Annotated in this window: 60 protein-coding genes and 1 riboswitch (1 of these 61 running past the window's edge); of the genes, 21 read left to right on the top strand and 39 right to left on the bottom strand. The window is 49.1% G+C overall.

The window, feature by feature from the left end:
- The 3 genes from CGZ75_RS06045 to CGZ75_RS06035 form a co-directional block, all read left to right on the top strand.
- Positions 1-758 carry the 3' portion of a hemolysin family protein gene (locus CGZ75_RS06045; RefSeq protein ID WP_089523336.1) on the top strand. The gene continues 295 nt to the left of window position 1, outside the view, so only the last 758 of its 1,053 coding nucleotides appear in the window; its start codon lies beyond the left edge, outside the window; the stop codon is at positions 756-758.
- Positions 759-1,276: 518 nt separating this feature from the next.
- Positions 1,277-2,878 (top strand): ATP-binding protein, encoded by a 1,602-nt coding sequence (locus CGZ75_RS06040; protein ID WP_089523335.1) that lies wholly within the window; start codon positions 1,277-1,279, stop codon positions 2,876-2,878.
- Positions 2,879-2,890: 12 nt separating this feature from the next.
- On the top strand, positions 2,891-3,643 hold the full coding sequence (locus CGZ75_RS06035) for a response regulator (protein WP_176444694.1): 753 nt from the start codon (positions 2,891-2,893) through the stop codon (positions 3,641-3,643).
- Between the two features lie 78 nt (positions 3,644-3,721).
- On the opposite strand, the gene ndk is transcribed toward CGZ75_RS06035, so the two are convergent.
- The 3 genes from ndk to CGZ75_RS06020 form a co-directional block, all read right to left on the bottom strand.
- A complete protein-coding gene (ndk, locus tag CGZ75_RS06030) occupies positions 3,722-4,126 on the bottom strand; it encodes a nucleoside-diphosphate kinase (protein WP_089523334.1) in 405 nt (134 codons plus the stop codon).
- A 255-nt stretch (positions 4,127-4,381) separates the two neighbouring features.
- A complete protein-coding gene (locus CGZ75_RS06025) occupies positions 4,382-4,552 on the bottom strand; it encodes a DUF3934 family protein (protein WP_089523333.1) in 171 nt (56 codons plus the stop codon).
- An 89-nt stretch (positions 4,553-4,641) separates the two neighbouring features.
- Positions 4,642-5,007 (bottom strand): GIY-YIG nuclease family protein, encoded by a 366-nt coding sequence (locus tag CGZ75_RS06020; RefSeq protein WP_089523332.1) that lies wholly within the window; start codon positions 5,005-5,007, stop codon positions 4,642-4,644.
- Positions 5,008-5,217: 210 nt separating this feature from the next.
- On the opposite strand from CGZ75_RS06020, the gene CGZ75_RS06015 reads away from it, so the two are divergent.
- Positions 5,218-6,375, top strand: coding sequence for an MFS transporter (locus tag CGZ75_RS06015; RefSeq protein WP_089523331.1), 1,158 nt, complete (start codon positions 5,218-5,220; stop codon positions 6,373-6,375).
- 130 nt (positions 6,376-6,505) lie between these two features.
- Here CGZ75_RS06015 and CGZ75_RS06010 read toward each other — a convergent pair whose 3' ends face one another.
- The 5 genes from CGZ75_RS06010 to CGZ75_RS05990 are packed head-to-tail and all read right to left on the bottom strand — an operon-like array spanning position 6,506 to position 9,074.
- Complete coding sequence (locus CGZ75_RS06010; RefSeq protein ID WP_089523330.1) at positions 6,506-7,267, bottom strand: ABC transporter permease; 762 nt, start codon at positions 7,265-7,267, stop codon at positions 6,506-6,508.
- Between the two features lie 2 nt (positions 7,268-7,269).
- Positions 7,270-8,028 carry an ABC transporter ATP-binding protein gene (locus CGZ75_RS06005; protein WP_089523329.1) on the bottom strand — a complete coding sequence of 253 codons (759 nt, stop codon included), beginning with the start codon at positions 8,026-8,028 and terminating at the stop codon, positions 7,270-7,272.
- A 15-nt stretch (positions 8,029-8,043) separates the two neighbouring features.
- Positions 8,044-8,394, bottom strand: coding sequence for a DUF1048 domain-containing protein (locus CGZ75_RS06000; RefSeq protein ID WP_089523328.1), 351 nt, complete (start codon positions 8,392-8,394; stop codon positions 8,044-8,046).
- 9 nt (positions 8,395-8,403) lie between these two features.
- Positions 8,404-8,751 carry a DUF1048 domain-containing protein gene (locus CGZ75_RS05995; RefSeq protein ID WP_089523327.1) on the bottom strand — a complete coding sequence of 116 codons (348 nt, stop codon included), beginning with the start codon at positions 8,749-8,751 and terminating at the stop codon, positions 8,404-8,406.
- On the bottom strand, positions 8,751-9,074 hold the full coding sequence (locus tag CGZ75_RS05990) for a PadR family transcriptional regulator (protein ID WP_217900064.1): 324 nt from the start codon (positions 9,072-9,074) through the stop codon (positions 8,751-8,753). Before CGZ75_RS05990 ends, CGZ75_RS05995 begins: the two co-directional genes overlap by 1 nt.
- A 231-nt stretch (positions 9,075-9,305) precedes the next feature.
- Between CGZ75_RS05990 and CGZ75_RS05985 the strand changes: the two genes are divergently transcribed.
- Complete coding sequence (locus CGZ75_RS05985; protein WP_089523325.1) at positions 9,306-9,869, top strand: sigma-70 family RNA polymerase sigma factor; 564 nt, start codon at positions 9,306-9,308, stop codon at positions 9,867-9,869.
- Complete coding sequence (locus CGZ75_RS05980; RefSeq protein WP_089523324.1) at positions 9,859-10,368, top strand: DUF3600 domain-containing protein; 510 nt, start codon at positions 9,859-9,861, stop codon at positions 10,366-10,368. The genes CGZ75_RS05985 and CGZ75_RS05980 overlap by 11 nt, the downstream gene beginning before the upstream one ends.
- Positions 10,369-10,420: 52 nt before the next feature.
- Here the strand turns inward: CGZ75_RS05980 and CGZ75_RS05975 are convergent, their stop codons facing one another.
- From CGZ75_RS05975 to CGZ75_RS05960, 4 genes are all read right to left on the bottom strand, one after another.
- Positions 10,421-10,903 carry a DMT family transporter gene (locus tag CGZ75_RS05975; RefSeq protein WP_089523323.1) on the bottom strand — a complete coding sequence of 161 codons (483 nt, stop codon included), beginning with the start codon at positions 10,901-10,903 and terminating at the stop codon, positions 10,421-10,423.
- Position 10,904: 1 nt separating this feature from the next.
- Positions 10,905-11,630, bottom strand: a complete 726-nt coding sequence (locus CGZ75_RS05970; protein WP_089523322.1) for a Crp/Fnr family transcriptional regulator — start codon at positions 11,628-11,630, stop codon at positions 10,905-10,907.
- Positions 11,631-11,679: 49 nt separating this feature from the next.
- Positions 11,680-12,105 (bottom strand): DMT family transporter, encoded by a 426-nt coding sequence (locus CGZ75_RS05965; protein ID WP_089523321.1) that lies wholly within the window; start codon positions 12,103-12,105, stop codon positions 11,680-11,682.
- A 105-nt stretch (positions 12,106-12,210) separates the two neighbouring features.
- Positions 12,211-14,691: an ATP-binding cassette domain-containing protein gene (locus CGZ75_RS05960; protein WP_089523320.1), complete on the bottom strand. Its 2,481-nt coding sequence runs from the start codon at positions 14,689-14,691 to the stop codon at positions 12,211-12,213.
- A gap of 249 nt (positions 14,692-14,940) precedes the next feature.
- Between CGZ75_RS05960 and CGZ75_RS05955 the strand changes: the two genes are divergently transcribed.
- On the top strand, positions 14,941-15,648 hold the full coding sequence (locus CGZ75_RS05955) for a MerR family transcriptional regulator (protein WP_089523319.1): 708 nt from the start codon (positions 14,941-14,943) through the stop codon (positions 15,646-15,648).
- 2 nt (positions 15,649-15,650) lie between these two features.
- Here CGZ75_RS05955 and CGZ75_RS05950 read toward each other — a convergent pair whose 3' ends face one another.
- The 4 genes from CGZ75_RS05950 to CGZ75_RS05935 form a co-directional block, all read right to left on the bottom strand.
- The gene (locus tag CGZ75_RS05950) at positions 15,651-15,836 is read right to left on the bottom strand and encodes a hypothetical protein (RefSeq protein WP_089523318.1); all 186 of its coding nucleotides are present in this window, start codon (positions 15,834-15,836) and stop codon (positions 15,651-15,653) included.
- A 120-nt stretch (positions 15,837-15,956) separates the two neighbouring features.
- Positions 15,957-16,382, bottom strand: a complete 426-nt coding sequence (locus CGZ75_RS05945; RefSeq protein WP_089523317.1) for a rhodanese-like domain-containing protein — start codon at positions 16,380-16,382, stop codon at positions 15,957-15,959.
- 187 nt (positions 16,383-16,569) lie between these two features.
- Positions 16,570-17,457: a LysR family transcriptional regulator gene (locus CGZ75_RS05940; RefSeq protein ID WP_089523316.1), complete on the bottom strand. Its 888-nt coding sequence runs from the start codon at positions 17,455-17,457 to the stop codon at positions 16,570-16,572.
- Positions 17,458-17,569: 112 nt separating this feature from the next.
- Positions 17,570-18,289, bottom strand: coding sequence for a YebC/PmpR family DNA-binding transcriptional regulator (locus CGZ75_RS05935; RefSeq protein WP_089523315.1), 720 nt, complete (start codon positions 18,287-18,289; stop codon positions 17,570-17,572).
- 110 nt (positions 18,290-18,399) lie between these two features.
- On the opposite strand from CGZ75_RS05935, the gene CGZ75_RS05930 reads away from it, so the two are divergent.
- The gene (locus CGZ75_RS05930; protein ID WP_281255098.1) at positions 18,400-18,651 is read left to right on the top strand and encodes a GNAT family N-acetyltransferase; all 252 of its coding nucleotides are present in this window, start codon (positions 18,400-18,402) and stop codon (positions 18,649-18,651) included.
- A gap of 513 nt (positions 18,652-19,164) precedes the next feature.
- Here CGZ75_RS05930 and CGZ75_RS05925 read toward each other — a convergent pair.
- The 7 genes from CGZ75_RS05925 to CGZ75_RS05890 form a co-directional block, all read right to left on the bottom strand.
- Complete coding sequence (locus CGZ75_RS05925; RefSeq protein ID WP_089523313.1) at positions 19,165-20,151, bottom strand: phosphotransferase enzyme family protein; 987 nt, start codon at positions 20,149-20,151, stop codon at positions 19,165-19,167.
- A gap of 188 nt (positions 20,152-20,339) precedes the next feature.
- Positions 20,340-21,884 (bottom strand): YcdB/YcdC domain-containing protein, encoded by a 1,545-nt coding sequence (locus CGZ75_RS05920; RefSeq protein ID WP_089523312.1) that lies wholly within the window; start codon positions 21,882-21,884, stop codon positions 20,340-20,342.
- A 204-nt stretch (positions 21,885-22,088) separates the two neighbouring features.
- Complete coding sequence (locus CGZ75_RS05910; protein ID WP_089523311.1) at positions 22,089-23,459, bottom strand: HAMP domain-containing sensor histidine kinase; 1,371 nt, start codon at positions 23,457-23,459, stop codon at positions 22,089-22,091.
- Positions 23,456-24,130 carry a response regulator transcription factor gene (locus tag CGZ75_RS05905; RefSeq protein ID WP_089523310.1) on the bottom strand — a complete coding sequence of 225 codons (675 nt, stop codon included), beginning with the start codon at positions 24,128-24,130 and terminating at the stop codon, positions 23,456-23,458. Before CGZ75_RS05905 ends, CGZ75_RS05910 begins: the two co-directional genes overlap by 4 nt.
- A 72-nt stretch (positions 24,131-24,202) precedes the next feature.
- The gene (locus tag CGZ75_RS05900) at positions 24,203-26,164 is read right to left on the bottom strand and encodes a serine hydrolase domain-containing protein (protein ID WP_245850719.1); all 1,962 of its coding nucleotides are present in this window, start codon (positions 26,162-26,164) and stop codon (positions 24,203-24,205) included.
- A 114-nt stretch (positions 26,165-26,278) separates the two neighbouring features.
- Positions 26,279-26,893 carry a DUF2812 domain-containing protein gene (locus CGZ75_RS05895; RefSeq protein WP_089523309.1) on the bottom strand — a complete coding sequence of 205 codons (615 nt, stop codon included), beginning with the start codon at positions 26,891-26,893 and terminating at the stop codon, positions 26,279-26,281.
- A gap of 16 nt (positions 26,894-26,909) precedes the next feature.
- The gene (locus CGZ75_RS05890; protein WP_089523308.1) at positions 26,910-27,221 is read right to left on the bottom strand and encodes a PadR family transcriptional regulator; all 312 of its coding nucleotides are present in this window, start codon (positions 27,219-27,221) and stop codon (positions 26,910-26,912) included.
- Positions 27,222-27,581: 360 nt separating this feature from the next.
- Between CGZ75_RS05890 and CGZ75_RS05885 the strand changes: the two genes are divergently transcribed.
- Positions 27,582-27,917 carry a pentapeptide repeat-containing protein gene (locus tag CGZ75_RS05885; RefSeq protein WP_245850718.1) on the top strand — a complete coding sequence of 112 codons (336 nt, stop codon included), beginning with the start codon at positions 27,582-27,584 and terminating at the stop codon, positions 27,915-27,917.
- Positions 27,918-28,071: 154 nt separating this feature from the next.
- Here CGZ75_RS05885 and CGZ75_RS05880 read toward each other — a convergent pair whose 3' ends face one another.
- Positions 28,072-28,497 carry a GNAT family N-acetyltransferase gene (locus CGZ75_RS05880; RefSeq protein ID WP_089523307.1) on the bottom strand — a complete coding sequence of 142 codons (426 nt, stop codon included), beginning with the start codon at positions 28,495-28,497 and terminating at the stop codon, positions 28,072-28,074.
- 177 nt (positions 28,498-28,674) lie between these two features.
- Between CGZ75_RS05880 and CGZ75_RS05875 the strand changes: the two genes are divergently transcribed.
- Positions 28,675-28,878, top strand: coding sequence for a hypothetical protein (locus tag CGZ75_RS05875; RefSeq protein WP_089523306.1), 204 nt, complete (start codon positions 28,675-28,677; stop codon positions 28,876-28,878).
- Between the two features lie 108 nt (positions 28,879-28,986).
- Here CGZ75_RS05875 and CGZ75_RS25090 read toward each other — a convergent pair whose 3' ends face one another.
- Positions 28,987-29,142, bottom strand: coding sequence for a hypothetical protein (locus CGZ75_RS25090; protein WP_176444693.1), 156 nt, complete (start codon positions 29,140-29,142; stop codon positions 28,987-28,989).
- 99 nt (positions 29,143-29,241) lie between these two features.
- Between CGZ75_RS25090 and CGZ75_RS05870 the strand changes: the two genes are divergently transcribed.
- A complete protein-coding gene (locus tag CGZ75_RS05870) occupies positions 29,242-29,949 on the top strand; it encodes a DNA alkylation repair protein (protein ID WP_089523305.1) in 708 nt (235 codons plus the stop codon).
- A 170-nt stretch (positions 29,950-30,119) separates the two neighbouring features.
- Here CGZ75_RS05870 and CGZ75_RS05865 read toward each other — a convergent pair whose 3' ends face one another.
- Positions 30,120-31,004 carry a LysR family transcriptional regulator gene (locus tag CGZ75_RS05865; RefSeq protein WP_089523304.1) on the bottom strand — a complete coding sequence of 295 codons (885 nt, stop codon included), beginning with the start codon at positions 31,002-31,004 and terminating at the stop codon, positions 30,120-30,122.
- Between the two features lie 110 nt (positions 31,005-31,114).
- Here CGZ75_RS05865 and CGZ75_RS05860 point away from each other — a divergent pair, with 110 nt between their 5' ends.
- Positions 31,115-32,500, top strand: coding sequence for an MFS transporter (locus CGZ75_RS05860; protein ID WP_089523303.1), 1,386 nt, complete (start codon positions 31,115-31,117; stop codon positions 32,498-32,500).
- A gap of 78 nt (positions 32,501-32,578) precedes the next feature.
- On the opposite strand, the gene CGZ75_RS05855 is transcribed toward CGZ75_RS05860, so the two are convergent.
- Together CGZ75_RS05855 and CGZ75_RS05845 are read right to left on the bottom strand one after the other, a co-directional pair.
- Positions 32,579-33,019, bottom strand: coding sequence for a hypothetical protein (locus CGZ75_RS05855; protein ID WP_089523302.1), 441 nt, complete (start codon positions 33,017-33,019; stop codon positions 32,579-32,581).
- A gap of 631 nt (positions 33,020-33,650) precedes the next feature.
- Positions 33,651-34,586: an RluA family pseudouridine synthase gene (locus tag CGZ75_RS05845; RefSeq protein ID WP_089523300.1), complete on the bottom strand. Its 936-nt coding sequence runs from the start codon at positions 34,584-34,586 to the stop codon at positions 33,651-33,653.
- 183 nt (positions 34,587-34,769) lie between these two features.
- On the opposite strand from CGZ75_RS05845, the gene CGZ75_RS25720 reads away from it, so the two are divergent.
- The 3 genes from CGZ75_RS25720 to CGZ75_RS05830 are packed head-to-tail and all read left to right on the top strand — an operon-like array spanning position 34,770 to position 38,690.
- Entirely contained in the window at positions 34,770-36,062 is a 1,293-nt protein-coding gene (locus CGZ75_RS25720) for an endospore germination permease (RefSeq protein WP_245850717.1), read from the top strand.
- The gene (locus tag CGZ75_RS05835) at positions 35,971-37,524 is read left to right on the top strand and encodes a spore germination protein (protein WP_245850811.1); all 1,554 of its coding nucleotides are present in this window, start codon (positions 35,971-35,973) and stop codon (positions 37,522-37,524) included. The genes CGZ75_RS25720 and CGZ75_RS05835 overlap by 92 nt, the downstream gene beginning before the upstream one ends.
- Complete coding sequence (locus CGZ75_RS05830) at positions 37,521-38,690, top strand: Ger(x)C family spore germination protein (RefSeq protein ID WP_089523298.1); 1,170 nt, start codon at positions 37,521-37,523, stop codon at positions 38,688-38,690. The genes CGZ75_RS05835 and CGZ75_RS05830 overlap by 4 nt, the downstream gene beginning before the upstream one ends.
- 171 nt (positions 38,691-38,861) lie before the next feature.
- Here CGZ75_RS05830 and CGZ75_RS05825 read toward each other — a convergent pair whose 3' ends face one another.
- Together CGZ75_RS05825 and CGZ75_RS05820 are read right to left on the bottom strand one after the other, a co-directional pair.
- Positions 38,862-40,175 (bottom strand): MFS transporter, encoded by a 1,314-nt coding sequence (locus CGZ75_RS05825; RefSeq protein WP_089523297.1) that lies wholly within the window; start codon positions 40,173-40,175, stop codon positions 38,862-38,864.
- Positions 40,176-40,237: 62 nt separating this feature from the next.
- Positions 40,238-40,792, bottom strand: a complete 555-nt coding sequence (locus CGZ75_RS05820; protein WP_089523296.1) for a cysteine hydrolase family protein — start codon at positions 40,790-40,792, stop codon at positions 40,238-40,240.
- 142 nt (positions 40,793-40,934) lie between these two features.
- On the opposite strand from CGZ75_RS05820, the gene CGZ75_RS05815 reads away from it, so the two are divergent.
- Positions 40,935-41,294: a DUF423 domain-containing protein gene (locus CGZ75_RS05815; protein WP_089523295.1), complete on the top strand. Its 360-nt coding sequence runs from the start codon at positions 40,935-40,937 to the stop codon at positions 41,292-41,294.
- A 69-nt stretch (positions 41,295-41,363) separates the two neighbouring features.
- On the opposite strand, the gene CGZ75_RS05810 is transcribed toward CGZ75_RS05815, so the two are convergent.
- Together CGZ75_RS05810 and CGZ75_RS05805 are read right to left on the bottom strand one after the other, a co-directional pair.
- The gene (locus CGZ75_RS05810; RefSeq protein WP_089523294.1) at positions 41,364-41,663 is read right to left on the bottom strand and encodes a hypothetical protein; all 300 of its coding nucleotides are present in this window, start codon (positions 41,661-41,663) and stop codon (positions 41,364-41,366) included.
- Positions 41,664-41,700: 37 nt separating this feature from the next.
- Positions 41,701-43,215 carry an NAD(P)H-binding protein gene (locus tag CGZ75_RS05805; protein WP_089523293.1) on the bottom strand — a complete coding sequence of 505 codons (1,515 nt, stop codon included), beginning with the start codon at positions 43,213-43,215 and terminating at the stop codon, positions 41,701-41,703.
- A 146-nt stretch (positions 43,216-43,361) separates the two neighbouring features.
- On the opposite strand from CGZ75_RS05805, the gene CGZ75_RS05800 reads away from it, so the two are divergent.
- Positions 43,362-43,670, top strand: a complete 309-nt coding sequence (locus CGZ75_RS05800; RefSeq protein ID WP_089523292.1) for a hypothetical protein — start codon at positions 43,362-43,364, stop codon at positions 43,668-43,670.
- Positions 43,671-44,068: 398 nt separating this feature from the next.
- Complete coding sequence (locus CGZ75_RS05790) at positions 44,069-45,352, top strand: N-acetylmuramoyl-L-alanine amidase (RefSeq protein WP_089523290.1); 1,284 nt, start codon at positions 44,069-44,071, stop codon at positions 45,350-45,352.
- A gap of 177 nt (positions 45,353-45,529) precedes the next feature.
- Here the strand turns inward: CGZ75_RS05790 and CGZ75_RS05785 are convergent, their stop codons facing one another.
- Complete coding sequence (locus CGZ75_RS05785; RefSeq protein WP_089523289.1) at positions 45,530-46,408, bottom strand: LysR family transcriptional regulator; 879 nt, start codon at positions 46,406-46,408, stop codon at positions 45,530-45,532.
- A gap of 135 nt (positions 46,409-46,543) precedes the next feature.
- Here CGZ75_RS05785 and CGZ75_RS05780 point away from each other — a divergent pair, with 135 nt between their 5' ends.
- A complete protein-coding gene (locus CGZ75_RS05780; RefSeq protein WP_245850716.1) occupies positions 46,544-47,473 on the top strand; it encodes a DMT family transporter in 930 nt (309 codons plus the stop codon).
- On the opposite strand, the gene CGZ75_RS05775 is transcribed toward CGZ75_RS05780, so the two are convergent.
- The 5 genes from CGZ75_RS05775 to CGZ75_RS05755 form a co-directional block, all read right to left on the bottom strand.
- A complete protein-coding gene (locus CGZ75_RS05775) occupies positions 47,441-47,686 on the bottom strand; it encodes a hypothetical protein (RefSeq protein ID WP_089523287.1) in 246 nt (81 codons plus the stop codon). The genes CGZ75_RS05780 and CGZ75_RS05775 overlap by 33 nt on opposite strands.
- Before the next feature lie 208 nt (positions 47,687-47,894).
- Complete coding sequence (locus CGZ75_RS05770) at positions 47,895-50,660, bottom strand: FtsX-like permease family protein (protein ID WP_089523286.1); 2,766 nt, start codon at positions 50,658-50,660, stop codon at positions 47,895-47,897.
- Positions 50,654-51,340, bottom strand: a complete 687-nt coding sequence (locus CGZ75_RS05765) for an ABC transporter ATP-binding protein (protein WP_089523285.1) — start codon at positions 51,338-51,340, stop codon at positions 50,654-50,656. The genes CGZ75_RS05770 and CGZ75_RS05765 overlap by 7 nt, the downstream gene beginning before the upstream one ends.
- A 104-nt stretch (positions 51,341-51,444) precedes the next feature.
- Positions 51,445-52,851, bottom strand: a complete 1,407-nt coding sequence (locus tag CGZ75_RS05760) for a sensor histidine kinase (protein WP_089523284.1) — start codon at positions 52,849-52,851, stop codon at positions 51,445-51,447.
- Complete coding sequence (locus CGZ75_RS05755; protein ID WP_089523283.1) at positions 52,848-53,579, bottom strand: response regulator transcription factor; 732 nt, start codon at positions 53,577-53,579, stop codon at positions 52,848-52,850. The genes CGZ75_RS05760 and CGZ75_RS05755 overlap by 4 nt, the downstream gene beginning before the upstream one ends.
- Positions 53,580-53,665: 86 nt before the next feature.
- Here CGZ75_RS05755 and CGZ75_RS05750 point away from each other — a divergent pair, with 86 nt between their 5' ends.
- Positions 53,666-54,058 (top strand): NUDIX domain-containing protein, encoded by a 393-nt coding sequence (locus tag CGZ75_RS05750; protein WP_089523282.1) that lies wholly within the window; start codon positions 53,666-53,668, stop codon positions 54,056-54,058.
- Positions 54,059-54,134: 76 nt separating this feature from the next.
- On the opposite strand, the gene CGZ75_RS05745 is transcribed toward CGZ75_RS05750, so the two are convergent.
- Positions 54,135-54,518, bottom strand: coding sequence for a hypothetical protein (locus CGZ75_RS05745; RefSeq protein ID WP_089523281.1), 384 nt, complete (start codon positions 54,516-54,518; stop codon positions 54,135-54,137).
- A gap of 126 nt (positions 54,519-54,644) precedes the next feature.
- Positions 54,645-54,791: riboswitch (FMN riboswitch) on the top strand.
- A 123-nt stretch (positions 54,792-54,914) separates the two neighbouring features.
- Here CGZ75_RS05745 and CGZ75_RS05740 point away from each other — a divergent pair.
- Entirely contained in the window at positions 54,915-55,895 is a 981-nt protein-coding gene (locus CGZ75_RS05740; protein ID WP_245850715.1) for a DMT family transporter, read from the top strand.
- Positions 55,896-55,932 lie beyond the last annotated feature (37 nt).

The raw sequence follows: 55,932 nt of genomic DNA, 5'->3' as shown, positions 1-55,932 counted from the left end.
CCACGGTGCTTACTTATGTCATTGCTTTGTCGATCATCACCTTCCTGCATGTCGTTATTGGTGAATTAGCGCCTAAAACGCTCGCCATTCAATATTCGGAGAAACTAACCCTGCTATTGGCACCGCCGTTGTACGCATTTGGCAAAGCTATGAATCCTGTCATTTACGTTTTGAACAACTCGGCCCAGCTGCTGCTCCGCCTATTCGGCGTCAAACCGGCCGGTCATGAAACCGTTCATTCGGAAGAAGAATTGAAGCTGATCGTGGATCAAAGCTATAAAAGCGGCGAGATCAATCAGACCGAGCTGGAATATCTCAAAAATATGTTTGATTTTGATGAACGGACTTTGGATGAAATTATGATTCCCAAATTGAACATCGTTACGATCAAAAAAGAAATGCCGCTCTCCGCTCTGCTCGTCATCTTGAATGATTATAGCTTTACTCGTTATCCGGTAACGGAAATTGACCGACCCGATTCTTATATCGGATATATCAATGCCAAAGAAATGCTGACCAGCATCGCAGCCGGGAGAAACCGCCCCATAACAGAGCTGACCCATGAGATGCCGCGTTTCAAGGAAACTTCGTCCATCCGCGATGTTCTGATCAAAATGCAGCAGACTCGTGTTCATATGGCGATTGTCACCGATTCTGACGGCAGTCCTGTCGGTCTTGTGACAATGGAAGATATTCTGGAGGAGATCGTCGGTGAAATCCGCGACGAGACGGTCGGCGCTCCGCTTACCGCTTATTGAAGCAGCATTGAAGAAACCGTTGGGTTCGGAAAATGTAGCACTATAAATCTAGGCCGCCTGCAAGTTTAAACGCAGTGTGGCCGGACTAGTATCATTACGGCTCACGCCACCTGTGCTTTCAAGCGCAGTGTGGTCCAGTCAGCACCTTAACAGCTCAGACCTCATGCGTATTCAAGCGCAGTGTGGTCTGAGCTTTTTTTGCATTCAGCAATTTGAGACAGGAGAAAAAGGTATATTCCCCTCCCCTCATCTCCTGTCTGACTAGGCGGATTCCCACTCATATCGCCGAACTCGACCGTTTATTTGTTCATTTCTTCCGATATGCATCATGTAGTATAGTAAATCTAATTCGTGCTTAAAGCGCTTTTCCGAAAGCGTTTATCGCGCAATTTTACTTCAACGTAAAGAATTTTACACAGAAAAGTTTCTTTGAGTGAAATTTATTCGTTTTGTTCATTTTGTTCACGAGCACTTAGCTGGGAAATTTGCGAAACTGTTCTAAAGGGGGGTTGGTCCATATGCGATTGCAAACAAAACTGATCATTACTATCTGTTCCCTTTTGGGAACGCTAATACTCGCACTGGGCGGAACCTTCTATTATGTTGTGACTCGTGTAGTTGAACAGCAGATCGGCGTCAGAGCATTGACCGTCGCCGAATCGCTGGCTGTCATGCCGGAAGTACGCGCCGCTATGAGCGGACCCCAACCTGGACGCATCATCCAACCAATCGCCGAAATCGTCCGTCAGAAAACAAATGCGGAATATGTTGTTGTGGGAGATAAAGAAGGAATTCGAGTCGCTCACCCGGAAGTCGAGAAGATCGGCAAACCGATGGTCGGTGGCGACAACGGTCCTGTACTTGCAGGCAAAGCTATCATCTCCAAGGCGACCGGATCGATGGGACTCGCACTGCGAGGCAAAGCTCCGATCATGGATGACCAGGGCAAAGTGATTGGCATTGTCAGCGTGGGTTTTCTCGCTTCAGAAATCGACCGAATCGACGACCCCTACCAGAATAAGGTGTTCTTCGTTGGTACGCTTGTTCTCCTGCTTGGAGCAGCAGGCGCAGTCTGGATCGCGCGCAGCGTTCGGCGTTCTATCCATGGACTGGAGCCAAGGGAAATCGGGGCCTTATATATGGAAAAAGAAGCGATTCTGGAATCCATCCGCGAAGGCGTTGTAGCGGTGAATGTGGATGGCCGCATTACGATGGCCAACCGGATTGCTCTCGATATTATGCAATTACCGGAGCACGAGGATCTCGTCGGCCGGCCGATCGAGGATATTTTGCCCAATACTGGACTGCCTCAGGTCATCCGCAGTGGAGAAGTCCAGCTTGATCAAGAAATGGTCATGCGCGGCAAAGATGTCGTGGTGAATCGCGTTCCGATTCTCGACAACAGGGGCAATGTAGCCGGCGCCGTCTCTAGTTTCCGTGACAAATCCGAGCTGTACCGGCTCGCCGAGGAGCTGTCCCAAGTGAAGCTGTTCGCAGATTCACTGCGCGCTCAGACACATGAATTTTCCAACCGGCTTTATGTCATCTCCGGACTGATTCAGCTTGGCTCCTACAAGGAAGCCATTGAACTGATCCATTCCGAGGCTGGCTTGCAGCAAAACCTGATCCAGTTCATCATGAAGGAAGTTCCAGATCCAGTGCTGGGTGGCTTCTTGATCGGCAAGTTTAATCATGCCCGGGAGGTCCAGGTCAACTTCACGTTAGATGCCGAGAGCAGCTTCCGGGATGTGCCGGAGACGATTGACCGAAGCTTGCTCGTGACAATAATCGGCAATTTAGTGGATAATGGATTGGATTCCGTGAGGGCGAGGAGCAGTCTTGCGCCTGAAGATCGTCGGGTGAGCCTGCTGCTGACAGATCTCGGTACGGATCTAATTATGGAATGTGAGGATAACGGAGCTGGAGTGCCAGATGGACTAGGGGAGACTATTTTTCATAAAGGAGTGTCAACCAAGCCGGGAGAGAATCGTGGCATAGGCCTCTATCTCGTACATCAGGCTGTCACGCGACTCGGAGGCATGGTCGCCTTCAGCCGCAAACCATCCGGCGGGACCATCTTCATTGCAGCGGTGCCCAAACATTACCATTCCGATAGCTGAGGAGAGAACCCCATGGAACAGCCAAGTGATGACGGCCAAGCCTCGATGATCGAGGTGCTGATTGTTGAGGACGATCTCCGCATTGCGGAAATTAACCGACGTTTTTTAGAACAAATTCCTGGCTTTCGGGTATGCGGCATCGCTTCCACTGAAGCTCAAGCCAAGCTGCAGCTGGAGCTGCTAGAGCCGCATCTGGTGCTGCTTGATATTTACCTCCCTCCTGCCAGCGGCTTGGAGCTGTTGCTCCATATCCGGCAGCATCATCGTGGCACGGATGCCATCATGATTACCGCGGCACGTGAGATCGAGGCTGTACAGGAAGCGATCCGCAGCGGAGCCTTTGATTACCTGATGAAACCGCTCGTATTCGATCGCCTTAAGGAAACGATGCTCCGCTTCGCGGCCTTCCGCCGTGAGCTCTCCCGGCTGAGCGACGCGACGAGCATCGGCCAGCATGATATCGATCGCTTGCTGAACCGCACCGCAGATCCGCTTGGCTCCTCTGAGGCTGGAGCATCGCTGCCCAAAGGAATCGACAAGCTGACGCTGGACAAGGTGACACAAACGTTCGCCAGCATGAATGACGGATTGTCGGCCGAAAAAGTCGCAAAGCTCATCGGCATCAGCCGTTCTACGAGTCGCAGATACTTGGAATACCTCGTCGGACTTGGAATTATTGAGGCGGATCTATCCTACGGAGTTGGTCGGCCCGAGCGGGTTTACCGCAGTCGTGATTCATCCGCGAAGCAAGGTCCACAGGCGTGAAAAGGGGCTGTCCCAGAGGTCATGTTCATGACCTCTGGGACAGCCCTTCATTGTATTATCGGTTAGAGTAAGGTGGAATTAGCGGATAAAGAACCGCGCAATTTCGATGCTAGCATTGCCCGGAGAATCCGAGCCATGAATGACATTCTCCGATACATCGAGGCCGTAGTCGCCGCGAATCGTGCCGGGAGCAGCTTCTGCTGGATCGGTTGCACCGATCAGGTAGCGGGAATTTTTCACTGCGGCCGGACCCTCCACGATCATCGTAAAAACAGGCCCGGACGTCATATAGTCAACGAGCTCGCCGAAGAACGGCTTGGACTTCAGATGGCCGTAATGCTCCTCAGCGGTTGCGGTGCTTACTTGGACTAACTCAGCCTTGACTACGGCAAGTCCCTTTTTCTCGAATCGGGATACGATCTCGCCGATCAGTCCCCTGCGAACCCCATCCGGCTTGATCATTACGAATGCTTTTTCGCTCATCGTACCTTCCTCCTTCTGTCTGCTCCTGCTTCCTGTGTTCCCTCTGTTCCCTGTTTCCATTCATGCCTGGACGTTGCCGCCCTGCATCTATTAATTCGATGTAAAGGCGCGAACAACCTTCTTGGACCCGAAGGCAAAAAAAACCGCCTGGAAGACCAGGCGGCAATTGACTCAGTGTATCGTTAAAACGGCCCCTGCCCCGCCAAGCGGGACAAGAGCCATTGAATGCCAGCGACTGTTGAATCGCCGGTTCTGTTACTTCTGTTCGTTCAAGCGGGCAGCTTTCGCTTCTTCCGCTTTTTTCTTGAGGCCTTTGCTTACATATGGTTTCGGCTTACTGCTCGCTTTGCGCTCCGCAGCCTGCCAGCGGTTCCAGCCCTTTTTGCCTGTGCCTTTTCCGGTGCCGCCGCCTTTGGATTTACTCATTGTGTTCTCACTCCGTTCGTCCCCTTATCCTAACAGGTCGAAGCGTCGTCGGCAAACTCATTAGCTGATTTCTACAGGCTGCGCCTGATCTACGGCTGCGGGGGCCGATTATAACCTCGTTCTCCATAAGGTTGGAGCTTCTCCAGCCACGGCTTCAAGATCATCTTGAGCTCCCACTTCATATCCGTTATTTTCGCAGGGTCGGATTCCTTGCGCTCTAATTCCTCATACTCGAATGCTTCTGCTCCCAAGGCATTCCAATCATGCTGCAGCTCTAGATTAGCAAACTTACCTAGTTGAAGCTGCCCCTGCAGCGTACTCCATTTGTTTTTCAGATTCGGATAGCTCGTCACAAAAATCTTGCCGTTCGCTTTATTTGATATTTGAATGACGCCAAAATAAGTTTTGATGTCCTTGTATTGCTCCTGGAGCTCTTTCCTGCGAGTTTTGTCCATTTGTGTTTACCTCCACTCACTTGATTTACTAAATTAGTAATTTAGTAAATAATAAAATGACAAAGCATTCTTGTCAACCTATGGCAAGTATTGATGTTAAGGGGTAAACTATTACCTGGAGTGCATAAATCTCGCTTCATGTTCGCTTAACGCAGTCTCACATAGCTCCTCTTCATCCCAACTACTACATACTGCAAAGGACTTCCGCCCATGAAGCTGTTTTTCTGGTTTTACTTCGTCCTCTACTCAGGCAATGCTTTGTTTGGGACATTCGTTCCGGTTTACTTTCAGCAACAAGGTTTCAGCGCTTCCGAGATTGGCCTGCTCTTGAGCTTTGGCCCATTCGTGGCCGTACTGGCCCAGCCGGCCTGGGGCACCTACACAGACAAAGCCAGTTCCAAAAACCGCGTGCTCATTCTCATGTTGATCGGCAGCGGAATATCCATGTTACTGTTTCCGATGGCGACATCGTTTGGCTGGCTGATGCTGGTCATTAGCCTGTTCACGCTGTTTCAATCCTCCATCCCGGCCGTCTCCGATGCTATTACACTGGAGGCTCTAGGCAACAAAGCTTCTTATTATGGCCATATCCGCATTGGCGGTACGCTAGGTTTCGCTTTAATGAGCGTTTCTTTTGGTATTTATGCCGAGCACTTCGCGATTGAGGGCATGTTCGTTGCTTACGCTATCGTAATGGCGGTTTCAGTCCTCGTTCTGCTGCTTTACCCGAACATCAAGGGTCATCAATTCGGTGGGCGCAAAATGAATCTGCTGGAACTGCTGCGAAATCGCAGACTTATGCTTTACATGAGTATTTGCTTCGCCATCAACATTACGCTCGGTTATTATTATTCCTTTTTCCCGCTGTATTTCAAGGACATCGGCGCGGGTAACGATCTGCTCGGCTGGTCGATGGTTATCTCCGCTCTATGCGAGCTGCCGTTTCTACTCTATAGCGCTCGGATTTTAAAGCGGTTTTCCGTCTCCACCATCCTGCTGTTTGCCGGAGGAGCAGCCACTCTGCGGTGGCTGCTGTTCTCTACGCTGGACTCGGCTTGGCTCGTGCTCCCGGCTCAGGCGCTGCATGGTCTCACCTTCATCGTCGTAACCGTCACCATGTCGGTATACATTAACAAAGAAGTTCCAGCAGAGCTGCGGGCGAGCGGACAAACGTTGAACGTACTCATCAACATGGGAGCAGCGAGAATTATCGGCAGTTATGCTGGAGGTTATGCAAGCGAAGTTGTTGGCCTTCAAAATGTATTCCTTTATGCCGCCTTTTTGCTCCTAGCAGCGCTGGCCGCTTTTGCTATTATCTCAAGGCGTATGGAGCGCAAAGGGCTTGCTGGAAGAGGAATTGCTGGTTGATGACTCATGTCTACTCCCAAATATAAAACAGCGTCAGCCATGGACGAGAAAACTGGCTGACGCTGTTTTATTGAGCTAACGTTCCGCAATAGCGGATTACTTTCAATTAACAAACATACCCCTGCAGACATTAAACCGCTTTCCGTTTGTATGCGCGTACCGCAAATAGATAGGCTACGACCAGTATTCCTAAGCACCACGCAAGAGCGACCCAGATATCATTGCCTACCGGTTGATTTGACAATAGAGCACGGATGCTTTCTACAATAGAGGTCACAGGCTGGTTTTCGGCAAAAGCGCGCACGACAGATGGCATCGTTTCGGTCGGTACAAAAGCCGAGCTGATAAACGGCAGGAAGATAAGCGGATAGGAAAACACGCTAGCACCTTCCACCGAATTCGCAGAAAGTCCGGCAATCGCCGCGACCCAAGTCAAAGCCAGCGTAAACAGCAAGAGTATGCCGGCTACGGCAAGCCAAGATAGTACCCCCGCCGACGAGCGAAAGCCCATCATAAGTGCTACGAGAATGATTACGACAACAGAAATGACGTTGGATACCACCGAGGTTAGCACATGCCCCCACAACACGGAGGAACGCGCAATTGGCATGGAGTGAAACCGCTCAATTATGCCCCGTTGCTTATCCAAAAATAGACGGTAGGCCGTATAGGATACGCCGCTCGCAATCGCGATCAGCAGGATACCGGGTAACAGGTAGTTCACATAGTTATCCGTTCCGCTTTGAATTGCGCCGCCAAACACATAAACGAACAGCAACATCATTGCAATCGGAGTGATGCACACCGTGAAGATAGTATCTATGCTTCGCAATATATGGCGCATGGAACGCCCAAGCATCACGCTTAAGTCACTGAAAAAATGCTCATTCATCGTTACTTCTCCTCCTGTTTACCAATAATTGCGAGGAATATCTCTTCCAATGAAGGTTGTTTTTCCACGTACTCTGTCTTAGCGGGCGGGAACAGCTTTTTCAGTTCATGGAGCGTGCCATTAGCAATAATCCTTCCCTTATGCAAAATGGCAATTCTATCGGCAAGTTGTTCAGCCTCATCCAAATATTGAGTGGTCAGGAATACCGTTGTACCATCGTCGGCAAGCTCCTGGACCATTTTCCAAGCCTCAATGCGGGCCTCGGGGTCAAGGCCTGTGGTGGGCTCGTCGAGAAAAATGAGCTGCGGTTTACCGATCAGGCTCATGGCAATGTCGAGCCTGCGGCGCATACCGCCCGAATAGGTGGACACCCTGCGGTCGGCGGCTTCAGTCAAGCTAAAGCGTTTCAGCAGATCGTCAGCCACTTGACGCGGATTGGCAAGATGTCGCAGTTTAGTAATCATGATTAGATTTTCCCGCCCGGTCAAAATCTCGTCCACGGCGGCAAATTGCCCGGTCAGATTAATCGCATTCCGCACATTCTCGGGTTTTGACGCGACATCAAATCCATTGACGGTGGCGCTGCCTCCGTCCTGTTTCAGCAGCGTAGTGAGAATTTTGACAATTGTCGTTTTCCCCGCGCCGTTGGAGCCAAGCAGGGCAAAAATCTCACCTCGCTTAACTTCAAAATTGACGTCCTTTAGGACTTCTGTGTCCTTGAACGACTTTCGCAGACCTTTCACTTCAATTGCTTTTTCCATTGGGATAACCCCCTGTTAAATTGTATTATCCGTACCCTTCCGTATAGCCTTGTTAACTTTTTGGTCAACAGATTGTTGATAGATGTCAGCGTAAGTTTTTGAATCTTTGATTAATTCGTCGCAGAAAGCCGCTACGTCACTGCCCGTCACTTCAAGCACACCTTTTCCCAATGCCGCGCCCTCTTCAAAAAAATCGACAATCCCCGAAAGCAAACCCATCCCGTCAGTTAACTCAACAGGGCCGACTTTAAAAAGATATTTTTGAATCTCTTTGTAAACAATCTGATAATCTTGCGGGAGCGCTTTGACACGCGCCACATGCGCTCGCCATTCTTTTTTGCCTTGGATAATATCTTGAATTCTCATTTTGTCCTCCTATTTACCTAATTTTTTAGCGATATTATGATTAAGTTGCTCACGCCACTTGTCGCGATAAGACTTTGCCCCTTCTTCGCCGGCCAATGCTGAACAGAAGCCTTTAATATCGTCACCCAATACCTCTTGGACACTCTGACCATCGGCCGCCGTTTCTTCGAGCAGACCAAGCACACCATCAAGAATTGGCATAAGGTTGCGACCGGTGAAATCGGAGTGCGGCCAAAGATTAGTATTAATTTGTTCCCATGCCGCTTGATAATCAGCGGGCAGCTTTTGGGCTCGCAATTCAAAAGCTTTCATTTCTTTATTCATGTCGCTTCCAGTGATTCTTTCCCAAAAATTCATTATTTGCCCTCCTTTAATTCGTTAATTTTTGAGGATACAAAATCCCATTTTTCCCAGAACTTCTGTAGTTCCTTACGCCCCGCGTCATTAAGCACGAAAAACTTACGCGGCGGTCCCATGTCGGAGGGCTTCTTGGTGATTTCCACCAACTTGTTTTTTTCAAGTCGGATCAGGATGGTGTACACCGTTCCTTCCACAACCTCTGTGAAGCCGAGGGCGTTCAACTGCCGCGTGATTTCGTACCCGTAGGTTTCTTTGCGGCTTATTATTTCAAGAACACAGCCCTCAAGCGCCCCTTTGAGCATTTCCGTTAGATTTTCCAGCACAATCACTCCTTGCTATTCTGTACCACTGGTATCAAGTACTACTGAGTACCTCTATAAAGTATCACGTAGTAGTCGGTCTGTCAATAGCGTTTGCCCATAAATTGGCGAGAAACCCAATGAAGCTCCTTCCTAAAATGGTCATTATCGTAAAAAAAGTTTATCCTTTTACTGAACCTTTTTCTCCACGGGAGCGAATTAAGGGTTGTAACACGTTCAGGAGGGGCCCCCATGAATGATAAAGAGTTACTTCCGTGGCTTGAAAAAGCAACGCTCGGCGACGAGTCGGCCTTTCAGCTTGTCTATCAGGCGACTCACCAAGACGTCTATCGGACGGTTGCTTTTCTCGTCTACAACAAACAGGACATTGAGGATATCGTGAATGAAGTTTACATGCGCATGTGGCGGTCGTTTCACAATTATGACCCTAACAGGTCGTTCCGGTTTTGGCTGCACGGAATCACTGTCCGCCAAGTCCAAGATTGGAAAAGAAAGGCCTGGCGGCGAATTCGCCTCTTTGAACGAAACCGTCAGATGACCTGCGAACAGTTCGACTGGACGGACAAAGCGGTCCTGCAGTCCGAAATGCAGCTTGAGTTGCTCAGCCTTGTCCGTCAGCTATCGTACAAACTAAGTGTGGTCGTTATCCTGCGCTATTTTCACGACTATGCTCTAGAAGAAATCGCAGACATGCTGCAGATCCCCGTTGGCACAGTGAAATCCAGGCATCATCTGGCACTGAAAGAACTCCGGAAGCGATTCGGAATGACGGGAGGAGACGCGTATGTCCATTGACAAGGAATTGCGTGAAGAGCTTCGCCAAGCGGCAGATTCGATGCACTGCCCACCCGATTTGTATGAACGTGTCCACCAGTCCTATCAACACTTTGTGAAAGAAAAGAGAGGTCGATCTCCCATGAAAAAACGCCTACTCGCAGGTATTGCCGCAGTAGCAATCCTTATTCCATCTGCGGTATATGCTTCTTCCTATCTAGCCGACGGTATATTCGGTTCTTCTGCAGCCATTGAAAAGATCGGCGGTTCAAAGGAAGAATATCAAGAGATTGAGGGGTTCCTTAAAACAGCAAAAGCCAAGCTCACGGAAGACGAATTCAAGGAGTATATGGAGCTGACCAAGCAGTTGATGCAATTAAAGATGAAGATTACAGATAAAAATGGGATCAGAGATGAGGGGAAGCTGACCAAAGAAGAACAGCAGCAGTGGGAGCAGCTCGCCACCAAGCTGGCTCCGCTCTTCGAGAAGATTACCGCAACTGAAACTGCCAAGCCGTAAGAAAATAAAGCAGGGACCCCGTCCGATGTGGATGGGGTCCCTTTGATCAACTCTAAAACTCAGCCGAAGAGGCAGCAACAGAGCTTGGCACCTCCGCTTTTTTGCCCTTACCCAGCTTGAACACGAGAATGCCCGCAGCTAGAACAAGTACACCGGCCAGCTTGGTCGGCTCCAGTGGAACGGCTTCGAGCCCGAACCATCCGAAAGAATCCCAGATCATCGCGAACGCCAGCTGTGAACAGAGCACAATGCTTATTGCATACGTTGCACCGAGACGTTTTACCCCCTGTACCAAGCAAGTCACAACGCCGATCCCAATCAACCCGCTGAAGCCATGCCATACCTCCATTCCTTGAAGCTGCCAAAGGCCCGCCCCTTCAAAACCTAGTCCCAGCATGAATGAAGCGAGAAATCCCATTCCGAGAATAAGCGTTGTTGTTGTCCACATGCCAGCCTTTTCATCGACTTTATAGTTAAACAGATTCTGCAGGCTGAGCAGCAAACCTGCTGCCAAAGCCCATACCATTCCAACCATGTTAGATGCCTCCCGTACTCAATTCGTAAATATTGTCGCCGGCAAGTGCAGAAAGCGCCTCCCTATCTCTGATCGCTATACTGGAGCGCTTCCGCTCGATCAAGCCATCCGCCGCGAATTGCACGAGCACCCGATTCAGATGGCGGTAGCTGGTACCGATCAGATTGGCTGCATCGCGGAGCGCCCCGGCTTCGAGCCTGGTGGTGGCCTGCCCATCCTCTTCGGAAGCAACGCTAATGACCGACAACAAGTAGCTGGCCAGCCTCACCTCAACTGGATAAAGCAGGTTAAAGCTGAGCGAATTGTTTTTAATTTTGAATTTGCGTGTGATGATCCCCAGCAGGAAGCGAAGAAAAGGAGCTTGCTCCTGTACATGCAAATCCAGCTGCCGATAAGAGAAGCGAATTCCCGTGACTGGTGTTACGGCTTCAACTGTGTTCATCAGTTCCATGCCGCGCTGCGCATACTCTATATCCCCAATGACCTCCAATGGGTTCAAAAAGGAAAGAATCAGCGATTTACCATCCGAAATCGTGTTGAATACCTTAATCTTCCCCTCCACAAGGATAAGTAGACTGGAAGCTACCTCCCCCTGGGTCATTATCGTATCGCCCCTGCCATACTTCACGAGCTCCGCCTTTGCTATTAGCTCCCCCGGAAATATAGACTCCAACTCAAAAGCGCGCATATAGGCTGAAATTACTTCCAACTCACCTTTAATCTCCACTCACCGTCACCTTCGTTCCCCATCAGCTACGGCTTGCGGCCGCTTCAATTTAGATTGATAACAGCATTACTCCGCCTGCCATCAGTATAATACCTGCCACCTGCATTGTTCCCATCCGCGTTTTAGGGACGCCGATCCAGCCTCTCCATTCAATCAAGAACGTTAATCCAAGCTGGCCGAGCAGGACGAGCGCGGTCGTCAGCGTAATTCCAACTTGCTGAATAGCTGTCACATTGCCGAAAATGATAAAAGCCCCCAAAGCTCCGCCAATCCCGTATATCGGCTTGACCTCCAGCAGCTTGCTTGGTTGCCAACTCCGCAGCAGCAAGGCCAGCAATAACGCGCCGACAAAACCCGTCAGCTGGGTCATTGCCGCTGCTTGCCATGTTCCCAGCTCTCCACTGATGCGAGTGTTCGCCACTCCCTGCAGTGTAATGAAAAATCCGGCTGCCAACGCAGCTAAAAAGCCCTTCATCTTGCCATCCCCATTCTGTCTGTCTGCGATGAACACTTTAGCTCAGTTCTACTTTAATCGCAAACGGACAAAGGAGAAAAGGACATATGTCCTTTTCTCCTGAACTCAACCTATTGAACTGCTCGAAGCCGCTCGAATGCCTAGGCTAGCGCCTGTAACGGAACGACTCTCGCTAGCAAGCAGCTCCGGCGTTCCAGCCGCGATCAGCTCACCTCCGGCATCTCCGCCGCCGGGGCCAAGATCGAGCACCCAATCCGCCGCTGTAATCAAATCGGTATTATGCTCAACCATAACGACCGAATTACCGGCATCGACGAGTCGGCTGAGCAGCAGATGGAGCTTCTCGACATCAATAGGATGCAAGCCGCTTGAAGGCTCATCGAGCAAATAAAGCGTGTGTCCCTTCGCCGGAGCACTGAGCTCTTTAGCCAGCTTAAGCCGCTGGCCCTCTCCGCCGGACAGCGTCGTCACGGATTGGCCCCATTGCAAATAGCCGAGACCAACGTCAGCGAGCAACTGCAAAAGAGCGCTCATTTTTTTGTTTTCCTGCAGCAACGGCTGACTTTCCTCTAGACTGAGCTCAAGGAAATCGGCAATGGAGCGTTCCTTATAACGAACTTCCAGCACCTCGGGCTTGAAGCGTTTGCCCCTGCACTCCGGGCAGACGATTTGCAGATGGGACAGGAAATGCATATCAACGGTCACCTGACCTAAACCTTCACAACGGTCGCAGCGCCCTCCTGGCGTATTAAAGGAAAAATGCTTCTCCATCAGCTTCCGGCTTTTGGCTTCAGGCAGTGCGGCATAGGCTTTGCGGAGCAAGGCGAATAAATCCATATAAGTGGAAACGCTCGAACGCTGCATACGAGAGAGCGGGCTCTGATCAACGGTAATCAGGCTATCGACTCGTTCCATACCGCTGATCTCTGCGCAGCCCTCGATGTTGCGGAATGAGCCCTGTCCAGGCACGGCGGAGGCGAGCAGATCAAATACAAGTGTGGATTTTCCTGAACCGGAAACTCCGGATACTGCCGTTAAGCAGCCGAGTGGAAAAGAAGCCGTAATCCCCTTCAAGTTATGCCGATCAGCATCGCGCAGCGTTATCCAGCCCGCTTTAGGCAAGCGGCGTTGAGAAACCATCCGCGTAGGGGAGCGGAAATAACCCCCTGTAACGGAGCCTTGCTGTTCCATAAGGTTTTTCAGCGTTCCTTCCCCAACGATATTCCCCCCGAACCGGCCGGCACCTGGCCCGATATCGATGATGTGATCCGCCTCTTGCATGACGGTGACATCATGCTCAATCAGCAGCACCGTATTGCCGAGATCCCGCAGCTCCTTGATCACTTGCACGAGACCCGCTGTGTCTTTGGCATGCAGCCCCGTCGTTGGTTCGTCAAGCAGATAAAGTACACCGGTTAATCCTGAACCCAATATCGTTGCCAACCGAAGCCGCTGAGCTTCTCCCCCCGATAATGTTACGGACTGGCGATTGAGCGTCAAATAACGGAGCCCGACATCCTCGATGCGACGAACTTTGACCATCGTGTCATGCAGTACAGCCGCTAGTAGTTCATCTTCGCTATCTACAGAAAGGTGATATGGCTCTTGTAGCCAGGCCGACAGTTCCCCGAGCGATATACGAGACAACTCAGGAAGTGTTCTGCCATAGGCGGTCACGGATCGGCTGACCGGGTTCAGCCGTTCCCCCCGGCAGTCGGTGCAAGGCATGCTGCGAAAAAAGACGGCTTCGCCAGACTGGCCATCCTTTTCCTTGTAACGTTGCCACATTCCAGTCAGAACACCCTTGTAGCGGCCTTTACCGACTGATTTCGGAAGCGACTGATCCGGGAAATGCCGGGAGAACTCCGGGCTTTCCACTCCATAAAGCAGAAGATCCCATTCCGCCTGGCTATACTCGCCTACTGGCTGCGAAGTATTCATCGGTAGTCCGTAATATTTGCCTGCTACTTCAAGAATAGCGGCATTGTATTCCGCAAATGTCTCGAACCAGAACGCAACAGCGCCGCCGCGAATGCTTTTACTCCGGTCAAACACCGCTTCAATATCAATATTAACAACGCTTCCTAGCCCGCTGCAGCTTTCGCAAGCGCCTGACGGCGTGTTGTAGGAGTAATCCGCTTTCCCAAGAGCACGGTGAATCTCACCACAGGACGGACAAGCAATCTCGGAAGCCCCATTATCTGTGGCGGCCATCATGTCTCCGCCGCAGCTTTGGCAATGGCGCTTCCCTTTTTTCTCAAAAATCAGCCTTAGGTAAGTCTGCAGATCAGTTACCGTGCCAACCGTCGATCTCGGATTGCGGTTCGCTGCATGTTGTCCAACTGCAATGGCTGGTGATAAACCAGTTATGGATGCAACCTTCGGCTTCGGAATCGATTCTCCCGACAGGCCGCTTGATTCCATATACTGACGCTGACATTCCCGCTGAAGAATATCGAGGGCAAGCGTTGATTTTCCAGAACCTGACGGTCCTGTCACAACAATAAGTTTATACTTTGGAATATCAACATCGATGTTTTTCAAGTTGTTTTCCCTGGCACCGCGGATGCGGATTGTATCAATCATAAATCTGTTTCCTCCTCAAGGCTTCTCAGCTTAAAAAATGGCTATTCCATTGGGCTCGACTGGATATAAGCTTACTTTATCACATTGATGCAAGTGATAAGCTTCGCCATCATATTCCCTGGTTAATGCAGCTATAAATCAGCTGCAACCCTGTCATCGTGCTTTAATATTTTACAGGAGGATTTGTGTCGCTTGAAGTGCTTCTGCTATGGTAGAGGTAGTTGAGTTTAGCGAAGGAGATTAGCTAAAATGGATCGCAAATACAGGCCGATTGATATCGCCCGTGAGCTCGGACTCAGCACAAGCGCGCTGCGCCATTATGAATCATGGGGAGTCGTGCCGCTCCCGGAGAGAGCCTCGAATGGATACCGTATGTACACAAGCGAACATTTGGCTTGGTTCCGTTGCCTGAGGGCGTTATATGAAGGATTTGGGATGGATCTCGCCTCTGAAGTGCTGAAGAAGCTGCAGGAAGGAAAGGCAGAACTGGCGATGTGGCTCGTTAACCAGGAACAGGCAAAGCTGCAACAGGATAAAGCTGCAGCTGATCGGACGCTGCAACTGCTGCTTCAGCTGGAGATGGACGAGCTGGATGGCCTAAAGCTCAAGCCTCACATGGCCATTGGTGAAGTGGCTGAACTTGCAGGCGTTGCCCCATCTGCGATCCGACACTGGGAAAAGGAAGGACTCATCCAGCCCGTGCGTGATTCGCACAATGGCTATCGCCTGTACACCCCTATTCAGCTTCGCCAAATTATGCTTATTCGAACACTGCGGCCGACGATATTTTTTCTTGATGGAATGAAAGAAATTGTTTGGGCAATGGGCAATCGGGGAGTTGAGCATGCAATCAAAGGTACGGAGCATGCGCTGGAAATGATCGGAACGAGGATCAGGCGGCAATTTATCGGCATCCACGAGCTGGTTGTGTTATGCCGCCTGTTGGGCTTCATGTAAGGTTAAGGTTCAGTACTTTCAGTTGCTGCAGTATCTACAGCATCTAATTCATCTTCAAGGTCGCTGCTTTCCTCCTGTTTCAAATGCTCAGGCAACACCTCATGACGGCAAACGGGACATATCGTCCCATCCAGCACGACGACCTCTCCACACCAGGGGCAGTCGATCTCAGCGTTTTTGTAAGACATTCGGCTCCCTCTCCTTTTCAACGAGCAGATTAGCTTCATCGTTCGACAGTTTCTTTTTTGTAGTCTATATGAAAAAGCCCCTGGAAATATCCCCAGGAGCGTTATTTTTAATTCAGTGCATCAACCTACTAGCGGGGCTGCGGTTACGCTGGAACCTTCTACCGGAAAGCCTTCCCTGCGCCAATACTCGATTCCGCCAAGCATTTCCTTTACCTGAAAGCCTAACTCTGAAAGCCGCAAAGCGGCTTTGGCTCCACCGTTGCAGGCGGGACTCCAGCAGTAAACAACGATAAGTCGATCCTTGGACCAATCGGCCGTTGATTCAGTGCTGATCTCGCGATAAGGCATGCTCAATGCGCCGGCAGCGTGGCAATCTTCATAAGCGGAGGATGCGCGCACATCCAGCAATAGGAAATGATCCTGACCGCTGAGTTGATCGTGATGGACGTCCGAAGGATCGGTCTCTACGGAGAGCTTGGCAAGATAATGGCGGGTGATCGCTGCCGGCTCGGCAGCAGGCGTTTCCAGTACGAGCGATCTGGTCATCGGTTCATTCTCCTTTTGAGCAGCTTTGCCTAAGCAGGCCGCTTGTTTAGTCTTATTTGACTTGGAAAAATCATACCATGACCGATTCGCAAGCTGTTATCGACTCGTTTCGATACTGCTTATCGGTTCTGCCGATGATTTCTGCATCGAACAGCACTGACCGTGCTAATCGCCTGGCTCACCCTTCCTACGATCCCGCAGCTTCCCGGATGCCGAAGCATTCCAGAAAGCTACGGAATCCAGGAGACAGCCATCTTTTCCGACTATAAACGAGCTGAATGAAAAACTGGAACGACTCATCCTCCAGCTTCACTGCTGCCAACTGGCCTGTTTCAATTTCTCTCTGAACCGCAATTGCCGGTAGCATCGCGATTCCCAGCCCATGCTGTACACATTGCTTGATCGCCTCGATACTGCCAAGCTCGCAAGAAATCCGCGCCTCCGTGCCCGTCTCTTTCAAACGCCGCAGCAGCTGGGCCCGATAAGTACAGCCATTTTCGGTGAGCACCAACGATTCTCCCGCCAGATCCGACACGGATGCCACTCCTAAACCGGCAAGACGATGCTCTGTAGGACAAACCATAATTAGTTGCTCTTTGCGTAGCACACTCACTACTAAATCAGGATCTCTAAACGGAGGATCCAGAATAAAGGCAGCATCAAGCGTGCCCGCCTTCACTTTCCGGATAAGCTCCGGCTCATTGCCGGGAAGCAGCGTCATAGAAGCTTGAGGATGAGAAGACCGGAACGCCTGCATATAAGAGGGTAGGAAAAAGGAAGCCAGCGTCTCAATGGACCCGATCGCCAGGCTGCCGCCCGAGGCGGATGATACAGCTTCCAGCGATTCGGCGTGCAGCCGCAAGATCTCATTGGCATACGTGAGCAGCTTCTCTCCTGCATCAGTAAGCCCCATAGATCTTCCACGCCTTTCCAAAAGGACGGCACCATAAGTCTCCTCCAGCTTCTGGATTTGCGCCGTTACGCTGGACTGCGCGTAGCCAAGCTGCTCGGCAGCCTTAGTATAACTGCCGCGTATGGCCACCTCGCGAAAGCTGCGCAGACAGGTAAGCTCCATCCTATCTCCCCCTTGGATTTTTAAAAGCCCGAACTCCGATAGTTCAGAGTCCGGGCTTTCTGTATTTCAAATACCACCAGTTACCGCTCAGAAGCTGAATGCTTCTTGCGGTTTATTCAGCGAACGCGACGTTGTGGTACACTTGCTGAACATCTTCCAGGTCTTCCAGCGTGTCGATAATTTTCTCGAATTGAACTTGCGCATCGGCTGGCAGCTCCAAATCGTTCTGAGCGAGCATCGTAAGCTCGGCAACCGTGAATTCAGTAATTCCAGCAGCTTTCAAAGCTTCCTGCACAGCATGGAATTGATCTGGCTCCGCGTATACAAGCACATCCTCATCTTCTTCGACCACATCGCGAACATCGACGTCCGCTTCCAGCATTAATTCCATGATTTCATCCAGTGATTTACCGGTCACGCCGAAGACGGCTGTAGCATCGAACATATAAGCAACGGAGCCATTAACGCCCATATTGCCGCCGTTTTTGCTAAAGGCTGCGCGAACAGAGGAAGCAGTCCGATTAACATTGTTCGTCAGAGCATCAACGATGACCATTGAGCCGTTGGGGCCAAAACCCTCATAACGCAGCTCTTCGTAAATCTCATCGGAGCTTCCTTTTGCTTTCTCTAGTGCGCGATCGATGATCGCCTTCGGAACATTATACGTCTTGGCCCGCTCCAGAACGACCTTCAAGGCGCGGTTGGATTCTGGGTCCGGCTCCCCTTTGCGGGCAGCCACATAGATTTCAAGACCGAATTTGGCGTAGATCCGACTTGTATTGGCGTCCTTGGACGCTTTTTTTTCTTTAATATTATTCCATTTGCGACCCATGTTGAACCCGCTTTCCGGTTATAGTTTGAACTCTATTATAGCGATACCAGCCTACCTAGGACAAGCCCGCCCCATCACTGAAGTAAAGGATTGAACCACAGGTATTTAATGTGGAGTGCCTGAAACCATCTGAAGTATTTCAAACTAAATCCGACCCCACATATCACGGAAGAGGCATAGGTAGTCGATTAATAAAATATATTGAAAAATTAATAGGCAGCAATCTCCAAGTTGATGTTAATGAGCAAAACGATGGAGCGTACACATTCTATAAACGGCTTGGTTTTGTACTGATAGGACGATCAGAATTGGATAGTTCAGGGCGACCTTTCCCCATCCTTCATCTAGCAATAACAAGTTAAGCTAAGGTTAAAAATAACAACAGTCGACTAATGGATTAAGTGGGCCATAGACCATAGAACAAGCCTATCGCTTCGCTGCAACAATAGGGGAAACTGGACGCGCCTCTGCTTGTCCACGCACATCCTTACGGAACTGAGAGAGCTTATTTCGCCTCAAAACAGGCTATAATTTTTATAACGGAACTGAAAAGCGTTATTTGAGTCAAAATGATGATTTTCCCGAGAAATACCCTCAATTAGTGTCTCTCAGTTTCGTTACGCCTCGAAAACCCACCATTTGGTTGAAATAGGGCTTCTCAGTTCCGTTACGCTACCGAGGAAGGGGTTTGAATGAATGGACGAGCGAAACTCAGAGCGCTTAGCTTGAGCATTCATATCAAAGTGAAGCTCAACACGCCTCACATTCGAAACCGATGCAGCGCCGTCCGCCCCTATTGAACTAGCGGCCTAAATAACTAAGGGGCAAGCCCCGAAATCATCTAAAGATGACTTTCGGGACAGCCCCTGTGCATCTCACTTAAATTTCTGTCCAAAACAGCTCGAATTTTGTCTCAAGCTATTCTCCAGCCTTGCTCTTAAATTCGCCAGCCACTCTGGCTCGTTAGTCCATTTTTCCTTAATTGAACTTAACATTCGAGCGTAACCGTATAGATTCGCAAATCGCCTGCATGCGGGTAAAAGTTCATCTAAATCATAAGAGATCTCAAATTCAGTTAAATAACCTTCCAGAAAACACTGTTTCTTAACTTCGAAAGCTTCAACGGCAATACCGTCCTGCAAACTTTCAAACGCTTTTCCAATATCCATCGCATACCAGTGATACATAGCGTCATCAAAATCAATGACATAACATGACTTTGATTCCTCATCGTAGAATACATTATCGTATTCAAAATCATAGTGGACCAATCCAAAGCTGCTCTCCGATTTAGGAATAGCAGAAAAATAATCACGCAGCATTTCCGTTTCCTGCATGGCCGCTGCCTGTTCTGGATCATCCTTTAATTCATCTTGGATCCAATCCAACACATCACCGTATGACCATCTCTGATAATTGCCAGATGTGTACTGACTGGATAATCGATGGAGCCGTCCGAGAGCCTGCCCATAACTGAATACAATCTCATCGCTGGAATCGGCAGCATCCATTCGAACGCCGGGAACTCGTTTAAAGACAGATGCAAAGTATTGTCCCCAAGGGGTTTGTACCTCTATAAGCGGCTCGCCGCTATTCGAATTAACGGCTTCCAACACCCCGTAGCAATTGTCACGTAAGTAAGCAATAAAATCCAGCTCCGCCAATAAATTCGCTTTCAGCTTCTCATTTGTTGGGGCAAATCGTAACAGCTGGTTCTTCCCTTCGGATTTAAAAGGATAAATAGCATTGGAAGATATTCGATAATATTTGAACATGTCTAACGAAGTTTCATCATATCCCCAATTTTTAACAATCATTTCTGCCAAGTCTATATTATTAAAAAGATACTTTAACTTCAGCACAAAATTGCTCCTCATCATAGCCAATTGTTTGCGTGCTTAAAGACCGCAGGCTATGTCTGCGGCCCGCTTAAAGCTTGCTGACAATACCCCTCATATCAACTGTTGTCGTTTTAGCCCGGCTTTTCATGCCGCTCACTCCCTTCGGTGAAAGTGTATTCATCTTATCCCAGATACTTAGTGGAGGCTATTTATTTTCCCCAAATCATCTCTCCCGAGATGGCATCGATATATTTTAAGGTCCGCTTTTTTCCCTCATCATTACAGACACCTACAGTCGGTTCATACAATAGACGGAAAACAGGAACCTCTTCTTCCGAACCCGAATTCGAATCGGAATCCGAGCTTGAGCTCAGATGCCACTTAAGCTGAACTTTCATCTGTGTGATATAGGTCTTCAAGGCAGCTTCAGGTTCGATAATCGAACTGAACTTGTGTTTTTCCATTTCTTGAATCATTTCGAAAGAAACAGCGTTATACATGCAGATTTCTCCTGTTGATTTGCTGACTGTAATGGTAATTCTTCCAAGCTGGACAGAGATTCCATCGATATAGACGGGTAAAAAGAAAAACTCATTTTTTTGCCCATCCGATTCCTCTTTATCCCTTTCAACTTGGAGATATTGAGCGTACTCGGGAAATACGGTACGAAGGAAACACTGCGCCTTCTCCCAGCACTGCTTGCGATTCAGGATAGGAGCTACTTCCTCTCCGCGTCCCAACCGTTGAAACCCGATGAGGCGTTCAGTCGACTTCTCTAGCTCAACCAATATCGAAGTGCCTTCTGAGGTAAGCGGATTGTCACCCCATTTTCTCTTCATGTAAGCGTCTGAGGACAAGGGGTCAGGCTCAGGTATTTCTTCTTCCTCTTGTTCTATGAGGTGGTACCAGGATTTAATCGTCTGCCCGTCATCGTTGCACTTCTTTAACACATAACGCTCCAAGTTGATACCAAGCTGCTGCTCCCAGGGCATCGTTTCATCTACAGCAGGCTTGCGGGCCGGCTGGATTGGATGGATGGGATAACTTTGCGGCATCACATAATGTTCAGGACCGAACAGATCACGACCCGTGACAGCGTCAACAAATTGACGTTGTAGTACCGGCTCGTAAACGAGTCGATATTCGTCATCAGTTCCATTCATCTCGTACAAAGACGGATATAGGGTCACAATCGTTAACTGCATTTTCATATGGCTCACGATGTCCTGTTTCACCTTATCCGAATCCACGATGGTCGCCGGCCATTGGGGCTGTTTAGCATTGCCGGACCTGCGCCCATTAAGGAGATATCGGATCACATTCAGCTTTGAATCCAACATCAGCTTACAGCCCGTATCGGGCAATGGAAGCCCGCCAACTTCCTGGCGGAACGTATATTCAATTATGTTTCCGCGTTTTTTACTACATACGGACGTATACTGAGCTGGATCAGGAGCATACTTTGCAACGAATTTATGGGCTGCTACTCTAGTCGCCTCATCTAACATGGTCCCAGGCTCTTCTTCCGCTTCTCCTGTTTCTTCTCGACTAATAGCCAATCGTGTGAGCTGTCCGGTTGCCAAATCCAGCGTAATATCAATTTCGTTTTCCTCGTTATTAGGATCCCCCCATATGTAACTTCGTTCCCGTTCATTGCCTTGCGGAATGCTGGCTTCCATCTCAAGCTTATAATACTCAGGTATCTCAACTATCGTTTTCGCTATGTTCTTCAGTTCTGTTAAATCGATTGGCATTAGTTCCCTCCTGATAAAAGCTGAACTTTAAGATTTAACAACGAAACTCGCTACGCGAACTCATTCATCCCCCTACTATATTCTATTTCTTTTTTAATTTCCCTTTTACTGTAGCTTTTTCATTATTAATTAAGATTCTATATTCCACTATTTTCTTTATCAATTCATGCGGTAACGGCTTATCAATTGGGAATTGCAAAGCTCCTATCTATTAGTCTTAACATCTCCCGAAAAAGGCAATCGGACAACTACTGTTGTTCCTTGTCCAGCCTGGCTTGTCATCTCTATAGTTCCATTATGGAGGGTCACAATTTTTTGGGTGATGGCAAGTCCTAGGCCATTACCGCCGATGCTGCGGTTACGCGAACGGTCTGTTTTATAAAATCGTTGAAAAACATATTCAAGCTGCTCCGGGGCTACGCCAATCCCTGTATCGCATATCGTCACGACAACTTCATTCCCCGAAAGGGTCATGCCAATTTTGATATGTCCGCCTGCAGGAGTAAACTTGATGCTGTTGCCCAGTACATTCATCCATACTTGGTTCAATTGATCCCGATCCGCCGTAATCTTGAGAGCATTAGCCATTTCTAAATCAAGCAGAATGCTTTTGGCCGACCATTGCGGCTCACAAGTAACGACGATTTGCCTAAGTTGCTCATCGAGATCATACACAATCGCGTCAAATGGATGATGCTCTGAATCCAAAGATGCGAGCTTCAGCAAATTGTCACTAAGCCTTGATAACCGTCCGCTCTCCGAGATGATGATATCCAGATAATAATTTCGATCAATTTCCGCTACCAAACTGCTGTTTTTCATCGCCAAAGCAAATCCGGAAATCGACGTCAGCGGAGTTTGGATTTCATGGGATACGTTTGACACAAAATCCTGCCTCATCTGTTCCAACTGCTTCAGCTCGCTTGCCATCTCGTTAAAGCTTTGAGTCAAAGCGCCGATCTCGTCCACTCGTTTCGTTTTTAGCTCCACCTCAAAATCGCCTTTTGCCAGTCGTTTGGTCGCTAACGTTAAGGCTAGAATCGGCTTTACCAAATATCGCGCTCCGATAAGGGTGCATAAGCTTCCAATTATCAGTCCGAGTAGCAAAACGAGCATCATCATCCGGTTCAGAATCATTTCGTTCTGAGGCGAAAACTGCATAAACATCGCATGCGACTCTCCGTCAAATAACACAGGAAGGCCGACAAATGTTTGTTCCTTACCAGGAGAACGATAGTACTCTCCACGAAGCACCTGCTGGACGGCTTCCGAGTTGACTTCAATACGAGCCGTATTGTCTAAGCCATGGAATGTTGAATCCCCGGAAACATCATAAAGCTGGATTGGATAAGCCGATATTTTAACCAATCGCTCGATAAACGCTTCTCTATCATTCGGTTTGGTTTGTTCATAGAGTTGTATCATTTCCTCTCCCGCTGCAATCATGTCGTCCTGCCCCATCCAATCAATGTCTTTCTGAAATACAAAGAGACCAATAAAAAATGATGAAAACAGGCTAAACACAATGACGGCCAGAAACGTGAGAATAATGCGAACATATAGGGTTTTGATCATGCCAGGACTAGCCTATAGCCGAGGCTGCGGGCCGTTTCAATTTGAAAATGTTGCGAGTCCCCGGAAAACCGCTCCCTTAACCGTTTAATGTGAACATCGACCGTTCGATCATCGCCTTCGTAATTTTTGCCCCAGATATGAGTAATTAATTGCTCCCGTGTGAAAATTTGCCCCGGATGATGGGCCAGCTTGAACAGCAGCTCGAACTCTTTGAGCGGCAGATTAAGCGTTTCATTACCCCGAATAACTTGAAAGCTACGGCGATTCAGTACGATACCGCCCAGCTGAATCGTTTGGGACGAAACAATCCGATAACGCTTGAGCAGCGCTTTTACTCGCATTACTAGCTCTAACGGATCAAACGGCTTTGTTACGTAATCATCCGTTCCAAGCTGGAATCCCTTCACCTTATGGGCTGATTCCCCCTTGGCCGTCACCATCAGGAGTGGAATGTCCGCATTAATGCGCCTAATCTCCCTGCATAATTCCCAGCCGTCCAGCAAGGGCATCATAATGTCCAGTATGACCATATCGATTTGTTCATTTTCCACAATCGACAGCGCTTCTGCGCCATCTCTTGCCTCGATGATTTCGAATCCTTCACTTCGCAAAAACAAGGTTATCAGCTCGCGAATATGCGCATCGTCATCTGCAATAAGGATTTTAGCCATGAACATGCCTCCCCTCTGTTCTTTTTCGGCAGCCCCTGCCAATTGTTACTAATTATCCCGCCTTATTCCGCTTCAACCGAACTGCCATCCCAGCAAATTCCAATGATAAAAGAACGAGCTCATCGCCAGCGCGGACAGCGCCACGAGTGTAAAATGGATGCGCTTCAAGATCGTCCAATACTTGTTCCTCCATGCGATAACGCTTACTAGCAACATCGCAACAGTCAATGCAACCAACAGAATAGGCATCCATAAATAGAGATTGAGCGACGGTGAAATGCGACTCAGCCGTTCCAGCAAATCCATGTTCAGCACGATGACGACCGTTGCGACAGGAGTCGCAAGCGCCCAGGCAGCGGTAGTGACAGACAGCCGTATCGCCCACTTTTGTACAGTCGGCATCAACTTGATTTCACGTCGACGACAGATGAATCCTATCAAAACGGTAATAAATACAAATGCCGAGATGCCGAGCAAAAGAAACCAGAAATTTGTCCCATCAAACAGCGGCGTACGCTCAAGTGGCATAGATGCAAGAAAATCAAACACCATATGAGTCGGCTTTCCCGACTCATCGGAGCGAAAGGCGATCTCACCGCTGCCCCCGACCTGTTGAAATAAATCAGGTTCAATCGGAACGAATACTTGCTGCTCAGCACCGCTGCCTATGATGAGCTGATTATCCACAGCTTTAACGTTGATCTGCACCATAAAGCTAAAAAACTTATCAATATCGCTGTGATTGCGGCGCGTAAATTGATAGGAACCAGCATATTTCTTCACAGAGCTTGCAAGTTCAGCGGATACAGGAGGCGACAGGACTTCTTTTACCGGAAAATACCGATTGAAAAAAGCTTTCATCAAACCTGATGCCGCCGCTCCCCCATCACCGCCGCTGTAGGAAACAAAAACACCAACTTTTTTATCCGGCACCAGATAAAGTCCGGTGTTGAATACGGTATCGGCACCGCCATGAGAAATAACGCGTACTCCGTTTATCCTGAGCTCTTCAAAGCCAAGATCCAGAGCTGGCATGCGCTTGTGGAACTGGAACGCAGGGGCATGCATCAACCTTGTGGTATCCGGTTGGAGTAATTGCTTCTCTCCATAACGTCCCTGCTGAAGATGGGCGACCATAAAGTGTGCCATATCCACTGCCGAGACTGTGCCCGATCCGGCGGGGCGGAAGCCTCCCTCGAATGTTAGCGGTTTGGCTGTAAATATTCCATTCTCCATGGAATATCCTTGTACCACGCCCGGCACCATAGTCATCGGAATAGGCTCCTGAACGGTAGCGTTTTTCATATCGAGCGGAGCAAAAATGTTCTGCTCGATATAGTCATCATACGGTATTCCGCTGACTTCCTCGACGATAAGTCCCGCTAGCGAAGCTCCATAGTTGGAATACGAAGCCATTTCGCCTGGCGGCCTTACCCGTGCTGGAATATGTTTGGCAAGAGTATCAGCAATTGATATCGGGAGCTTTTTGGGATCTGTCGTAATTTGATAACCGACGCCACCTTCCTCAAACCCGGCGGTATGAGTCATTAGCTGGCGCATCGTAATGGGTTGCGGGTAGGTATTGGGGATTTGAAGCGATTTCAAATAAGTGTTGACGTCTGTGTCCAGATCGAGCTTGCCCTGTTCGACCAGTTGCATGACCGCCGTCCAGGTAAAGAGCTTTGTTGTTGAGGCGATTCGAAATAAGCTCGTTGCAGGATCAACTGACTTGCCTTCGGCGATGTTCGCATGACCGTAACCTTTAGCAAGCACAATTTTCCCATCCTTAACGATCGAGATGACCGCACCGGGAATTTTCAAATTATCCATCTGTACGTTCATCATTCCATCAACGAAGGCCGTCAGCTGAGCCTCGTCGTTCAAATCTGCCGCTGTTGTTTTCGTATTAGCGGTTAAAGCAGAGACAGAAGGCTCGGCCGCTGCAGGCGATTGAGCTTCGAACAAACTCGCTCCAACAACGAGCAACGCTGCCGCTAAAATCAATTTGCAAAATCTCTTCATCAACAATGACATGATTGGCCCCCAACATTCACCTATTTTTGATAACGGACTCTCAAGTAACAGTTGAGAGCGTATCACAATGATGTGAACGGAGAGTGAACCTTGTCGTTTTTACAAATCTGGAGATCAATCGCTTTGTGCGCTCTGATAGTACTTATTGGCTTTAAACGCAAAAATTAAAAACAGCATGATCATAATGGGAAATAATGCAAATAAAGCCCCTCTAAAAAGTGCAAACGGCGTCTCAAAAAGGAACGCTCCCCAGAAGGCCGCTCCTGACTCCTCCCATAATCCTGGCGTCAAATACAACGATTTAGGATCAAGCAGAGGGGCCAGTTCAATAAAACCGACAGCTACAAATGCGGCAAAAATAGGGATATAAAAAGCAGCCAACCCGATCCACATGTTGGATAACCGTTTATATCGACCCGCCTTTGAAGGGACATCCGAAAAAATATCTTCCGTCCCACTTTCATCCGCCTTCTTGAAGTATTGGTATCCAGAGTGTTTCGTTCCAGCGATATGCTGCCACCCGCTGTCTTCAAAAAGAGCACAGTAATCTTCAAAATCCTCCTGTTTTTTAAAGCGGCGATAGTCCATTTTTATAGCTGCATATTCCGTTTTAATAGGGGTAAATTCATATCCGCAGGATTTTTTTGAAAGGCTATATCCTTGCTTAGCCATTTCATTCAGCCACTTTTCCTCTTTATTGAGATTAATGAAAAACTTGAACACTCGCATACCGCTCCCCCATTTCTTATTTCAGAATCCCCTTTGTCACTTCGATCATTTGCTGCATTCTTTCAAAATCAAGACGTAAAAGCTCCGCTCCTCTTGATGTAATAACGTACACCTTGCGCCTGCTGTCCTCGCTTTGCACGGGTTGAATTAGCTTCTGTTTACCTAAGTTTTCGATCGCTCCATATAACGTTCCAGCCGCCATTTTGACCTGCCCGCCACTTAGCTCCCCCACCTTTTGCATAATTAAATAGCCATGAGCCGGCTCCACCAATGCAAGGAGGATGTAATAAACGGTTTCGGTTAGCGGCAGATTTTTATCTCTTTTCACGTTATCCCTCCTCTCTATTCAGCTGAGCTTTATATCGTCTGACTGTATAGCCGCATTATATACAGTTCAACTGTATATGGCAACAATAAAAACCGATACCTGTTAGAGGCATCGGTTCTCTCTGCACTACTTCGGCCTATTTTCAAAAATTCGGCCTTTGACAGCTTCTGCTATTTCCTAATGAAATATCGCAGGAGCACGATAAAGATCTCCGACGTTTTTTAGAAAACGGCTGATAAAACTTACTGATAAAACGAATCATTTTTTAGTATGGCAAAAGCTTCTTTCACTTATTAGCTCCTTCTGCATCAAGCATTGCAACTGGAAGAAACCCGATCCATTCATGATGAGCTACAACTCGTGTTTGATGAAACGTTATCGTTAACCAATCTTGATCCAATGGATATTTTAGAATTAGACGTTCCAGCCCATAGAGGACTCGTTAACCGCCACCTCTTAACAACAAGCTCAATCATTCGCAAAGACTTTAATCCTAGTAGAAGAATAATGAAAATCACGAATGATTATTTAGGCGCGAATATGAGGGGAACTGACTTGAAAGGATATAATTTCAGAGGTGCATTGCTAATTGCAGCGGATTTGAGCGGTGCTGACTTACGCAAGGCCGATTTTATTGGCGCAGATCTAAGGGATGCTAATCTGTCTGACGCTAATTTGACTGGGTCATTTTTTTAACACAATCACAAGTTAATTCAGCTAAAGGGAATCAGGGTACCAAACTTCCATATGGTCTTAAGCTCCCGCACATTGGTTGACTGGTACTTCGCTCATTAGTCGTCCCTGATTCCATAAGCAGGCATTTTTGCAGTTCCTGAAATCTCTTAAATATTCATTTGTCAAAAACAGTAAACATCCCTGTCATCTCCGGCGAGTGATCCTTGAATCCATAACTCTCATAAAACTTATCGTTTCCATGTGATGCAAAAAGACCTACAAAAGCAATACCATTCTTATATTTACACTTTTTTATATAGGCGAGTAATTGCTCTACAATCATTTTTCCAATACCTTCTCCCTGATGCTCTGGTAGGACAGCAACATCCTGAATATAAAAATACATAGCTCCATCGCCAACTATTCGCCCCATACCGATCACTTCCCCATCAAAAACGACAACTACGGCATAGACTGAATTAGCTATAGATTGTTCTGTCATTTCTGTATCTATAGTCCCCCAACCTACTGACTCCCATAGAGTGTTATGTTCGAGCACAGTTGGAGGACGCTCAATGATTAGATATTGCTTATTTGTCATGTTTACCACCCCCCCCTTGGTTTTACATAACGAATCATAGTATGACTTCTAAATTTTAACAAGTGAATTCCTAATCTAGCTCTATCAGGCATGGACCCATTCACAAGAACATATGTTTGTAAAAACTGGAACAGTATAGTAATGTAACTAGTAGGAACATACTGAGGGGGAAGTGTTATGGCTGCTCAGCAAAATAAAGGATTAAACGAGTTCTCCGATTTCTTGCTTTGGGTTGAAACTTTGAAAGTTACTGCAAAAGATGTATGGTTTAAACCTATATCCACGGGGAAATGGTCTCTTAGAGAGATTTTAGCTCACATTAAATATTGGGATAAGAATAGTTTGGAACTGATGGTTCCAAGTATGTCGGAAGGTGCTTAATTATTCTTTGTAGACATTGAAAGACATAACCAAGAAGCCGCTGCATTTGCACAATCCTACAATTCATTAGATGCACTTATCGATGATCTCGTTAACACCCGTAAACAGTTACTTGATCTGCTCCATGAAAAATACAACGGCACGACAAAATTCACGATTGACAACGCCAACTATTCCTATAAGAAGTTTGTGAATGTATTCATTCATCATGACGAGCACCATAAAAAACAAATCGAAGCCTTTCTGGAGCAAGAGAAAGTACATATGACTTAATCCCTCCTTCCAATAGCTAGCTATTTATCTTATACAAGCAAATTTGATAAGCTAAAGACAAACTACCATAAACAGAAGGAAGTGTTAAACATGACCTTGGAAACGGTTATGCAGGAGCTTGAAGCTCTCGGCAAGGAGCGAACAAAAAAAATATACATGTCCAATGGTGCGCACGAACCTCTTTTTGGCGTAGCTACTGGCCAGATGAAACCCATAGCCAAGAAAATTAAGCAGAATCAAGCTCTGGCTGAGCAGCTTTATAACACGGGGAACTACGACGCGATGTACTTTGCAGGCGTTATTGCAGAGCCTAAAGCAATGACTGAAGAAGATTTTGAGCGTTGGATCGATTCGGCTTATTTTTATATGCTGTCCGATTATGTGGTTGCCGTTACGTTGGCAGAAACGGATATTGCCCAAGAAGTTGCCGATAAATGGATCGCAAGTGGCGAGGAACTGAAAATGTCAGCGGGCTGGAGTTGTTACTGCTGGCTTTTGGGCAGTAGACCGGACAGTGAATTCTCCGAAACTAAACTTTCAAATATGCTGGATTCTTTGAAAAATACGATCCACGATTCGCCAGAGCGAGCAAAATACGCGATGAATTATTTCATTTACACGGTCGCAGTATCCTATTTGCCGCTCCATACCAAAGCGGTCGAGACTGCGTTGGCAGTAGGCCCTGTAGAAGTGAACCGCGACAAGACAAAGAGCAAATTACTGAGTGCTTCTGGCAATATTCAAAAAGCAGTAGATAAAGAGCAACTTGGTTTCAAACGCAAGTATGTAAGGTGTTAAGTCTACTCAACAGCGAAGAAAAATTCCACTTATCGACGTTACTCGGTGGACAGAATTATTTCAACAATCTTAATGGCAAAAGTTCGCGAAGAGCCCCACTATTGTGAGCACTTCGCGGACAAGTTGAACTGAGACGTACATTAAGTAGCTCGCTTCCCTACAACTCTTCATTAAGCCTGTTTGGACAAAGCTCCAAAATACTCCTCTACTACCTCCCGAAAATCCAGAGCAGCCCGTGAAATGTATCTATTCGTGTTCCATAATAATGCTATCTCCCGAACTAATTCGTGATTCTCTACTTTGAGATATTTAATATTTTCCCGTGAATTCCATGCCGTGCTTGGTATGAAGGCTACGCCAATTCCGGCTTCCACAAGAGCAGTAAGCCTCGCGGGTTCATCTCCCTCATACACGTATGTAGGTAAAAATCCAACCGATTTGCATATAGAGTCAACCACATCTCGAGTACCGTAACCTCTCTTTACACCGACAAACGATTCATCCTTCAGCTCAGCCAAAGATACGCTGCTTCGATCTGCCAGACGATGCCCATTTGGAACGGCTACAAGGATTGGGTCGACAAACACGATTTGGCATTCGATGTTATCTGCTTTTATAGGAGGTGAGGACAAGCAAAAATCAACCTCTCCTCGATCTAGAAGTTTAATCATCTCCTGCGTTGTCAACATTTGCACATGAAAATGAATATAGGGATGCTTTTTTCGAAACTCTCGAAGGATATTGGGCAATGTGCTTGCAGTCGTCACCGCTAATTTGAGTTTACTATATTCCGGATTGGATAAATCACTAAGCTCCTGCTTCCCCTGCTCCAATTCAAACAAAGCCCTTTCTGCACGGTGAAGGAATCTGCTTCCGAACTCATTCAACCGCAGCTTCCGCCCTACTCGATCGAATAAAGCGACCCCTAGATCCTCCTCCAAGCGTTGAATCGTTTTGCTCAATGACGATTGAGTAACATGTAGATTTCGTGCAGCTTCGGTCACATGCTCCAAACGAGCTACCGCGAGAAAATAGTGTAATTGAAGAAGTTCCATTCAGCGCCCCCGTTCATTCCTTCAAGTCAATGAGATCATAACATTAAATGCGTTGGAGTGAATTAATGATTTCAAGTACGATGAGATTAATACGCTTCGGGGGGACAAAAATGAGTATTCGCAGCAGGTGGTTAATGATTGCCGTAGGTCTAGGAATATTATTGAACCCATTAAATTCTTCGATGATTTCGGTTGCTATTCCAAGCCTACAAAAGGTGTTCCAGCTTGACTTTACAGCTGTTTCTTGGATTGTTTTCTCCTTTTACATTGCCAGTGCTATCGCCCAACCTGTCCTAGGAAAGGCCAGTGATTTATTCGGGCGCAGAAACCTATTTCTTACCGGACTTGTTATATCCTTCATTACATCCTTATTAGCTCCATTATCACCAAACTTCGGATGGCTCATCGTTTTTCGCATTGTGCAATCCATCGGAACAAGCATGATGGTTGTTGTTGGAATGGCCCTTGTTCGAATTCATATTATGGAGAAACAAGCGACTGCGCTGTCTGTTTTGTCCATTTTTCTATCGGGAGCGGCTGCAGTTGGACCTTTTATCGGTGGAATCTTGATTCATTGGTGGGATTGGCATGCGATCTTTTTCGTTAATATTCCGTTTGTGGTGGCTAGCTTTCTATTGGCTTGGAGGACTATTCCTAAAGATGAGCCGCGAACAACCGTAACACGCAACATGTCCTTTCGTAAATGGTTGGAATTGATTGATGCGACTGGGATTCTGCTCTTCACGGTAGGGCTGGTTGCTCTGCTCTTTGGATTACTCTCAGCCAAATCATCAGGGCATATCTCTTTAGGAAATGTCATTGTCGGGCTGATCGGCCTTGTAACGCTGGGTGCTTTCGTACGACATGAATTAATAGCGACGTCACCCTTTATTCCATTGCGCACATTCGCCAAATATCCCGCGATGACTTGGGCCAATGTGGAATTCATGCTCGTTAATTTACTTTTTTACTCCCTTTTTTTCGGGCTCCCGTCCTACTTGCAAATGGTTCGTCATGTTAGCGAATTCCAAACAGGAATTCTCATGTTAAGCTTAGGCTTGTGTTCGCTCGTTAGTGCTCCAATAGCAGGACGTTGGATCGATAAATCAGGACCTCGATCAGCATTGCTGCTGTCTGCAATTTTGATGACATTTGGATCGGTGTGGCTCGTGACTTTGGATCAAACTTCACCGGTTATCAGCGTCTGTTTGGCTTTGGCTGCATTCGGCATTAGCAACGGGTTGAACAGTGTAGGTATGCAAGCCCTGTTATTCCAAAGTTCGCCAAAAGAAATAATAGGTATAACATCCGGATTGTTTAACACATCCAGGTACCTGGGAACCATTCTCTCTTCCTTATTAATCGGTATTGTAATGGGAGGTAAATTCAGCTTCGAGGGATTCCGATTGCTTGGGATTATCCTCACGCTAGTTGCATTATGTTTAGTGTTTATTAGTCTGCGCTGCCGAGAATCTGGGCAAATGCAAGAGTCGTGAGCACTTTGCCTTTCCTGTCCACCTGCTGATCGTCTTTAACCGGGGGCTAATACTTGAAGAAAAATACAGTTAAAATTATCATTCTTTGCCCCAGTCTACAAACCAAGCATCTCCAACAAACTCATTCCAATAAAGAACCAGACTCTTTGCTTTTACCTTCCACAGACAAAAATCATTATCTGAACCGAATATTTCGTACATAACACCATCATCTTGTTCACTTTGAGTAAATTTGAGAATCTCTAGTTCTTTAAACTCAGTGCAATTAATTTTTTTTGGAAACTTATCTTCGAGGAACAAAGTTGCTTCGCTGGACATTGGATTTACAAAAATCAATTTGCAATTATCTGTATTCTTAGCGACAGCATGAGGGTTGAGCGGATGATTTGCCAGTATGTTTATTGATTCTATGTCTACAACTATTTGGTTCTCCATTACTTGGATTTTCTCTACTAGAGCGTCATGAAAATCTAAGAAATCAAAGTATTCATCGGTCGTTGAGTATTTCCATGTTCTCAAATTGCTTCACTCCCGCGCCAGCACTTATTTTCATCAAATTTCGAATCACACCTTCTTTAACAACTGATTATTTTCGAGTATACCGTCAGTATAAAGTTAGCTGTTTCCTCATTCTCGTCACTGCTCTCCCTCAATAATCTTTCTGCAGAAATTCCATTCAAAAGCGCTTTATTCTTGAATTGGGATATGACTTCCTTCAAGTCGTCAACCTTGTTCAAGTTACATCCAAAAGGCAGTTCCAACTTTTCATAGTAGGAAACTATCGAAATTCTTATCGCTGGAACTAAATAATCGACCCATAAATAAAAGACAAAACGTTTCCCTTTATAGTGCTTGCTCAGATATGTACTTGTTTTAGCAGATATTTCAGACATTATTAAAATTATTTTCCTAACCATTAGGAAGCGACAATCATCGCATAAAATATGCGGACTGTCGCTTTCTTTTTATCCGAGGTAGGTGAATATGCCACCGAGGATCAGCGAGACTCTTGATCAGATCGACAGAAAGCGAAATGTACTGAATAGGGGCATCCTCATGTCTTGTACACGATGGGTCGTATGATGTACGAGGATGCCGTACAGGAACATATCAGGTTGCAGACTGCAAGAAATATGGCTCCTCGACAACATTAATTTGATCTAGGAGAAGGCGGTCTAAACGGGCTAAGAAACGACTTTGGGATGTCTGATTCGAAACGCAAGAGTTCACCGTTGGCCGGATGCATAAAAGCTAACACTCGAGCGTGGAGCCCCATTCGTCTAATTACATTGGACTTCGAACCATATTTTTTATCCCCAACAATGGGATGCCCCAAGTCTTGCATGTGGACGCGGATTTGATTTTTGCGACCTGTTTCGAGCTCAACGCCCAGTAAGGTAAAGTTACTATTGGATTGAATGGTTTTGTAATGGGTCACAGCGTGGAGGCCGTCATTAGGGTGATGACTGGAATACATTTTTAGTGTGCTGGTTTCTTTCAACCAAGAAGAAATGGTACCTTCCGCTTTTTTAACCTTTCCTTCAACCAACGCAACGTATGTCCGCTCCTTAACGGTGTCCTGCCAGGAGTTTTGAAGCAATTGCTGAACCCGCTCGCTCTTGGCGAACATCATTACACCGGAAGTATCGCGATCCAGACGATGAACGACAAAAATCCTGCTTCCAGGATCTTTAATTCGAACATGAGCCGTTAGCTGCCGGTAGGCTGTCATTTCATTCTCTTTGGGAGAAGCGATCGACAGTAAACCAGCTTCCTTCTGAATAACGATGATATCTTCATCCTCATGCAGGATAGTTAACCCCACGATCGGCGGCTCTTCAACAACCTTGTCCTTGCGGATGGTTACCGTTTGTCCAGGCTCAAGGGGACAATTGTATTCCGTCACGACCCGGTCATTGACACTTACTTGTCCGCGAGCTAATAAAGCTTTAACGGAGTTCCGACCGAGCTTGGAATGTTTATGTAATAAAAAAAGCAGCAGCTCCGTCGGCTCTTTGACGGTATACTGGCTGATGTTGGGACGATTGACTTTAGGTTTCGAGTAGTTCGTTTTGTTCTTATGCATAATGAGGTCCTCCTGCTTCAACTATGCTACCACTATAACACAATCGGCTGTCTCAGTGGGACAAGACGCTTCTATACTGCCTCTGAGACAAGCTTGACCACCCCATCCACCAATCTCTCGAATAGAAAAAAATGGGTACGCCCATACTAAACCCGCATGATTCAGAAAGTGGGTGATTGTTCATTGAATGGCAGAGTCATGAATGTGTTCCAAACTTTCCTGATCCTCATGCTGTCCAATGGGCTCGCATGCCATGTCATCGTCAATCCGATGCTTCTGGATGCCTCGGGAAGGGATGCCTGGATTACAGCCCTGACAGCAGGAATCTTTTTTATCGGCTGGAGCATGATGATCTGGAGCATTATGAAGCGCAGCGGACAGCAGCATTGGCGGGAATGGCTGGCCGAGCATACCCACCCGGTACTATCCTGGCTGCTTGTCGCCCCCGTCTTGCTGCTGCTTTTTTTGACAGCCATGGAGACCGTTGCTCAAACGGTCAGCTGGCATATTACCAACTATTTGCCGGCAAGCAATTCGCTTCAATTAGGTCTATTGCTGCTGCTCATTTGCCTTTTTCTCGCCTGGTCTGGATTAAGAGCGGTCGCTATTGCCTCTGGCGTGTTATTGCCGATTGTTATTGCCCTCGGTATTCTCGTCGGAGCTTCCAATAGCCCGATCAAGGACATGACTTTACTGCGTCCAATCTTGGAGCATGGCTGGGGACCCGTCCTGCAAGGAATGATCTACGCAGGCGCTGCCTATTCCGAGCTGATTATTATTATTATGCTACAGCATCACATCCGCGGATCAATCAAAGCCTGGCATATGTTCTCTTACTCACTCTTCTCCGTCATTATTATGTGTGGTCCCATTATTGGAGCCATTACGGAGTTTGGCCCGCTGGAAGCAGCCAATCAGATGACTTCGCCCTATGAGCAGTGGAGACTGCTGCGGATCGGGCAATATATTGAGCATCTTGATTTTTTCTCAATTTTCCAATGGCTCTCTGGTGCTTCAATTCGGGTGACGCTAGCCGTCATCATTCTCTCTGACAACTTCCCGTTCCGCACCATGAAGCAGCGCAAGCTGTTCATCCTGGCTCTGCTAGTTTGCTTCGGCATCGCTACTCTGCTTCCTGTGAATGAGTATGAGATTTACGTGCTGATGTACCGTTACTACATGCCCGCTGTTTTGGCCGCTATTTTGCCGCTGTCCCTCGTTTGGTTCGGGGTAGCCATCGCCATCAAACCGGGGAGGAGGATCCAGCATGAAGGGCAACAATCCGCAGGTGGGCCAAGTCAACAGTCGCAAAGAAAGTCCACCAACCGAGCAGACAACAGAGACAACCAAGACGAAACAAACGGAAGATCCGCCGAGGCCTCAGTTGCAGGCAACTCAGGAGGATCAGGAGAAGAAGCCAGCGCGCAGCCCGGGCAAACAGCAGGACCAACCAGTTCCGCTGGAGGGACAAGCTAAAACTTGGACGCGCCAAGAGCTGCTGAAGCTGTTCCAACATTCGGCTGATGTAGTCGTCAAAAGTTCTTTTTTCGGCATGGAAGGCGAAAAAGAAGTTGTACTCATCTATGCCGTCGGTCTATGCGACACGATGATGATTAACCGACTTGTTCTACCCGAGCTGGCTAGTCATTTCGAGCAGCGCGGCAGCTTTTCCCGTCCACTGCTCAGTCTATCCGACTCGCTGACGATAGAGGGCTTTCCGCGCAATCCTTCCCAAGTGGAGCTGGAAGAAAGCATTTATTCCGGTATCTTGCTTCTCTTTTTCGTGCAGGACGGGCTGCTTGCTACCCTTAATATATGCAATCCACCTAGGCGGACACCCAATGAGTCCAGTACAGAAATCTCGATTAATGGTCCTCGCGACTGTTTTATTGAGGACATTGATACGAATATTGCCCTTGTTCGCAAACGGATGCGCACAAGCTCGCTGCATATCGAGAACTTCACTGTTGGCAAACGGACGCGCACTCGCGTTTCGTTGCTTTACATTGAAGATATTGCTGATCCGAAGCCGCTGGAAACTGTTCGCAGGAGAATGAATGAGATCGATATTGATGGTCTCTATTCGGTGAATCAGCTAGAGTCACTGCTTCTTCAAAGCCGATTCAAAATACTGCCTCTCGTCGATTTCACTGGAAGACCGGACTTTGTCATTTCCAGCCTGCTAGCAGGACGTTTTACCCTTATTGTAGACGGCAATCCAATGGTTATCATCGCTCCAGCCTCCCTCTCTTTTATTATGAAATCGCCGGAGGATGTCCATTTCAATTTCTCTTATGTGTCATTCGCTAGGATGATCCGCATTATAAGCTTGTTTCTGTCGATCTTTCTGCCGGCGATATGGATTGCTCTAATGGCCTTCCATCAAGATCAGATTCCGTTCCGATTGATGGCCACTATATCCATTTCCCGACTAGGAATTCCTTTTTCGGCACAAATGGAAATGCTGCTCCTGCTTCTGCTCTTAGAAATTTTCAAAGAAGCCGGGGTTCGCTTGCCGAACCCGATCGGCCAGACGCTGACTTCAATCGGCGGTCTCATTATCGGGGACGCGGCGATCCGCGCAGGTCTTGTCTCCCCATCCGTGGTCGTCGTTGGAGCGATTACTGCGGTTTCAGGCGTTACACTCGTCAATCAGGTGCTGAGCACGGTCGTAAGTATTTTTCGATTCTTTTTCTTTTTAGCCGCCTCCTTCTTCGGCCTGTACGGGGTCATTCTAGGAATGGTGTTACTCGTCGCCTATATGTCAAGACTGCAATCGTTCGGTGTCAGCTATTTAACTCCGTTGTCCCCCCTTTTACCTAAGGATGTGCTGGCATCGTACCTCCGCGTGCCATGGGCTTATCTGAGTCGGCGCCCCTCAAGCACCGTTGGCCCGAATAAGGACAAAGACCATAAAGATGGAGGGGACAATTCTTGAAAAGACTGCTGATGCTCGTTGTTGTAGTTCTAACTTATGTCTCCATCCAGGGTTGTGCCAACTCAAGGGACGTCCAGTCGATGGCATACGTTACCGCGATTGGCCTGGATTATCAAGATGGCTTGTACCAGGCTTATGTACAGGTTTTAAATTTTTCGAACGTTGCTCGGAGCGAAGCAGTTGAACTCGGCAAAGCGGTCCCTATTTGGATTGGTCGAGGCCAAGGTGAAACGATATCTGGAGCAATCGCTGAAACTAATGCGACCGCTCAATCGAGGCTATTTTGGGGACATGTCAAAGCCGTCGTAGTCACGAAAAACGTGATGAGACAGGGCTTAGCAGGCTTGAACTCTGCGCTGATTCGAGACAGTCAAGCCAGATATACCGTTTTGTTTTACGGCACGGAAGAGAAGCTTGAGGATATTCTAATCCAAAAATCGCTTTTCAACCTGTCGCCGCTTGATACGATGATTTTTACCGCCGTGCAAATGAATACCCAAAAAGCTTATATTCTGCCTATGAACGCCAATGAAGCTTATGCTTACCTGAATGAGCCGGGTGGCTCAGGCATGCTCCCGGAAATCGGCATTAACCGCGACACCTGGTATGAAGATAAAACAATTAAACCTATGTTCATCATTCGAGGAGCCTACTTTTTCAACGGATATGATCTCCAGAGTCATATGCATATGTTGCCTCTAAAAGGAATGCGCTGGCGTGACAGCAAACTTGATGTAACACCGGTTCAATTGATTGCAAACGGAAAGTCAGCTGCCGTTCTAATGCTAGGACACCCAAAGTTCAACATCAAGCTACGTATGGAGCGAGGTGTTCCCCGTTATGACATCACCATCAAGACTGGCGGTTATTTAGGAGAGTTGATCCAGCAGAAGTCCGTCCAAGAGCTTCAGACGATGGCTGCTTCCGTCATTGAGCAAGAAGTCATGAACACGTATAAGTCTGCCCTCTCCAAGCATACCGACTGCTACCGGCTGCAGCTTGAGCTTTATCGCCGGTATCCACGGATTTTTCGGGAGCTTACGAGCAACAGCTCTTTTTTCCTTGATGAAAGCTCGATTGCTTCGTTGAAGGTCAAGGTATTTCTTAGAACGACTGGGAATTTTAAAGGGAAGTTTTATACGGAGGAAAAGGGCGGCAAAGCATAGCTCAATGGGGCTTCGATTAGTTGATTTTTCGGTCGGGTTGTGGCGGGTTCGGCCCGCCTTTTCACCAAATGTTTAATCATATTAATTATAGGTTTACATAATTATCCTTACAATTTTAAAGGCCAAAAAAGCGGCCAGCAGCCTCTATTTCGGCTGCTGGCCGGCCTTTTTTTATCGTGATCGGACGCTCTCGTCCTCTTCCTCTACTGGCTTGAAACGATCCTTCATGAAGAAGTAACCAAACAATAAGGCAATCAATGTGTAGATAACTGCCGTAACACTAAAGGCGCTCGCGTACCCATGATAGGCCCCATATGTGGCAACAAGGCCTGTGCTAATCGGCGCCGCAATAAACCAGCCAAGGTTAAACATCGCCTCCCCGGAGCTTGCCGCCAGCCCCCTCAGCGAGCGATCCACATACCTCATTTTGATCGTGCTATAAAAAGGATTGGCGGCATTCATAAGCGCCTGCCGGAATAGATATCCTGCGCTTGCCAACCAGAACTGATTCGTATAAGCGGTGAGCACCAAAAACGGAATCGAAGCGAGCTGCAGCCATACAACCGCCCGCACTTCACCCATCTTCTGTGCAATCGCAGGTCCCAGCAGGAATGCTATCGCCGTTGCACCTTGGCCCATCGCGACGACGAGTCCGATGCTTGAATTAGATGCTTGGAAGCGATCTTCAAAATACACATTTAAATAAGGCACGACCATGCCCCCCGCCATCGACGAGAGTAAGCTGAGCAATGTAAAGGCCGCTATCGCTATGTAGGAGGAGCGATGCTTAGAAAACTTGGCACGCAGGCTGAGCTTGGCACCGTCACTCTCTCCTCCAGCGCCGGAATCATAATCGCCCGTCAAAGCTCCATCATCATTACGGAATTTAAGTACGGGATAAAGCCCCGCCGCTGCAATCGCGACGCCAATCAGCAGCGTTACCCGCAGGCTGGATACTTCACTTAGGCCAAACGAGCTGTGCAGCAAATCGCTGATGATACCTCCACCTAGATTGCCTGCCACATTTGCTGCCATAACGAGTGCCATATTGAAGCTGAACAGATGAATCCTTTGCCTTGGCGACGAGTTATTGGCCATAAAAGGCATGATCGTAGCGGATACGATAGCCTGTGCCATGCCTCCCGCAAAAGCAAGCATCGTCAGGCTGCTACCGCCTGTCGCCCATGCTCTAGCCGCTAATACCGCAATGACAGCAGCCGTGCCGATACTGACCATTCGCTTGGGGCCAAAGCGGTCATTCGCAAGTCCCGCTGGAATGAGCACCAAAGCCGCTGCAAGCGCAGTAGCGCCAACGATATCTCCTACCATCGTTGGCGCGTGACCTAGAGCTTTGATATATAAATTGTAGATTAGGCTATACATGCCAAGTCCGATATTCCACAACAAATTGAAAATGAAAAAGAGCCTAATATTACGGCTGTAACCGCCTAACTGCTCGCGCCATTCCTGGATAAATGTAGACATGAGGTCATGGTACCTCAAACATTCCGTTTCGACAACGGAAACAACTGGAAATTATTGCGAATTTAGCGAATATCTGCTCCTAAGCAATTTTTGAAATGCTGCAGCGCCCATTCATGCCCAGCCTGATTGAAGCTGGCTACGGCGTTCTCGTAAATGACCAGCTTGTAGCCGAGGTTATAACCGTCAACAGCGGTATGGAGAATGCAAATATCAGTGCAATCACCAACGAGATGCAGCTCCCTTACCCCTCGCTCCCGCAATCTTAAGTCCAGATCCGTTCCGGCAAAAGCTGAATATCGGGTTTTGTCCCGGTACAGTACGTTCGGAAATCCCTTAATTGTTTCATACAACTCACCCAGCTTGCCGTACAGCTCGCGTCCAGAAGTGCCGCGTAAGTTATGAGGCGGGAAAAGCTCTGTTTCCGGATGATAACGATCGCCTGGCTCATGAACATCTACTGCGAACACAACCCAGTCGCCAGCCTCCGCAAACTCGCGGGTCAGGCGCACAACCTCATCCTCGATGAGCTGACCGGGCTCTCCGCATGTAAGAGCTCCATTCTCCGCGATAAAATCATTCGTATAGTCGATATTTAGAAGTGCTCTCATCGTGACCATTCCTTCCGCAATATAGGTTTTCCATTATCTTCATCCTAGCGAATTAAAGCATGGGCTGCAATTTCCATCATTATGTAGTGAACACGGTTGACGAGAGCTGGCGAATTGGCTAGCATACGAAAAGGAAGGAGCGTGTACGAACATGCAAACAGCTCTTGTGCTTGGAGCTATCTTTATGTTTTTAGCTGTTGCGATTGGGGCTTTCGGCGCCCACGCGCTAAAGGAAAAGCTGGCCGGAGATGCCGGCAAAAACTACGGGACCGGCGTCCTCTATCATTTGATTCATGGGGTAGCAATGATCGCTGTAGGAGCTGCCGCAGGAGTGCAACCTTCCTCGCTGCTAAATACGGCTGTATGGCTGTTTGCCGTAGGAATCATTCTGTTCTCTGGCAGCCTCTATGCGCTTAGCCTTACCGGAATCCGCAAGTTAGGAGCGGTCACGCCGCTCGGCGGTTTGGCTTTTCTCGCGGGATGGGTACTTGTCGCTATAGCGGCCCTCTAAGCTTGGTAGTTCCTTCATCCCCGAGCCAGTTGGTAAGTCGGTTCGGGGGATTTTGCTGGCATCGCTTAACTACAGTTGATCCAGTTGCCTATTCTTTATCTTTGGCTTGCAATCATGGCATACTCCTAATATCCTTCCGTTCTCATCCGTAAAAAAACCAAGTCGAGACGAGAGCTTCCGACATAGGGAGCATGGCTGTTGCTTGCCTCGGGCTGCCTTTGCCGCTTGTTTGTCCCTAATGCTGCGGGCAGTTTTCAGCTTCACAACCTTCAAATTTTTAGCCGCAGCAGAGGTTCGTCCCCGACTCGTGAACAGGATGATCAGCGCAATTATTACTGCTGTTGCCGCCGCAATCCAAACAATTAACATTCCATCCCCCCCCTTTGTCAAAGTGTCATCCTCTCTTCTATTTTGACTTCATAGGCCGATTAGATGCAAGCCTCTTTAGCCGTCTTCCGTAAGCGTACATAACGATCAGATGAATCTTTGCCTGACCGTACTTATACAGGAGCCAAGGCAAAGCCGGCATATAATCATGAATGGCAGCGAGGCAGTCCTGAGATTCCGGGAGCTGCGTGAATTCCAGCCGTCCATCAGGGGCCTCTGCGGTCAAAGCAAAACATCCGCCGGTAATCCGATAAACCGAACGATGGGCCGAGCTAAGCTCCCGAGCATAACTCAGCTCAAGCACCGGCTTGCGCAGCGGCCTTACCCGAATGCGAATGATTTCATTTTCCGCGTGCTCGGCATAAATGAAGGGCTTAAATGCATTAGAAAGCCAATTGACATAATGTTTGCCGGCCCAGTCTGCATTTTTGCCAGGCGGTAATGTGAAGCGTTGAACCGATCGCACATCGGATTTGAGAGCTTTCAGCTTTTTTGAGATGGCCGGTTCGCTATTGGGAGATGAGTCGGCTTGCTCTTGAGCCAATGGAGATTGACTTGAATGAGCTTGAGCCTTCTGTTTCTTCATCTCCTGCTCCAGAGCCTGTTTAGCGGCCTCCCGATAGCTGATGCTCCCTTTACTGATACCATCTACTTCATTCTCTTTACTCGCAACCATCGGATGAGCAAGACTTTCCACAAGCGGATAGGAAATCGCCTTCGGTGCGCCGGTGATGAGCGAGATCCACAAGCGGGATAGCTTAATCGTTGGAAAAGGAAATGGAATCATGATGCGCTTCAGCCCCATCAACTCGCCCGTTTCCCGCAGGAGCTGCCCATAGCTCATTATGTCAGGTCCCCCGACATCTATGAAACGACCCATAACTTCCGCGCGCCCAATACTGGCGGTTAACGCATCCAGCACATCAGTCAGCGCGACTGGATGGGTCTTCGTTCTCGTCCAGCTTGGCATGACCATGATCGGCAGCCTGCGCACCAGCTTGGAGAGGATCGGATAGGAAGAGCCTTCTGGCCCGACGATCAATCCAGCGCGGATAGTAGTGACTGGCACACCGAAAGAGCCAAGTATGCGCTCCACTTCCAGGCGGCTGCGAAGATGGCGAGACAGATCGTTTTCAGGCAGACCAGCAGGAATCATGCCGCTGAGATAAATAATTTGCCGGATGCCATTCTGTGCAGCGGCACGAGCAAAATGCGCAGCCAATATCGCATCCATATCCTCGAAGCTGCCTTGGGTCAGCTTGGCCGAGGGCAGCATGGAGTGAATCAGATAAAAGGCGATATCGGCCCCGCGCAGCGCCTCAAGGGCTTGCTCCTGCGAGAAAAAATCGCAGCTTCTCCACTCAACTTGGCTGCAGTTTTTGCTGGCGTCCGTATTTCGGGAGATCGCGATGATATCCGCATCTTCTTCAAGTCGCTTCAGCAGATGGCTCCCAATATATCCACTTGCCCCTGTAAGGGCAATGACTTTTCGCCGCTCCCGGCGATTAATCGGTTCAAAAGAGTTTATCCGCATATGATTTCTCCTTAGACCATTTCAATATCACTACATACCCCGTTTCAACCTCGAGGAAGCAGCATAAAAATGTACTTGCATCCTGCTTGTCCTTTATGTAATTATAATTAGATACTAAAACATTTACTTCTAAAGGAGTGGCGGAAATGCGTAAACCTCTAGAGCGCTTCAAACAGGAACTAGATCATCAAGGCAAGCTTCAAGGTCGAGAATCCGTCCTCATTGCATTTGATCATTTGCTGGATCTGCTCGATGAACATGTGGAAATGCATCGCCTTGAGATTGGCGCACGCAGCATCAATGGCGAGAAGTCCAAGGGCGAGGTCGAAACAGCAATTCGGGAAGAGTCGGACTTTTTCCGCTCTGCCGTAAATACAGTCATCGAGCGTACTATCGCCGACCTCATCCACCGAGGCGACAAGGAATGGAAAAAGTTCTATGAACGTGTAGAGTAACTATGGCTCATACCAGGCCTCATCACCAAGCCCCTATTTATGGGGCTTTTTTGTATTGAGCGCAACTTCTCCTACTCGAAAGCCCCGCTGGCGTCAGCTTACATTTGCATATCGACGTTCTTTTTGGCATCCTTATCGTTGACTGTACGGGCCCGAACTTCTTGTCCCTGCTCGGAATATTCTATTAGTGCAAGTTCAAAAAGGTCACCATTTAGCACCGAGAAGGTTGTATGAATCAGAAGAAGGAGGAGCGGAATGTAGGCAAACCTACATGAGCACCGGACTTCGAAGGTGAATACAAGATTCGATGTCGAGTTCACTTCCTGGTTTACATCGTGATCAATGGTGGCCTTTTTGAACAACCTCTATTATATCCCAATCGTAAAGGAGTGAAAAAAATGGCAGCCGTCATAACGCCAATCATAGGCAAACCGATCATCCAAGCGGACGTGATGACGAGTTATGTCCAAAAGGTCAATCCTGCGTTTAATCCTGAGATTGCGCGGCAATTCTGGATCATTAGCAGCCGCTACGGCCTGCGAGGCGACATCGCGCTCTGTCAATCAATACACGAGACAAACTGGTTCCGCTTTGGAGGCAGTGTGAAGCCCCAGCAGAACAACTTTGCAGGAATCGGTGCGACGGGTGGAAGCAATCCAGGCTCTAGCTTTGTTAGTGTGGAGGTTGGGGTCAAAGCGCAAATTCAACATCTATACGCCTACGCTTCCAAGGCTTCGCTGCCAGCTGGTGAAGTCGTTGTTGACCCGCGCTTCTCTCTCGTGCAAAGAGGAATCGCCCCCGCATGGGAAGATCTCGCCGGCCGCTGGGCTGTTCCTGGTTATGACCGCAGCAAATATGTTTCGCTGCAAACTGCGCTCGCCGCAGGCGAGACTTACGGTCAGAAGATCATCCGCCTTTATGAAGCAATGGCTGCAGCTGCACCACCGAATCCAGGCAGCAATCAACCGGTGCTTCCGATCGTCGTCCTAGACGCCGGTCATGGCGGGACGGACCCTGGAGCTAAGGGCTCCGGCATCGTAGAGAAGGATAGCGTGTTGGATTTGACGCTGCGGACAGCCTCCGTGCTCCGATCTCGCTACGCAGTCGACGTTCGGCTGACGCGCAGCGCGGATGTTTTTGTCCCACTGAGCGACCGAGCAACTATGGCTAACGGCTGGGGAGCGGCCTATTTTGTAGCTCTACATCACAATGCTGCCGGAGGAGAAGGATTCGAATCCTATGTGTATCCAGGAACACGAAGCGGGCCTGCCGGAAAGAACCAGGATACGGTCCATGCCTCAATTATGAAGGCCCTCGGCCCTCTCGGCGTGAAGGACAGAGGCAAAAAAGAAGCCAATTTCGCCGTGCTTAGGGAGACGAACATGCCCTCGGTGCTGCTGGAAAATCTGTTCGTCGATAATGCCATTGATGCGGCACTACTCAACAATTCAGACGTTCGCCAGAAACTGGCGATAGCAATAGCGGAAGGAGTGGCAACAGCGATGGCCCTGACACCGGATTACCCGGCTGGAACGCCGGATTACAAAATACAAGCGATTGAATGGCTTTATACCCAAGGTCTGTTAAGCGATCCAATCTGGCGGAAACAGCCCGATACGCCATTGCCGCTGTGGGCGGAAGCGCTCATTATTCAGCGGCTGTATACGATGCTTAAGAGCTGATTCAGCTCCGGTTGAGTTTATGTACCGGGCTTAGTTCCTAGCTCATTGTGATGCTGCTCTCACTTTCTGCACGGCAAGTGGTTTCTAACGTGTCCTGCCGTTGGGGGATACGTGCCGGCAGTCGGCCAGGCGTCCCAATCCGCCGGTCCATCCAGGATCGGCGTACATAATGACGGGTCAGTTGTCCATTTCGCCTACAAATTGCTTGATATAACTCATGAACTTGCGCGCCGCGGGCGACAGCAGCTTAAACGAGGCTGCAGCGATGGCAAGTGTACGATAACGACCGTCCTCCAGATCCACAATTGCCGCCCGGTGGTCTCTCCCACGCAGCACCAGCTCCGGCAAAATGCTTATGCCAAGCCCATGCTCCACCATAGCGATAATGGCGTAATCGTCATGCGTCTCATACTTGATCCGCGGCCTGCGGATAGCCTCTTCAAGAATGCGCCTCACATCGTAGTCGGAGCCTTCCTTTGGAATGATAAATACTTCATCTTCAAGCTGGCTCAAGGACAACCGGCGCTCCCCCGCCAGCGGATGCTCCGCAGGAAGCACGCATAACATACGATCCTTCTTGAGCGCAAGCGTATCCAGCCCTTCTCGCGCAGGCAGCGACAGAAAGCCCAGGTCCATGCTTCCATCGGATATGCCCTCTTCGATGTCACTGTAATCGCCCTCGATCAGCTTAATTTCTATTCCAGGAAAGTCGCGATCAAAAGCTTTAATCATCGCAGGCAGCCAATGAACGGACACGCTCGTGAACGTGCCGAGCCGAACGGTACCGGCCTGCAGCCCTTTGATCAGGGCGATCTCCTGAGTCAGCTGCTCTTGCGAGGCCAAGAGCTCTCTGATCGGGCGAAGCAGCCGTTCGCCGCTTTCGGTCAGCCGAATGCCGGATCGGCTGCGCGTCAGCAGCGCAATTCCGAATTCCTTTTCCAAGCTGCTGATCGCATGGCTCACCCCGGATTGAGTTAGGCCGAGTGTATCACCGGCACGAGTCAAACTACCTAGCTCTACGACCGTGCTAAACACTTCGTATTTGAACAAACTCATCGTCTGCGACCCCTCCTCGATACATGCATAATCCTCATGTTATGAATGAGAAACATTCAATTCCCTTATGCTTCGCGCATTAGTATACTTTACCAGGGATGAAGGTTCAAGCTGAAATTAGGAGACAGGATTAACATGAAAAAATCGGAATGGGTGCTGCTCGCGGTTACGCTTTGTTGGGGAGCATCGTACTTGCTGTTGAAGGTTGCGTTAGGGGCGGTTAATGAATTTATGCTGATCGGGCTGCGATTCGGATTTGCCTTTTTGGTCAGTGCCGTGTTCCTATTTCCAAGACTTAGAAAGGCAACCTGGAAAACCGTCAAGTATGCGGCCTTGCAGGGAGGTTTGTTGTTCGCAATCGGTATATCTGTCACTTTCGGTCTGAAAACGACCACAACAGCCAATGCGAGCTTCCTCATCAGCTTGACCGTCATTTTTGTACCGATTCTATCTGCCCTATTTCTTCGCCAACGAATGAAACCGCAGCTCAAAGCCGGCATCGCATTCGCTATTGCTGGCATCGGCCTTATGACGCTGAAAATTCCGCTCAGTATGCAGCCGGGCGATCTGCTCTGCATACTGGCCGCACTGCTAAATGCGACGTATGTACTGTTCACGTCCAAAGCAGCCAAATCCGTTGATTCCATCAATCTTGGCGTGCTGCAGCTTGCCTTTGCCGGAGGTTATGGACTGCTGTTCGCCACCATGGCGGGTCAGGCTACATTGCCAGCTACAAGCGATGGTTGGGCAGCTTTGCTTGCTCTTTCTGTTATCGGCACAGCCTTCTGTTATATTGCACAGCCCGCAGCTCAGAAGCATACTACGCCTTCTAGGGTGGGTCTGATCTTCACGATGGAGCCGGTATTCGCAGCGCTGTTCGGCTTCTTACTCGCTGGCGAGCTGTTGAAATCGCAAGGGTATGCGGGGGCGGCACTTGTGCTGACCGGAGTACTCGTATCGGAATATGGCAGCAAATGGTATGCCGCACTGCGTAAAAAGAGGCTGCCTACAGCCGCAGCCGAGGTTGCCTCCCTAAACGAGCGCACACACGGCGGCGGAGCGTGACTCGGCAAGCAGCATCAGTGAATGCCGGATTGCGCTTGCTTTAACGATTTCCGGATTCAAGCTGCTTTCGCTGCGGAAAAGTTCGGTTAACGCCTGCTGCGCTGCTGTAACTGCTAGCTCTTCATTTTGCAACAAGTAGTGGCAAGCAGAGTAACAGTCCTGCTCCATCTCGCGCAGCCTAAGGAGCTTGTCTGTGGAACATTTGGTTTTCATCTTCCTCTTCCTTTCGTGCCAACTTCACATAGACGGATTATAGCCGCGAAATGTATCCGGAAAATGTCCTTTTTAGATATAGTTATATTTTACCAGACAAAAAGCAACAAAAGCTTTAACGATGTCTGAAGTTTTTCTTAAGTTAAGAGAGGTAAAAGCCTCCGTATTCCCTGCTTGGGAAGCGGAGGCTTTCTGTTTCTAGATCGGTTTACTGCTCCGCCCCTCTAAGCGCCTCCACAGCGGAGCCTTTGAGCGCACCGCGCGAAGGACCAAGCTGGAATAAAAAGGCTAAGCCCATCAGTACGAGCATGACTCCGATTAAAAGAATCCAGTTGTAGTCTACTTGTACAACTTTCTCCCATGGCTGCAGATCACTTTGCATGATGCGGATGAAGGCATGCGCTCCGGTCAAGCCGACTGCCCCACCAGCAATCAGACCAAGGCTGCCAAGTAAGCTGCCTTCTATGGTGAAGGCGGCAAACAGATGCCGCGACGGAATGCCCGAGCTGCGGAGCATCGCTATTTCGCGCTGGCGTTCATGGATGGAGCGCTTCTGCAGAACCGCCAGGCCGAGCAGGCCGATGACCGCCGAGAGCGCCGTAAAAGCAATAAAGCCGTCGACAAAACGGCTATTTGCCGCATGAGCCTTCCAGTTGTCGAGATACGGGATTATCGCTTGATTGGCTCCCCCGGCTACAAGTCTGGAGACAATCTGCTCATCTTGGCTAAGATTCGAATAATCAAGATCAAGCAACAGTAAGCCTTGATGAGTTTGATTAGGCCAAGGTTTATGATACTCCATCAGTTGACGCCAAATTTCCGGATGAATATAGGTTGTGGAGTACACATATTGAGTCGAGACATTGGATGCCGTATTCGCTGCAGCAAACCCGGCGATCGTGAAGGAAAGCGTCAGATCGGGTTTATCTTCGAGTGAAATAAGATCTTTGAGGAAAAAGCCCAGTTCAATCTGCTCTCCGAGTTTATACTGCTTCTCAGGTAGCCAGTAGCTGGATGAATACTCCGTCCCAAAGTCCTTGTACAAAAGGGGGAGAACGATATAGGTCGGATCTGACATTACCTTCTCCCATGCTTCTTGATCGCTTGCGAACTCCGCAGCCCGATCGGTGAGCGCCCAGCTTCCTCCCGTGACCAACTCTTCGGTAACTGGCACAAATGACAGCCCCGTACGACTTGAGCCCGCTGTCAGTTGGGGGGCCACCATAACCTGCTTGACATCAACATGCCCGCGTACCGTTTTGCGCAACATCTCATCCTTAACGAGCAGATCGAGAACAGCTTTTTTCTCCCTTTCGGACTCATACGGCACAAATCCTCCATAACCAAGCATCGTCTGTACATTTCGCTTCGGCTCCATATTTCCTACAATTAGTTCTGACATGCTCGAGGTGAACGTTATCGTCATCATGGCAACGGCGAACAGCAGCATGACGGTAAAACTGCGTCCAGGCCGTTGTCCGGTGTAACGAAGCGCCAGCAGGCCGGCAATGCCTGCTTTTGGACCGAGCAGCTTGCCGATTGCCGTTAACAGCAGTTGCAGTAAAAACACAATCGCTGCCGAAGAGGCCAGCCATGCAAGCAGCAATTGCAACACAACGGGCCCACCCAACTCCTTCGGCTGCCAGGCAAAGGCATGATATAGATGCAGCCCCAGCACAGCGGCTGCAATCAGTGCGATCAGCAGCCCTTTGCCGGAAGCTGCTCTTAGGCGAGCCTGACGGGATCCGCTTTCCCATATACTGCCTCGCATGAGATCCACGATGCTGCCCGCGCCGGCCTTGCGGCTAGCCAGCAGCACAAGCAGCAGCTGATAAGCCAGTACGAGCAGTACGACTCCGATAAGGACCGGAAGCGGCACACTCGGCTCCACAGGGATTCCGGTTCCCGAGACCTCGCGGCCGCTGGCCGTGCCGTAGATCAGCCGCACAAGCGCATAGCCTCCGGCAAGCCCGACCGCGATGCCGACCGCTCCCGAGAGCAGGCCGAGCAGCAGAGCTTCGGCGCGGAACAGACTGCGGATCTGCTTGCGGCTCAAGCCGATTGCACGCAGCACACCGTACAGCTCTGAGCGGGATTCCGCAAACATCAACACAATTTGCCGCAGCAAAAAAGCGCTTGAAAAAACCGCCGTTAAGCTGATCGCTAAAATAACAACAACGAATTTGCTATTGGCTTGATTGAGAGCGTTATACTTAATAGGCTTGATTTCAGCCAATTGTGGCGTTTTTTCGTTGAAACTCATCCCCATCACACTATCTGCAGGCTGCATCCGCGTAACTAAAACCCTACTTGACTGCCCCACTCCAATTCCCGTCAGCAAGCGAGCGTCGTCCGGATGAAGCAGCAGCGTACCACTCAGCCTGGCGCCGTCGCCACGGTAGCCCGACAGGCCTGCCGCAGGCGGCACTTCTCTTAATATAAAGCCATGACGTTTGCCCTCGCTGTCCGCTGCATAAACGGCATCGCCCTTTTTCAGCCCTAAGAGCTGTGCCGCTCCCTGGTCCAAAATGGCCTCACCCTGCTTCAGCGGCGAACGCCAGAAAGCGGCAGAGGACGGATCAAAACTTGCCGCCGCCGCGAAATCGAATCCAAGCAGATTAACTTGCTGCAATGAAGCTCCATCCGCATCCAGCTTGTCAGAAGCAAATAGCGTACCTGGAGCCGATACCACCGGCAAATACCGATATGGCAGCGAAAACTTCGGATTCGTTATTTGACTAATTTCTGCATCCGTAAACGTTCCGGTTTTGGAGGGGACAAGCTCCCAATCAACCGGGCCAAAATGGGCCTTGATCCATCCATCACCGCTCGTTTTCACCGAGCCGTAATGAAAGAGCGACATCGTAATTAGCATCGCGCCGATTGCACCAGCCAGCATGCTCAGCAGCGTCTGCCGCCGTTGTCGCCTCAAATAAAGAGCGCCCATCCGCCAAGCGAGGCTGTTCCTCAGCATCCCGCCGTACCTCCATCTTCAACGATTCGTCCGTTGAACATGCGAATCTGACGCTGCATGCGTGCAGCTTGCCGCTCATCATGCGTCACGAGCAGCAGCGTCATGCCATACTGCCGGTTCATCAGCTCCAGCAACCCCATAATCTGCTCTGCTGTCCCGGAATCGAGCGCTCCCGTCGGCTCGTCCGCAAACAGAATGTCGGGCCGACCGGCGACTGCTCTCGCAATGGCGACACGTTGGTTCTGTCCCCCGGACAACTGAGACGGGTAAGCCTTCCGCTTGTCACTTAAGCCAACGAGCTCTAACATTTCCTGCGATCGTTCCGTTGCTTCCTTGCGGCTCAGCCCCGCTGCCAGCAGCGGCAGCTGGATATTTTCCTCTGCGCTCAGCACAGGCACCAGGTGATAGGACTGAAACACAAAGCCCATCCGCCTTAACCTCACCTCTGCAAGCTCCTTCTCCTTCAGCCCATGCAACGCATCGTCACCGAGCCAGATGCTGCCGCTGTCGGCCGTCTCCAGGCCAGCTAGCACATGCAGCAGTGTCGTTTTGCCGCAGCCGGACGGTCCGGTGACAGCTACCATTTCCCCCTTGCCAAGCTCCAAACCAATCTCGCGCAGTGCACGCGCCGCTTCATTTCCAGTACCATAGGTTTTACTTATCTGTTGCGCCTTCAGCATGCCGACGTCTCCCCTCTCTGTGCCATATGCAGGTATGCCACCAGATTAGCAGGATGCTGTGAAGTCCCCATCGAGACAATGTGCAGAAGTTGTGCAGATTGTCCTTATTCGCGAAAAAGCGGCAGATTCACCGTAAATAAAGCTCCTTCGCCAAAGCGGCTGGATACCGCTGCTGTGCCGCCATGGGCTTCGGCAATGCCTTTGACGACCGCAAGTCCCAGACCAACTCCTCGTGGCGCGGGACTGCCGTCGGCATAAGTGCGCTTGCGATAATAGCGCTGGAACAGCTGCTCGGCCTCTTCCGCCTCCAACCCCCAGCCGTCATCCTGTATACTAATGTCCAGCATCGTGCCGTTCACCCGGACACTCAGCTCAACTCGGCTCCGCGCATGGCGCAAGGCGTTACCAAGCAGATTCAACAGCAGTTGGGAAATGCGATTCTCATCTCCAAACAGTCTTGCTTCCTCGTCCAACACTGCGGTAATAGAAATCCCCTTCTCCTCCGCCTCAGGCTCCAGCAGCTCCAAAATGGCTGTCGCAGCGACCGCAGGCTGGAACCAGGCCTTCTCCAGCCGCAAGCTGCCGCTTTCAGACAGCGTCAGATCCTGCAGATCCTGAACGAGCCGGCTCATTGAGCCAACCTGCTCCGACAGCGAGGCAAGGCGCTCCGGGGGCAGCGGCTGGCTCTCGTACAGCGCGTTGTCGAGCGCCGCGCGAATGACCGCGAGCGGCGTGCGCAGCTCATGGGCGACTTCGGCGACCATCGTTTTGCGCGCTGTCTGCAGCTGCCTGATCAGCGCTTCTGCTTCATCCAGCCCGGCGGCAAGCTGTTTCTCCTCGGGGGGCAGCGAGATTAATTCAGTTGCTATTGCTCCATTTCCGACTCCTACCGCAACCGCAGCTCCTTCACTTGCATCCTCGTCGGATGTAGTGTTAATTCTGCTCTCCGTCTGCCGGGAATCCGGCTGCTGAGACAGCTGTGCTGCCCGCCCGCTCCAGTAGGCAAACCGCCGCCGATGGGATCGTTGCTCTAGCCACATTCCTAAACTAGTAAACAGAACCGCTGCCCCTCCCACTACCAAGGCGCGGGGCCATATCGCAGGCGCCGTCGCGCTGGTTGACTCGATGACAACATTGCCGCCAAGCGTTCCGCCGAACAAATACGGCTTACTTGCCTGATGCAGCGGTCGCATTTGCTTTTTCAACCCGGAATAGGACGCGATTGTTTCGCCAGTACTGTTCTGAACAATAAGCCGAAAGCCCCCTTCGACTGGAAAAACAGCAGCATCCTCTTTCAGTTGATTTTCCAGCTGTTTCGGACTTGCTCCTGAATCCAGGGTAAGACTCACATAGCGACTCCAATATAGAGCTAACCGCTCCGCATGCTCGCTGCCGTCGGAAGACCGTACAAACATGGCCATAATTAACCCGGTCATAAATACACCGAATGCCAGCGCAATTAATATGGATTTTTTTAAATAGTGAAAGCTCGCTCCATTAGATGAGTTCATTCCTCTTCACCGATGTGCGGATTAAACTTGTAGCCAACTCCATATATAGTCAGCACATAAGTCGGAGCTGCCGGATCATCGCCGAGCTTGCGGCGGAGATTGCGGATATGACTGTCGATTGTGCGCTCAAAACCGGCAAAGGCGTCGCCAAGCGCTTCCTCAAGCAAATGAGCCCGCGTGAAAACTCGGCCTGGACGATAGGCCAGCCTATAAAGCAGCGCAAATTCCGTGCGTGTCAATTCCAGCGGCTGGTTGTCAAGCAGCGCCAAATGCTGCGAAGGTAAAATACAGAGTCGCCCGCGACGCAGTTCCTCCCTTGAATTTGCGGTGTCCGACACCTCCGGGCCATCATTTCGTCCTGATGCTCGCCCGCTGCGGCGAAGCACCGCCCTCATGCGCGCATGCAGCTCGCGCAAGCTGAACGGCTTTTGAATATAATCATCAGCCCCCAGTTCCAGCGCGAGCACGCGATCAAACTCATCTCCCCTTGCAGTTACCATAAGCAGCGGCAGCTGCCATTCTTTTTCATTACGCTTGCAAAGATCAAGCCCGGTCTGCACTCCAGCCAGCGTCCAGTCCACAAGTAGTAAATCCGGCTTCACCTGTTCAATCATTTCCGGCGCTTCTTCCGCGCTATGAGCTCCCGCCACCTCACAACCTTGGCTATGTAGGAATCGACTGCCCTCTTCCAGCAGCTCTTGCTCGTCCTCGAGCCAAACAACCTTCATCTACATACGCCTCCCGTTCCAATCCATTACAAACATGTCATTTATACATTTCCTGATTATATCTCGAATTCCAGTCTTCGGTATGCATCTTTCCAACCTATGAATATGGCGAGGATAGTAAATCTGCCGTCATTCGAGAAGTGAAGGAAGAAATAAACCTGGATATAAACGAGGTTAAACTGTTAGGAATAATTGAACTTATTTTCCCTTATTATGGTGATATTGGACATGAATTTGATTTTATTTACGAAGGAAAATTTATTGATAAGGCTGCATATAAGCAAGCGACGATAAGGGGCAATGAAGGAGACAAAACCTTTACAGCTACGTGGAAAAAAATATCTGACTTCCGAGATGATGAATCTCTAATGCTTGTTCCACAAGGGCTATATGAGATGTTGACGAACCAAGGGAACTCAAACTCGGTCGTTATAAATCAGATTAAACATGTAAACACCAAGGACTTTTTAAAGTTTTGATCCTTCATTCAGCCTATTAAAAAAAGCCGTCTGCCCGCAGCAAATCGCTGTGGACAAACGGCTTTTTAGACATCAATTAGTTAACCTGGAACTCGTTCCGCTTAATGATGTGAATGTCATCGCCAGAATAGACATGAACATAAATGATATACTTGCCCGGCGACGGGAAGGTATGTGTCGCTTCGTACTGCTTGTCTGCCGGGCTAGTCGACTCCAGCAGCGTTGGCAATTGTTCTTCCGTCTCTTCGCGAATGTCAAAAACGATTCGGGCATCTTCAAGCGCTTCAATGCCTTCAACCGTAGTCATCAGCTTAACCGGAGTGCCTGCCACAGCAGCCGGCTCGCTTACAACCTTAGCCTCGATGGCAGATTCATCAAGCCCCCCGGTGCTTGATGAGCATCCTGCAACGATGAACATAAGTACGGCTAGCAAAAATAATCCACTTTTTTTCAATGCCATTCTTCCTCCTTGATCATGTACATATCCTATCCCATTATACCCCTCTTAAAGGGGCAATGAGGCAGTCATCCATGAACTTTTCTTGTCGACCTCTGTCGGATATGCTACAATGCAATCTAACTGAATCTGAACCTTCGGGGCAGGGTGAAATTCCCTACCGGCGGTGACGGCGCTACGCGTCGAAGCCCGCGACTCCCGTTTCCCTTGTGGAAGCGGGACTGACTTGGTGTAAGTCCAAGGCCGACGGTATAGTCCGGATGAGAGAAGGTTTAACCTACTTGGCGCCTATTTGGCGGCAGGTAGGTTCTTCATGCCCCTGCCAGAGCTCTCTTTGGCAGGGGTTTGTTGCTTCTAATCGAGGTTCAATTCAAATTCCGTTTCATGGGGGTTTTTGAATTGGGTAACACCGCAACTGTATCCAGTCCGCTTGGTTCCGACCGCAGTGGAATTCTTTCTCGCGGGCGAGGCATTTGGTATGTCGCGCTCGGAGCTACGCTTTGGGGCGTTGATCCACTGTTCCGCATCCTTCTGCTGGAGCAATTTAGCTCGGCGCAGATCGTTTTTGTTGAGCATTTACTGCTCGCGCTGTATTCCGTACCTGTCCTTATTCATTACCGCAATCAGTTGGCTGGCAAGCTGACGCTTGGCGTTGTGGGCGCCCTGCTGTTCATCTCATGGGGTGGTTCTGCACTGGCCACTGTTATGTTTACCGCCGCTTTCAGCTATGGCAACTTTAATGCCGTATTACTTTTGCAAAAGCTGCAGCCACTGTTCGCAATTTTGCTGGCTCGCTTTATTCTCAAGGAAGCTTTGCCGCAGCGCTTCTCGGTATTCCTGCTGCTCGCTCTGGCTGGAACGTATTTGCTCACATTCGGTTTCTCGTCACCCGCTCTCGGCCTGCATGAACTCGCCACGTTCGGCTGCCTATTGTCCATCGCCGCTGCTGCACTTTGGGGAGGCTCCACCGTCATGGGCAAATATTTGCTGTCGAAGCAGATGAGCTTCCACCACGTCACCGCCCTGCGATTCATGCTGGCGATTCCGCTGTTAGGTGTAATCGTGCTTGCCGCCGGTGACAGCTGGAAACCTCTTGGCGGTGGAGACGCCGCCGTAATTCTGCTCGTGAACCTGCTGTTCCAGGCATTCATACCTGGTTTACTCAGCATGCTGCTGTACTACAAAGGGTTGTCGTCGACCAAAGCTTCTCTGGCTACGCTCGCCGAATTAGCCTTTCCAGCCGTCGGAGTATTGATTAACTGGATTGTCTTCGATCAAGCACTAACCGCCGGGCAAATAGTTGGCTTCCTGCTCATCTGGACCGTACTCGTCCTGCTCAGCCGCAGCTCCTCGAGACAATCTGCACAGCCTGTCGGCTGACAGATTTCATAGCACTCGGTATACAGTTGTTCTATTA

Source organism: Paenibacillus herberti, assembly GCF_002233675.1.
In the GTDB taxonomy this organism is placed as follows: Bacteria; Bacillota; Bacilli; order Paenibacillales; family Paenibacillaceae; genus Paenibacillus_O; species Paenibacillus_O herberti.
The sequence above is the reverse complement of the archived record's forward strand: the minus strand, read 5'-3'. Positions and strand labels throughout refer to the sequence as shown.

Excerpts from the sequence above, each read along its gene's own strand:
- CGZ75_RS06040 (WP_089523335.1), top strand. The coding sequence starts at position 1,277 with ATGCGATTGCAAACAAAACTGATCATTACTATCTGTTCCCTTTTGGGA.
- CGZ75_RS06035 (WP_176444694.1), top strand. The coding sequence starts at position 2,891 with ATGGAACAGCCAAGTGATGACGGCCAAGCCTCGATGATCGAGGTGCTG.
- ndk (WP_089523334.1), bottom strand. The coding sequence starts at position 4,126 with ATGAGCGAAAAAGCATTCGTAATGATCAAGCCGGATGGGGTTCGCAGG.
- CGZ75_RS06025 (WP_089523333.1), bottom strand. The coding sequence starts at position 4,552 with ATGAGTAAATCCAAAGGCGGCGGCACCGGAAAAGGCACAGGCAAAAAG.
- CGZ75_RS06020 (WP_089523332.1), bottom strand. The coding sequence starts at position 5,007 with ATGGACAAAACTCGCAGGAAAGAGCTCCAGGAGCAATACAAGGACATC.
- CGZ75_RS06015 (WP_089523331.1), top strand. The coding sequence starts at position 5,218 with ATGAAGCTGTTTTTCTGGTTTTACTTCGTCCTCTACTCAGGCAATGCT.
- CGZ75_RS06010 (WP_089523330.1), bottom strand. The coding sequence starts at position 7,267 with ATGAATGAGCATTTTTTCAGTGACTTAAGCGTGATGCTTGGGCGTTCC.
- CGZ75_RS06005 (WP_089523329.1), bottom strand. The coding sequence starts at position 8,028 with ATGGAAAAAGCAATTGAAGTGAAAGGTCTGCGAAAGTCGTTCAAGGAC.
- CGZ75_RS06000 (WP_089523328.1), bottom strand. The coding sequence starts at position 8,394 with ATGAGAATTCAAGATATTATCCAAGGCAAAAAAGAATGGCGAGCGCAT.
- CGZ75_RS05995 (WP_089523327.1), bottom strand. The coding sequence starts at position 8,751 with ATGAATTTTTGGGAAAGAATCACTGGAAGCGACATGAATAAAGAAATG.
- CGZ75_RS05985 (WP_089523325.1), top strand. The coding sequence starts at position 9,306 with ATGAATGATAAAGAGTTACTTCCGTGGCTTGAAAAAGCAACGCTCGGC.
- CGZ75_RS05980 (WP_089523324.1), top strand. The coding sequence starts at position 9,859 with ATGTCCATTGACAAGGAATTGCGTGAAGAGCTTCGCCAAGCGGCAGAT.
- CGZ75_RS05975 (WP_089523323.1), bottom strand. The coding sequence starts at position 10,903 with ATGGTTGGAATGGTATGGGCTTTGGCAGCAGGTTTGCTGCTCAGCCTG.
- CGZ75_RS05965 (WP_089523321.1), bottom strand. The coding sequence starts at position 12,105 with ATGAAGGGCTTTTTAGCTGCGTTGGCAGCCGGATTTTTCATTACACTG.
- CGZ75_RS05960 (WP_089523320.1), bottom strand. The coding sequence starts at position 14,691 with ATGATTGATACAATCCGCATCCGCGGTGCCAGGGAAAACAACTTGAAA.
- CGZ75_RS05955 (WP_089523319.1), top strand. The coding sequence starts at position 14,941 with ATGGATCGCAAATACAGGCCGATTGATATCGCCCGTGAGCTCGGACTC.
- CGZ75_RS05950 (WP_089523318.1), bottom strand. The coding sequence starts at position 15,836 with ATGTCTTACAAAAACGCTGAGATCGACTGCCCCTGGTGTGGAGAGGTC.
- CGZ75_RS05945 (WP_089523317.1), bottom strand. The coding sequence starts at position 16,382 with ATGACCAGATCGCTCGTACTGGAAACGCCTGCTGCCGAGCCGGCAGCG.
- CGZ75_RS05940 (WP_089523316.1), bottom strand. The coding sequence starts at position 17,457 with ATGGAGCTTACCTGTCTGCGCAGCTTTCGCGAGGTGGCCATACGCGGC.
- CGZ75_RS05935 (WP_089523315.1), bottom strand. The coding sequence starts at position 18,289 with ATGGGTCGCAAATGGAATAATATTAAAGAAAAAAAAGCGTCCAAGGAC.
- CGZ75_RS05920 (WP_089523312.1), bottom strand. The coding sequence starts at position 21,884 with ATGCCAATCGATTTAACAGAACTGAAGAACATAGCGAAAACGATAGTT.
- CGZ75_RS05910 (WP_089523311.1), bottom strand. The coding sequence starts at position 23,459 with ATGATCAAAACCCTATATGTTCGCATTATTCTCACGTTTCTGGCCGTC.
- CGZ75_RS05905 (WP_089523310.1), bottom strand. The coding sequence starts at position 24,130 with ATGGCTAAAATCCTTATTGCAGATGACGATGCGCATATTCGCGAGCTG.
- CGZ75_RS05900 (WP_245850719.1), bottom strand. The coding sequence starts at position 26,164 with ATGTCATTGTTGATGAAGAGATTTTGCAAATTGATTTTAGCGGCAGCG.
- CGZ75_RS05895 (WP_089523309.1), bottom strand. The coding sequence starts at position 26,893 with ATGCGAGTGTTCAAGTTTTTCATTAATCTCAATAAAGAGGAAAAGTGG.
- CGZ75_RS05880 (WP_089523307.1), bottom strand. The coding sequence starts at position 28,497 with ATGACAAATAAGCAATATCTAATCATTGAGCGTCCTCCAACTGTGCTC.
- CGZ75_RS05875 (WP_089523306.1), top strand. The coding sequence starts at position 28,675 with ATGGCTGCTCAGCAAAATAAAGGATTAAACGAGTTCTCCGATTTCTTG.
- CGZ75_RS25090 (WP_176444693.1), bottom strand. The coding sequence starts at position 29,142 with ATGTACTTTCTCTTGCTCCAGAAAGGCTTCGATTTGTTTTTTATGGTG.
- CGZ75_RS05870 (WP_089523305.1), top strand. The coding sequence starts at position 29,242 with ATGACCTTGGAAACGGTTATGCAGGAGCTTGAAGCTCTCGGCAAGGAG.
- CGZ75_RS05865 (WP_089523304.1), bottom strand. The coding sequence starts at position 31,004 with ATGGAACTTCTTCAATTACACTATTTTCTCGCGGTAGCTCGTTTGGAG.
- CGZ75_RS05860 (WP_089523303.1), top strand. The coding sequence starts at position 31,115 with ATGAGTATTCGCAGCAGGTGGTTAATGATTGCCGTAGGTCTAGGAATA.
- CGZ75_RS05845 (WP_089523300.1), bottom strand. The coding sequence starts at position 34,586 with ATGCATAAGAACAAAACGAACTACTCGAAACCTAAAGTCAATCGTCCC.
- CGZ75_RS05825 (WP_089523297.1), bottom strand. The coding sequence starts at position 40,175 with ATGTCTACATTTATCCAGGAATGGCGCGAGCAGTTAGGCGGTTACAGC.
- CGZ75_RS05820 (WP_089523296.1), bottom strand. The coding sequence starts at position 40,792 with ATGGTCACGATGAGAGCACTTCTAAATATCGACTATACGAATGATTTT.
- CGZ75_RS05815 (WP_089523295.1), top strand. The coding sequence starts at position 40,935 with ATGCAAACAGCTCTTGTGCTTGGAGCTATCTTTATGTTTTTAGCTGTT.
- CGZ75_RS05810 (WP_089523294.1), bottom strand. The coding sequence starts at position 41,663 with ATGTTAATTGTTTGGATTGCGGCGGCAACAGCAGTAATAATTGCGCTG.
- CGZ75_RS05805 (WP_089523293.1), bottom strand. The coding sequence starts at position 43,215 with ATGCGGATAAACTCTTTTGAACCGATTAATCGCCGGGAGCGGCGAAAA.
- CGZ75_RS05800 (WP_089523292.1), top strand. The coding sequence starts at position 43,362 with ATGCGTAAACCTCTAGAGCGCTTCAAACAGGAACTAGATCATCAAGGC.
- CGZ75_RS05790 (WP_089523290.1), top strand. The coding sequence starts at position 44,069 with ATGGCAGCCGTCATAACGCCAATCATAGGCAAACCGATCATCCAAGCG.
- CGZ75_RS05785 (WP_089523289.1), bottom strand. The coding sequence starts at position 46,408 with ATGAGTTTGTTCAAATACGAAGTGTTTAGCACGGTCGTAGAGCTAGGT.
- CGZ75_RS05780 (WP_245850716.1), top strand. The coding sequence starts at position 46,544 with ATGAAAAAATCGGAATGGGTGCTGCTCGCGGTTACGCTTTGTTGGGGA.
- CGZ75_RS05775 (WP_089523287.1), bottom strand. The coding sequence starts at position 47,686 with ATGAAAACCAAATGTTCCACAGACAAGCTCCTTAGGCTGCGCGAGATG.
- CGZ75_RS05770 (WP_089523286.1), bottom strand. The coding sequence starts at position 50,660 with ATGCTGAGGAACAGCCTCGCTTGGCGGATGGGCGCTCTTTATTTGAGG.
- CGZ75_RS05765 (WP_089523285.1), bottom strand. The coding sequence starts at position 51,340 with ATGCTGAAGGCGCAACAGATAAGTAAAACCTATGGTACTGGAAATGAA.
- CGZ75_RS05760 (WP_089523284.1), bottom strand. The coding sequence starts at position 52,851 with ATGAACTCATCTAATGGAGCGAGCTTTCACTATTTAAAAAAATCCATA.
- CGZ75_RS05755 (WP_089523283.1), bottom strand. The coding sequence starts at position 53,579 with ATGAAGGTTGTTTGGCTCGAGGACGAGCAAGAGCTGCTGGAAGAGGGC.
- CGZ75_RS05745 (WP_089523281.1), bottom strand. The coding sequence starts at position 54,518 with ATGGCATTGAAAAAAAGTGGATTATTTTTGCTAGCCGTACTTATGTTC.